The 49,309-nt window shown below is 51.4% G+C and carries 58 protein-coding genes and 1 pseudogene; 46 read left to right on the top strand and 13 right to left on the bottom strand.

Annotation, left to right across the window (positions count from 1 at the left end; genetic code table 11):
* Positions 1–194: 194 nt before the first annotated feature.
* The 3 genes from bioB (at position 195) to KEM39_RS04355 (ending at position 1,793) form a co-directional block, all read left to right on the top strand.
* Positions 195–1,247 carry a biotin synthase BioB gene (gene bioB / locus KEM39_RS04365; protein ID WP_118996848.1) on the top strand — a complete coding sequence of 351 codons (1,053 nt, stop codon included), beginning with the start codon at positions 195–197 and terminating at the stop codon, positions 1,245–1,247.
* 11 nt (positions 1,248–1,258) lie between these two features.
* Complete coding sequence (locus KEM39_RS04360; protein ID WP_155270583.1) at positions 1,259–1,417, top strand: hypothetical protein; 159 nt, start codon at positions 1,259–1,261, stop codon at positions 1,415–1,417.
* A gap of 100 nt (positions 1,418–1,517) precedes the next feature.
* Positions 1,518–1,793: a hypothetical protein gene (locus tag KEM39_RS04355; protein ID WP_025458391.1), complete on the top strand. Its 276-nt coding sequence runs from the start codon at positions 1,518–1,520 to the stop codon at positions 1,791–1,793.
* A gap of 140 nt (positions 1,794–1,933) precedes the next feature.
* Here KEM39_RS04355 and KEM39_RS04350 read toward each other — a convergent pair whose 3' ends face one another.
* The 3 genes from KEM39_RS04350 to KEM39_RS04340 form a co-directional block, all read right to left on the bottom strand.
* Positions 1,934–3,166: a CapA family protein gene (locus tag KEM39_RS04350; protein WP_118996847.1), complete on the bottom strand. Its 1,233-nt coding sequence runs from the start codon at positions 3,164–3,166 to the stop codon at positions 1,934–1,936.
* Between the two features lie 47 nt (positions 3,167–3,213).
* Entirely contained in the window at positions 3,214–5,073 is a 1,860-nt protein-coding gene (gene ilvD / locus KEM39_RS04345) for a dihydroxy-acid dehydratase (RefSeq protein ID WP_118996846.1), read from the bottom strand.
* A gap of 206 nt (positions 5,074–5,279) precedes the next feature.
* Positions 5,280–5,936 carry a cytochrome b/b6 domain-containing protein gene (locus KEM39_RS04340; RefSeq protein WP_211709648.1) on the bottom strand — a complete coding sequence of 219 codons (657 nt, stop codon included), beginning with the start codon at positions 5,934–5,936 and terminating at the stop codon, positions 5,280–5,282.
* 63 nt (positions 5,937–5,999) lie between these two features.
* Here KEM39_RS04340 and KEM39_RS04335 point away from each other — a divergent pair, with 63 nt between their 5' ends.
* On the top strand, positions 6,000–6,893 hold the full coding sequence (locus KEM39_RS04335) for an NAD(P)H-hydrate dehydratase (RefSeq protein WP_211709647.1): 894 nt from the start codon (positions 6,000–6,002) through the stop codon (positions 6,891–6,893).
* A gap of 280 nt (positions 6,894–7,173) precedes the next feature.
* Positions 7,174–8,985, top strand: a complete 1,812-nt coding sequence (gene typA / locus KEM39_RS04330; RefSeq protein ID WP_107863230.1) for a translational GTPase TypA — start codon at positions 7,174–7,176, stop codon at positions 8,983–8,985.
* Positions 8,986–9,105: 120 nt separating this feature from the next.
* Here typA and KEM39_RS04325 read toward each other — a convergent pair whose 3' ends face one another.
* Positions 9,106–9,297, bottom strand: coding sequence for a hypothetical protein (locus KEM39_RS04325; RefSeq protein ID WP_118996843.1), 192 nt, complete (start codon positions 9,295–9,297; stop codon positions 9,106–9,108).
* 148 nt (positions 9,298–9,445) lie between these two features.
* Here KEM39_RS04325 and purM point away from each other — a divergent pair, with 148 nt between their 5' ends.
* Both purM and KEM39_RS11520 read left to right on the top strand, forming a co-directional pair.
* Positions 9,446–10,480, top strand: a complete 1,035-nt coding sequence (gene purM / locus KEM39_RS04320; RefSeq protein WP_118996842.1) for a phosphoribosylformylglycinamidine cyclo-ligase — start codon at positions 9,446–9,448, stop codon at positions 10,478–10,480.
* Between the two features lie 220 nt (positions 10,481–10,700).
* Positions 10,701–14,054, top strand: coding sequence for an autotransporter outer membrane beta-barrel domain-containing protein (locus tag KEM39_RS11520; RefSeq protein WP_249182595.1), 3,354 nt, complete (start codon positions 10,701–10,703; stop codon positions 14,052–14,054).
* Between the two features lie 138 nt (positions 14,055–14,192).
* On the opposite strand, the gene KEM39_RS04310 is transcribed toward KEM39_RS11520, so the two are convergent.
* Both KEM39_RS04310 and KEM39_RS04305 read right to left on the bottom strand, forming a co-directional pair.
* The gene (locus KEM39_RS04310) at positions 14,193–14,849 is read right to left on the bottom strand and encodes a response regulator transcription factor (protein ID WP_118996841.1); all 657 of its coding nucleotides are present in this window, start codon (positions 14,847–14,849) and stop codon (positions 14,193–14,195) included.
* Complete coding sequence (locus tag KEM39_RS04305; RefSeq protein ID WP_118996840.1) at positions 14,846–16,618, bottom strand: histidine kinase; 1,773 nt, start codon at positions 16,616–16,618, stop codon at positions 14,846–14,848. Before KEM39_RS04305 ends, KEM39_RS04310 begins: the two co-directional genes overlap by 4 nt.
* Positions 16,619–16,823: 205 nt before the next feature.
* Here KEM39_RS04305 and KEM39_RS04300 point away from each other — a divergent pair, with 205 nt between their 5' ends.
* From KEM39_RS04300 to KEM39_RS04290, 3 genes are all read left to right on the top strand, one after another.
* Positions 16,824–17,438, top strand: a complete 615-nt coding sequence (locus KEM39_RS04300) for a molybdenum cofactor guanylyltransferase (protein ID WP_118996839.1) — start codon at positions 16,824–16,826, stop codon at positions 17,436–17,438.
* Positions 17,439–17,594: 156 nt separating this feature from the next.
* Entirely contained in the window at positions 17,595–18,212 is a 618-nt protein-coding gene (locus KEM39_RS04295) for a riboflavin synthase subunit alpha (RefSeq protein ID WP_118996838.1), read from the top strand.
* Positions 18,213–18,219: 7 nt separating this feature from the next.
* Positions 18,220–19,083 (top strand): ATP-binding protein, encoded by an 864-nt coding sequence (locus KEM39_RS04290; RefSeq protein ID WP_118996837.1) that lies wholly within the window; start codon positions 18,220–18,222, stop codon positions 19,081–19,083.
* 12 nt (positions 19,084–19,095) lie between these two features.
* Here KEM39_RS04290 and KEM39_RS04285 read toward each other — a convergent pair whose 3' ends face one another.
* Positions 19,096–19,530, bottom strand: a complete 435-nt coding sequence (locus tag KEM39_RS04285) for a Spy/CpxP family protein refolding chaperone (protein WP_003751867.1) — start codon at positions 19,528–19,530, stop codon at positions 19,096–19,098.
* 310 nt (positions 19,531–19,840) lie between these two features.
* Here KEM39_RS04285 and rpe point away from each other — a divergent pair, with 310 nt between their 5' ends.
* The gene (gene rpe, locus KEM39_RS04280; RefSeq protein ID WP_118996836.1) at positions 19,841–20,524 is read left to right on the top strand and encodes a ribulose-phosphate 3-epimerase; all 684 of its coding nucleotides are present in this window, start codon (positions 19,841–19,843) and stop codon (positions 20,522–20,524) included.
* Between the two features lie 234 nt (positions 20,525–20,758).
* Here the strand turns inward: rpe and KEM39_RS04275 are convergent.
* Positions 20,759–20,980: pseudogene (locus KEM39_RS04275) on the bottom strand (S24 family peptidase); the annotation flags it as partial.
* Positions 20,981–21,136: 156 nt separating this feature from the next.
* Positions 21,137–21,952: a transcriptional regulator gene (locus tag KEM39_RS04270; protein ID WP_002224561.1), complete on the bottom strand. Its 816-nt coding sequence runs from the start codon at positions 21,950–21,952 to the stop codon at positions 21,137–21,139.
* A 131-nt stretch (positions 21,953–22,083) separates the two neighbouring features.
* Here KEM39_RS04270 and KEM39_RS04265 point away from each other — a divergent pair, with 131 nt between their 5' ends.
* The 7 genes from KEM39_RS04265 to KEM39_RS04235 all read left to right on the top strand — a co-directional run bounded on the left by KEM39_RS04265 (position 22,084) and on the right by KEM39_RS04235 (position 26,836).
* The gene (locus tag KEM39_RS04265; protein ID WP_070441668.1) at positions 22,084–22,335 is read left to right on the top strand and encodes a helix-turn-helix domain-containing protein; all 252 of its coding nucleotides are present in this window, start codon (positions 22,084–22,086) and stop codon (positions 22,333–22,335) included.
* A 1-nt stretch (position 22,336) separates the two neighbouring features.
* On the top strand, positions 22,337–24,313 hold the full coding sequence (locus KEM39_RS04260) for a Mu transposase C-terminal domain-containing protein (RefSeq protein ID WP_211709646.1): 1,977 nt from the start codon (positions 22,337–22,339) through the stop codon (positions 24,311–24,313).
* Positions 24,314–24,348: 35 nt separating this feature from the next.
* Complete coding sequence (locus KEM39_RS04255) at positions 24,349–25,263, top strand: AAA family ATPase (protein ID WP_211709645.1); 915 nt, start codon at positions 24,349–24,351, stop codon at positions 25,261–25,263.
* A 266-nt stretch (positions 25,264–25,529) separates the two neighbouring features.
* Positions 25,530–25,769, top strand: a complete 240-nt coding sequence (locus KEM39_RS04250) for a hypothetical protein (RefSeq protein ID WP_211709644.1) — start codon at positions 25,530–25,532, stop codon at positions 25,767–25,769.
* A 105-nt stretch (positions 25,770–25,874) separates the two neighbouring features.
* Positions 25,875–26,048, top strand: a complete 174-nt coding sequence (locus tag KEM39_RS04245; protein WP_002213627.1) for a hypothetical protein — start codon at positions 25,875–25,877, stop codon at positions 26,046–26,048.
* Positions 26,041–26,208, top strand: coding sequence for a hypothetical protein (locus KEM39_RS04240; protein ID WP_211709643.1), 168 nt, complete (start codon positions 26,041–26,043; stop codon positions 26,206–26,208). The genes KEM39_RS04245 and KEM39_RS04240 overlap by 8 nt, the downstream gene beginning before the upstream one ends.
* 109 nt (positions 26,209–26,317) lie before the next feature.
* Entirely contained in the window at positions 26,318–26,836 is a 519-nt protein-coding gene (locus KEM39_RS04235; RefSeq protein ID WP_211709641.1) for a host-nuclease inhibitor Gam family protein, read from the top strand.
* Positions 26,837–26,995: 159 nt separating this feature from the next.
* Here the strand turns inward: KEM39_RS04235 and KEM39_RS04230 are convergent, their stop codons facing one another.
* The 3 genes from KEM39_RS04230 to KEM39_RS04220 all read right to left on the bottom strand — a co-directional run bounded on the left by KEM39_RS04230 (position 26,996) and on the right by KEM39_RS04220 (position 28,134).
* Positions 26,996–27,211, bottom strand: a complete 216-nt coding sequence (locus KEM39_RS04230) for a hypothetical protein (protein ID WP_118996830.1) — start codon at positions 27,209–27,211, stop codon at positions 26,996–26,998.
* A 3-nt stretch (positions 27,212–27,214) separates the two neighbouring features.
* Entirely contained in the window at positions 27,215–27,805 is a 591-nt protein-coding gene (locus tag KEM39_RS04225; RefSeq protein WP_118996829.1) for a Rha family transcriptional regulator, read from the bottom strand.
* 158 nt (positions 27,806–27,963) lie between these two features.
* Entirely contained in the window at positions 27,964–28,134 is a 171-nt protein-coding gene (locus tag KEM39_RS04220) for a hypothetical protein (protein ID WP_164729365.1), read from the bottom strand.
* A 442-nt stretch (positions 28,135–28,576) separates the two neighbouring features.
* Here KEM39_RS04220 and KEM39_RS04215 point away from each other — a divergent pair, with 442 nt between their 5' ends.
* The 13 genes from KEM39_RS04215 to KEM39_RS04155 all read left to right on the top strand — a co-directional run bounded on the left by KEM39_RS04215 (position 28,577) and on the right by KEM39_RS04155 (position 33,484).
* On the top strand, positions 28,577–28,978 hold the full coding sequence (locus KEM39_RS04215) for a gp16 family protein (protein WP_118882953.1): 402 nt from the start codon (positions 28,577–28,579) through the stop codon (positions 28,976–28,978).
* A complete protein-coding gene (locus tag KEM39_RS04210; protein WP_118996828.1) occupies positions 28,978–29,418 on the top strand; it encodes a Mor transcription activator family protein in 441 nt (146 codons plus the stop codon). Before KEM39_RS04215 ends, KEM39_RS04210 begins: the two co-directional genes overlap by 1 nt.
* A 110-nt stretch (positions 29,419–29,528) precedes the next feature.
* Positions 29,529–30,308 (top strand): hypothetical protein, encoded by a 780-nt coding sequence (locus KEM39_RS04205; protein WP_101135008.1) that lies wholly within the window; start codon positions 29,529–29,531, stop codon positions 30,306–30,308.
* Positions 30,309–30,451: 143 nt separating this feature from the next.
* On the top strand, positions 30,452–30,997 hold the full coding sequence (locus tag KEM39_RS04200; protein ID WP_211709639.1) for an N-acetylmuramoyl-L-alanine amidase: 546 nt from the start codon (positions 30,452–30,454) through the stop codon (positions 30,995–30,997).
* Complete coding sequence (locus tag KEM39_RS04195) at positions 30,994–31,167, top strand: hypothetical protein (protein WP_211709638.1); 174 nt, start codon at positions 30,994–30,996, stop codon at positions 31,165–31,167. The genes KEM39_RS04200 and KEM39_RS04195 overlap by 4 nt, the downstream gene beginning before the upstream one ends.
* Positions 31,168–31,169: 2 nt before the next feature.
* A complete protein-coding gene (locus KEM39_RS04190; protein WP_127213204.1) occupies positions 31,170–31,334 on the top strand; it encodes a hypothetical protein in 165 nt (54 codons plus the stop codon).
* A gap of 2 nt (positions 31,335–31,336) precedes the next feature.
* A complete protein-coding gene (locus tag KEM39_RS04185; protein WP_211709637.1) occupies positions 31,337–31,573 on the top strand; it encodes a hypothetical protein in 237 nt (78 codons plus the stop codon).
* Positions 31,545–31,964: a hypothetical protein gene (locus tag KEM39_RS04180; protein ID WP_211709636.1), complete on the top strand. Its 420-nt coding sequence runs from the start codon at positions 31,545–31,547 to the stop codon at positions 31,962–31,964. Before KEM39_RS04185 ends, KEM39_RS04180 begins: the two co-directional genes overlap by 29 nt.
* Positions 31,861–32,178 (top strand): hypothetical protein, encoded by a 318-nt coding sequence (locus KEM39_RS11980; RefSeq protein ID WP_211709635.1) that lies wholly within the window; start codon positions 31,861–31,863, stop codon positions 32,176–32,178. The genes KEM39_RS04180 and KEM39_RS11980 overlap by 104 nt, the downstream gene beginning before the upstream one ends.
* Positions 32,175–32,504, top strand: a complete 330-nt coding sequence (locus tag KEM39_RS04170; RefSeq protein ID WP_211709634.1) for a hypothetical protein — start codon at positions 32,175–32,177, stop codon at positions 32,502–32,504. Before KEM39_RS11980 ends, KEM39_RS04170 begins: the two co-directional genes overlap by 4 nt.
* Positions 32,505–32,515: 11 nt before the next feature.
* Entirely contained in the window at positions 32,516–32,782 is a 267-nt protein-coding gene (locus tag KEM39_RS04165; RefSeq protein ID WP_211709633.1) for a hypothetical protein, read from the top strand.
* Complete coding sequence (locus tag KEM39_RS04160; RefSeq protein WP_049227001.1) at positions 32,779–32,976, top strand: hypothetical protein; 198 nt, start codon at positions 32,779–32,781, stop codon at positions 32,974–32,976. Before KEM39_RS04165 ends, KEM39_RS04160 begins: the two co-directional genes overlap by 4 nt.
* A gap of 1 nt (position 32,977) precedes the next feature.
* Positions 32,978–33,484, top strand: coding sequence for a DUF1804 family protein (locus tag KEM39_RS04155; protein ID WP_118996821.1), 507 nt, complete (start codon positions 32,978–32,980; stop codon positions 33,482–33,484).
* Here the strand turns inward: KEM39_RS04155 and KEM39_RS04150 are convergent.
* Positions 33,481–33,990, bottom strand: coding sequence for a hypothetical protein (locus tag KEM39_RS04150; protein WP_101131714.1), 510 nt, complete (start codon positions 33,988–33,990; stop codon positions 33,481–33,483). The genes KEM39_RS04155 and KEM39_RS04150 overlap by 4 nt on opposite strands.
* Before the next feature lie 14 nt (positions 33,991–34,004).
* Here KEM39_RS04150 and terL point away from each other — a divergent pair, with 14 nt between their 5' ends.
* The 15 genes from terL to KEM39_RS04075 all read left to right on the top strand — a co-directional run bounded on the left by terL (position 34,005) and on the right by KEM39_RS04075 (position 49,244).
* A complete protein-coding gene (gene terL, locus KEM39_RS04145; protein ID WP_101131715.1) occupies positions 34,005–35,627 on the top strand; it encodes a phage terminase large subunit in 1,623 nt (540 codons plus the stop codon).
* Between the two features lie 77 nt (positions 35,628–35,704).
* Entirely contained in the window at positions 35,705–37,258 is a 1,554-nt protein-coding gene (locus KEM39_RS04140) for a phage portal protein family protein (RefSeq protein WP_118996818.1), read from the top strand.
* Positions 37,251–38,597, top strand: a complete 1,347-nt coding sequence (locus tag KEM39_RS04135) for a phage minor head protein (RefSeq protein ID WP_118996817.1) — start codon at positions 37,251–37,253, stop codon at positions 38,595–38,597. Before KEM39_RS04140 ends, KEM39_RS04135 begins: the two co-directional genes overlap by 8 nt.
* A 226-nt stretch (positions 38,598–38,823) precedes the next feature.
* Positions 38,824–39,318 (top strand): phage virion morphogenesis protein, encoded by a 495-nt coding sequence (locus KEM39_RS04130; RefSeq protein ID WP_118996816.1) that lies wholly within the window; start codon positions 38,824–38,826, stop codon positions 39,316–39,318.
* 217 nt (positions 39,319–39,535) lie between these two features.
* The gene (locus KEM39_RS04125; protein WP_118996815.1) at positions 39,536–40,591 is read left to right on the top strand and encodes a phage protease; all 1,056 of its coding nucleotides are present in this window, start codon (positions 39,536–39,538) and stop codon (positions 40,589–40,591) included.
* 22 nt (positions 40,592–40,613) lie between these two features.
* A complete protein-coding gene (locus tag KEM39_RS04120) occupies positions 40,614–41,516 on the top strand; it encodes a Mu-like prophage major head subunit gpT family protein (RefSeq protein ID WP_118996814.1) in 903 nt (300 codons plus the stop codon).
* A gap of 41 nt (positions 41,517–41,557) precedes the next feature.
* Positions 41,558–41,983 carry a hypothetical protein gene (locus KEM39_RS04115; protein WP_101131720.1) on the top strand — a complete coding sequence of 142 codons (426 nt, stop codon included), beginning with the start codon at positions 41,558–41,560 and terminating at the stop codon, positions 41,981–41,983.
* On the top strand, positions 41,983–42,408 hold the full coding sequence (locus tag KEM39_RS04110; RefSeq protein WP_101131721.1) for a gp436 family protein: 426 nt from the start codon (positions 41,983–41,985) through the stop codon (positions 42,406–42,408). The genes KEM39_RS04115 and KEM39_RS04110 overlap by 1 nt, the downstream gene beginning before the upstream one ends.
* A complete protein-coding gene (locus KEM39_RS04105; RefSeq protein WP_118996812.1) occupies positions 42,392–43,063 on the top strand; it encodes a phage protein Gp37 in 672 nt (223 codons plus the stop codon). The genes KEM39_RS04110 and KEM39_RS04105 overlap by 17 nt, the downstream gene beginning before the upstream one ends.
* A complete protein-coding gene (locus tag KEM39_RS04100) occupies positions 43,056–43,238 on the top strand; it encodes a DUF2635 domain-containing protein (RefSeq protein ID WP_025457323.1) in 183 nt (60 codons plus the stop codon). The genes KEM39_RS04105 and KEM39_RS04100 overlap by 8 nt, the downstream gene beginning before the upstream one ends.
* Positions 43,235–44,662, top strand: a complete 1,428-nt coding sequence (locus KEM39_RS04095; RefSeq protein ID WP_118996811.1) for a phage tail sheath subtilisin-like domain-containing protein — start codon at positions 43,235–43,237, stop codon at positions 44,660–44,662. The genes KEM39_RS04100 and KEM39_RS04095 overlap by 4 nt, the downstream gene beginning before the upstream one ends.
* Positions 44,663–44,674: 12 nt before the next feature.
* Positions 44,675–45,049, top strand: a complete 375-nt coding sequence (locus KEM39_RS04090; RefSeq protein WP_004520443.1) for a hypothetical protein — start codon at positions 44,675–44,677, stop codon at positions 45,047–45,049.
* A 54-nt stretch (positions 45,050–45,103) separates the two neighbouring features.
* Positions 45,104–45,529 (top strand): hypothetical protein, encoded by a 426-nt coding sequence (locus KEM39_RS04085; RefSeq protein WP_249182593.1) that lies wholly within the window; start codon positions 45,104–45,106, stop codon positions 45,527–45,529.
* A 205-nt stretch (positions 45,530–45,734) separates the two neighbouring features.
* Positions 45,735–47,867: a phage tail tape measure protein gene (locus KEM39_RS04080; protein ID WP_211709632.1), complete on the top strand. Its 2,133-nt coding sequence runs from the start codon at positions 45,735–45,737 to the stop codon at positions 47,865–47,867.
* Positions 47,868–47,876: 9 nt separating this feature from the next.
* Positions 47,877–49,244, top strand: coding sequence for a DNA circularization N-terminal domain-containing protein (locus KEM39_RS04075; RefSeq protein ID WP_211709631.1), 1,368 nt, complete (start codon positions 47,877–47,879; stop codon positions 49,242–49,244).
* The last annotated feature ends 65 nt before the right edge of the window (positions 49,245–49,309 follow it).

Below are 49,309 nucleotides of genomic sequence, written 5' to 3'. Positions count from 1 at the left end.
CGTCTGAAAGCCCTTCAGACGGCATTGCCCGGCTGCGCGGCACAAAGGCGGAAAAACCGTTTGCCCCGTATTTTCAAACGCGTTACACTTGCCGCCGCTGTTTTCAGCCATTTGATTACCCGCAACCGCCGTCATTGCGCCGGCGGTTTGCCTGTCAGCGTCATTGCGCCGCTGTAAATACGAAAGAACACATTATGACCGTATCCCCCGTCGCCTTGCGCCGTAAGACCGAGTGCAAGCCTCATCCCACCGCGCGCTATTGGAAAAAATGCGATGTCGAGGCACTTTTCGGACTGCCGTTTTTAGAACTTGTCCATCAGGCGGCAGAAGTCCACCGCCAAAATTTCAACCCGCGCGAAATCCAGCTTTCCACGCTGTTGTCCATCAAAACCGGCGGTTGTCCCGAAGATTGCGCCTACTGTCCGCAATCGGCGCACCACAACACCAATCTGGGCAAAGAGCAGATGATGGATGTGGATGAAATCGTCGAAAAAGCCAAAATCGCCAAATCGCGCGGCGCAAGCCGGTTTTGTATGGGCGCGGCATGGCGCGGTCCCAAACCCAAAGACGTGGAGACGGTTTCCGCAATCATCAAAGCCGTCAAGGGCTTGGGTATGGAAACCTGCGGCACGTTCGGTATGCTCGAAGAAGGTATGGCGGAAGACTTTAAAGAAGCAGGATTGGATTATTACAACCACAACCTCGACACCGACCCCGACCGCTACAACGACATCATCCACACACGCCGGCACGAAGACCGTATGGACACCTTGGGCAAAGTCCGCAACGCCGGTTTGAAAGTCTGCTGCGGCGGTATCGTCGGGATGAACGAAACCCGCGCCGAACGCGCAGGGCTGATTGCCAGCCTCGCCAATCTCGACCCGCAGCCCGAAAGCGTGCCGATTAACCGGTTGGTCAAAGTGGAAGGCACGCCGCTTGCCGATGCCGAAGATTTGGACTGGACGGAATTTGTCCGCACCATCGCCGTGGCGCGGATTACGATGCCGCAAAGTTATGTCCGGCTGTCGGCAGGGCGCAGCAATATGCCGGAAGCAATGCAGGCGATGTGCTTTATGGCGGGCGCGAACTCGATTTTTTACGGCGACAAGCTGCTGACCACGGGCAATCCGGACGAAGACGGCGACAGAATCCTGATGGAAAAGCTCAACCTGTATCCCTTGCAGTTCGAGCCGGAAGGCGGCGCGGACGGGGCGGAAAAAGCCTCAGGGATTAAAGTGGATTATTGACGATTGCAAAAATGCCGTCTGAAACGCGGATGCCGTCTGAAACCCGGAAAGGTTCGGACGGCATTTGTTCACAGCATTTCCAAAGAATCCTGACGAGCTTCAGACGGCATTTGGAAAAGCCCGACCTGTATCCCTTGCAGTTCGAGCCGGAAGATCGAAAAATGGATTGAAACGATAGTAAAAGACAGGCACTATCGTGTTTGTATCGCTGCCGCCGCATTGGATTGGCGGTCGGCTTTAGAGATGGAGCTTATGGGAATTTGACAGCTTATGCCGGAAAAAATTATCGACTTTCTGATGTTTCTTGACGAACGCCTCCCCTTTGTCAAAAACCGATGGGGGACTTTATTGATGTCGTTGCCGTTTACGCTCCTGCTGCTGATTACCGACGGTAAAACTATCCATATGCTGCTGTCGGAAACATCTTGGGGCGTATGGGCTGTATGCTTCGTATTGGCATTTATATGGTTTTTCTGTCGGACAGACCGTTGGTTGAGGTTTTTACCGTATATCTGTATTGCTAAAATTGCTGTTTCATTCTTGTAGCGGCACGGGCGGAGCGGAAAAAGCCTCGGGGATTAAAGTCGATTATTGATGATTGCAAAAATGCCGTCTGAAACGCGGAAAGGTTCGGACGGCATTTGTTCAGGCGGCATTTTCTTTCGGACATTATTTTGAATATCTTTTTACCGGCGCGTGATGCTGCCGTCGGGCGAGACATCCAGTCCGTTCCCGTTGGGGAAATCGCTGTGGTTCAGATAAATAATCCGCCCGATAACGGTTTTCTCGGGGTCGATTTTTGGGATTTTATCGCCGACTTGAGTGATGGGGATAATGTTGCCGGAAACGAACCGTCCCTGTTTGTCGGTGATGATTTTGAAAATGGGCGCAATGCCGCTGATGCCGGAGGTGTTGATTGCGCCGTAGGTGGCAAAGTTGCCGCCGCTGTAAGAGATGAAGCGGTCGCGGTAAAGTTCGACGGCGCGTGTAACGTGCGGCCCCTGCCCGAATACGACATCCGCGCCGGAATCAACGGCCAGCCTTGCAAACTCAACGACGTTGCCCCTGTTTTCCCCATAGAAGATTTCGGTATCGAACGGCAAATGTTCCGCCTGTTTCCCTTCAGCACCGCCGTGGAACATCACAATGACGATGTCGGCTTTTTGTTTGGTTTTCCGAATCAGTTTTCTAACTTTGGCATAGTCGTTCAGTTTGACGGCGGCAAGGTTGGGGGCGAAGGAGACGAAGCCGTATCTCACGCCGTTTTTCTTCAGGATGGCGGTTTCAAACCTGTTTTCGATGCCCGAATATTTGATGTTTAATTCGTCAAGGTTGCCTGCCGTTGCCGTGATGCCTTGCGCGCCGAAGTCGTTGCTGTGGTTGTTGGCGAGGCTGAGGTAGTCGAATCCCGCGTCGGCAAGGTATTGCCCGTATGCGGAGGGCGTTCGGAATGCATAGCATATTTTGGGGTTTGCACATTTTTTCGGCGTACCGCCTTCGTCAAACAGAGTACCTTCGAGGTTACCAACAGTAATGTCCGCGTCTTGCAAGACGGATTCGACGTTTTTCAGGATATTGGTATCGGGCAGGTAATCGACCGGATAATTGCTGCCGAGCATAATGTCGCCGACCCCGATGATGGAAACGGTATCGGCTGCCTTTCCGTCAGGCGCGTCCTGTCCGTCCGCATCGCCGGTGTTTGAAACGGGCGCGTGGTTTGAACCGTCAATCGGCAGCACGGGGGATTCCGTTCCGGCAGGATGCGCCGAGAGTTTGACCCCGGCGGTTTGCGGTGCGGAAACGGCATAAGGGGCGGGCAGCGGCGGCTCTTTCACATACTCGAGCGCGGTAAAGCCGCTACCGATAACGAGGGCCAAAATTGCGGAAAATACCGCCATCGCCCAGATAAATTTGTCCATAATCAGACCTTTACTGTTCAGACGGCATTTGCCGCACGTTTTGGGGCTTATCTCTCGATTTGCGATACGTCGCGCACCGCGCCTTTGTCGGCGGAAGTCGCCATCGCGCCGTAAGCCCTTAATGCGGCGGAGACGTAGCGGTCGCGGTTTTCCGGCTTCCACGCTTTGCTGCCGCGTGCTTCCATTTCGGCGCGGCGTGCGGCAAGCTCTTCATCGGAAATGGCAAGGCGGATGCTGCGGTTGGGGATGTCGATTTCAATCGTGTCACCTTCGTGTACCAAACCGATTGCGCCGCCTTCCGCCGCTTCGGGCGAGGCGTGTCCGATGGACAAACCTGATGTGCCGCCGGAAAAGCGTCCGTCGGTCAGGAGGGCACAGGCTTTGCCCAAACCTTTGGATTTCAGGTAGGAGGTTGGGTACAGCATTTCCTGCATACCCGGGCCGCCTTTAGGGCCTTCGTAGCGGATGATGACGATGTCGCCTGCCACGATTTGGTTGCCCAAAATGCCTTCGACGGCGGCTTCCTGGCTTTCAAACACGCGCGCGCGGCCGGTGAATTTGAGGATACTCTCGTCCACGCCTGCGGTTTTTACCACGCAGCCGCGCTCGGCGATGTTGCCGAACAAGACCGCCAAACCGCCGTCTTGCGAGTAGGCGTGTGCCACGTCGCGGATGCAGCCTTTTTCGCGGTCGAGGTCGAGGGTTTTCCACATACGGTTTTGCGAGAACGCTTGGGTGGTGCGTACGCCGCCGGGCGCGGCTTTGAAGCGTTCGATGGCGCGGGTGTTTTCAGGGTTGGTTACGTCCCATTTTTCAATCGCGTCTTTCAGCGTCGGCGCGTGGATGGTGTATACGTCGGTGTGCAGCTTGCCCGCCTTGTCCAGTTCTTTCAGGATGGCGAAGATGCCGCCGGCGCGGTGCACGTCTTCCATGTAGTAGTCGTGGTTGTTGGGTGCGGTTTTGCAGATGCAGGGGACGACGCGGCTTAAGCGGTCGATGTCTGCCATTTTGAAATCCACGCCCGCTTCGTTGGCGACGGCGAGCAAATGCAAAATGGTGTTGGTAGAGCCGCCCATGGCAATATCCATCGTCATGGCGTTTTCAAACGCTTTTTTGGTGGCGATGCTGCGCGGCAGCACGGTTTCGTCGTCTTGCTCGTAATAGCGTTTGGTGATTTCGACAATCATGCGACCGGCTTCGAGGAACAATTCTTTGCGGCCGGCGTGGGTCGCCAAATACGAACCGTTGCCGGGCAGGGACAGACCGAGTGCTTCGGTCAGGCAGTTCATCGAGTTTGCCGTAAACATACCCGAACACGAACCGCAGGTCGGGCAGGCGTTTTGTTCGACTTCCTCGACTTGCCGGTTGCTGACATTGTCGTCCGCCGATTCAATCATGGCATCAATCAAGTCCAAGCGGCGTTCGGGTTGAATGTTGGCCACGCCGATGACCTTGCCCGCTTCCATCGGGCCGCCGGAGACGAAGATGGTCGGGATATTCAGGCGCATGGCGGCAATCAGCATTCCCGGGGTGATTTTGTCGCAGTTGGAAATGCACACCAGCGCGTCGGCGCAGTGGGCGTTGACCATGTATTCGATGGAGTCGGCAATCAAATCGCGGCTGGGCAGGGAGTACAACATACCGCTGTGTCCCATGGCGATGCCGTCGTCGATAGCGATGGTGTTGAATTCTTTGGCGATTGCGCCTGCTTTTTCGATTTCGCGGGCAACCAGTTGGCCCATGTTGTGCAGGTGGACGTGGCCGGGCACGAATTGGGTGAAGGAGTTGGCAATGGCGATAATCGGTTTGCCGAAGTCGGTTTCCATCACGCCGGTGGCGCGCCACAATGCGCGTGCGCCCGCCATATTGCGGCCGTGGGTGGAGGTTTTGGAACGGTAGTCCGGCATAGTGTGTTTCCTTGTCTGCTATGCCGTCTGAACGGCAAAAGGCGTTCAGACGGCATTTTTGTTGTGTTTTGAAATGGAAAAAAAAGGTATTTTATACCAAGTATTGATGTTGCGTGAACGTTGCGGAAGGAGGGGCGACGCTTTATCGCGGCGGGGAAATGCCGTCTGAAAGGCGAAACGGCTTCAGACGGCATAATGTCCAAATTTCAGGAAAGGAATAAAACGGCGGCTGCGGCAAGCGCGGCAACCGATAATGCGGCGGCAAGCGCGGCTTTGCCTGCAAAGCGGATTGAGGTTTTGCCTTCGATGTATTTGAAGCTGGTTATCATCGGGAGGACGAGGTTTTTCTTTTTGAACACGCGGTATGCGGCGACGGCGGCGATATGAATGGCGGAAAAAACGGCGAGCAGCTTGAAAAAGTTGAGGTGGATTTTCCGCATAAGGCTGCCCGTATGTTCGGAAACCAAATGGTTGAGGTAGCCGTTGGTGCTGAAGGTGTTTTCATCGGCGGCAAAAAGCCCCGTGCCGACTTGGAAGGACACGGCGGCCAAAAGCGCAACGACCATCAGTGCGCCCAAGGGGTTGTGTCCGGGTTGGACGTGTTCGGGAATACCGTTTTTCAGATAGCCGCGTATGCCTGCCCAGCCTTGGACGAAACGGGAAAAACGGGCGGTATCGCTGCCCCAAATGCCCCAGCAGAGGCGGAATACGAGCAGGAAAAGGACGAACAGCCCGACGCGCGTGTGCCATTGCAGCATATCGCCGCTGGCTTTCGCGCTATACCACATAAAGGGCAGGGACGCGGCAAGCAGCCAGTGGAAAAGGCGGGTGGGGAGGTCCCAGACTTTGGTTTTGTTTTTCATAATCGGTTTCCGGCGGTAGAATCGGTTCGTTTTCGAGCCTTATTTTAACCGATTGGAGGGGCAATGTTTCCCGTTTTTCATCTTTCAGGCGAGAGCCGCCGCCGGATGCTTCAGACGGCATTGCGTTTTCCCCATATTTTCAAAGCCCGTGCGGAAGATTCGCACAAAGGGACTTTCGGAACACTGGCGGTTGTCGGCGGGGCTGCGGGTATGAGCGGCGCGCCCATATTGGCGGCATCCGTGGCGATGTATCTTGGCTGCGGTAAGGTGTGGGCGGGTTTCAATCAGGAAACGCTGCCTTTCGCCGTCATTGCCGGTTTTCCCGAAATTATGTTGGACACGGCAGACGGTTTGACCAAGCGTCAAGGCATAAACGCTTGGACGGCGGGTTGCGGCCTGGGTACGGATAAGGCGGCGGTCGGAACGCTTGCCGGAATTTTGGCGGAACACACGGACAAGCCCGTCCTTTTGGATGCGGACGCGCTGAACATATTATCAACCGATGCCGAAACCCGAAATCTGGCGCGCGGGTGTAAAAACCTGATTTTAACGCCACACCCCGCCGAAGCCGCGCGCCTGCTTGGAACGACGGTTGCACAAGTTCAGGCAGATCGGACGGCAGCAGTGAGAAAGATGGGGGCAATTTTCGGCGCAACCGTGGTTTTAAAGGGGCACAAAACATTGGTTGCCGCGCCCGATACGGAAATCTATGTCAACGAAAGCGGCAACGCGGGATTGGCAACGGCGGGTAGTGGAGACGTATTGGGCGGCATCATCGGCAGTCTGCTTGCACAGGGCGTGCCGGTTTTTGAAGCCGCCTGCGCGGGCGTGTGGCTGCACGGCACGGCGGCAGATGTCATAAAAGAATCGGCAGGCATTACGGCAGGGCTGTTGGCAGGCGAAATCGCCCCGGCGGCAAGGTGGCTGCGCAACTGGATAACTGAACTGGATAACTGAAAGTATAGTGGATTAACAAAAATCAGGACAAGGCGACGAAGCCGCAGACAATACAAATAGTACGGAACCGATTCACTTGGTGCTTCAGCACCTTAGAGAATCGTTCTCTTTGAGCTAAGGCGAGGCAACGCCGTACTGGTTTAAATTTAATCCACTATATGTAAGAAGATGCCGTCTGAAAGGCAAGGGCTTCAGACGGCATCTTCATTTCCCAAATACTGTCCGGTAAAGAGTGGTATAATGTGCAGTTATCTCTTACAGTTTTTGAAAAACATTAATTATGAAACAAATTCGCAACATCGCCATTATCGCCCACGTCGACCACGGCAAAACCACATTAGTCGACCAACTGCTGCGCCAATCCGGCACATTCCGCGCCAACCAGCAGGTTGACGAGCGCGTGATGGACAGCAACGACCTTGAAAAAGAACGCGGCATCACCATCCTCGCCAAAAATACTGCCATCGATTACGAAGGCTACCACATCAATATCGTCGACACGCCGGGACACGCCGACTTCGGCGGCGAAGTAGAGCGCGTTTTGGGGATGGTGGACTGCGTCGTCTTGTTGGTGGACGCGCAGGAAGGCCCGATGCCGCAAACCCGTTTTGTAACTAAAAAAGCCTTGGCTTTGGGACTGAAACCAATCGTCGTCATCAATAAAATCGACAAACCGTCTGCCCGTCCGAGCTGGGTCATCGACCAAACTTTCGAACTCTTCGATAACTTGGGCGCAACCGACGAGCAGTTGGACTTCCCGATTGTCTACGCTTCCGGCCTGTCCGGTTTCGCCAAACTGGAAGAAACCGACGAGAGCAACGACATGCGTCCGCTGTTTGACACTATCTTGAAACACACGCCTGCACCGAGCGGCAGTGCGGACGAAACGCTACAACTGCAGATTTCCCAGCTCGACTACGACAACTACACCGGCCGCCTCGGCATCGGCCGTATCTTGAACGGACGTATCAAACCCGGTCAAACCGTTGCCGTCATGAACCACGAGCAGCAAATCGCCCAAGGCCGCATCAACCAGCTTTTGGGTTTCAAAGGTTTGGAACGCGTGCCGCTTGAAGAAGCCGAAGCCGGCGACATCGTGATTATTTCCGGTATCGAAGACATCGGTATCGGCGTAACCATCACCGACAAAGACAATCCCAAAGGCCTACCGATGTTGAGCGTGGACGAACCGACGCTGACGATGGACTTTATGGTCAACACCAGCCCGCTGGCGGGTACGGAAGGCAAATTCGTAACCAGCCGCCAAATCCGCGACCGCCTGCAAAAAGAATTGCTGACCAACGTCGCCCTGCGCGTGGAAGATACCGCCGATGCCGACGTGTTCCGCGTATCCGGGCGCGGCGAGCTGCACCTGACCATTTTGTTGGAAAATATGCGCCGCGAAGGCTACGAACTCGCCGTCGGCAAACCGCGCGTCGTGTACCGCGACATCGACGGTCAAAAATGCGAACCTTATGAAAATCTGACCGTAGACGTACCCGACGACAACCAAGGTGCGGTAATGGAAGAACTCGGCCGCCGCCGTGGCGAACTGACCAATATGGAAAGCGACGGTAACGGACGCACCCGCCTCGAATACCATATTCCGGCGCGTGGCTTAATCGGTTTCCAAGGCGAATTTATGACCCTGACGCGCGGTGTCGGCTTGATGAGCCACGTGTTCGACGACTATGCGCCCGTCAAACCCGATATGCCCGGCCGCCACAACGGCGTGCTGGTGTCCCAAGAGCAGGGCGAGGCGGTTGCTTATGCCTTGTGGAATCTGGAAGACCGCGGCCGTATGTTCGTATCGCCCAACGACAAAATCTACGAAGGCATGATTATCGGCATCCACAGCCGCGACAACGATTTGGTGGTCAACCCGCTCAAAGGCAAAAAACTTACCAACATCCGTGCCAGTGGTACCGACGAAGCCGTTCGCCTGACCACGCCGATCAAGCTGACGCTGGAAGGCGCGGTCGAGTTTATCGACGATGATGAGCTGGTAGAAATCACACCGCAATCCATCCGTCTGCGCAAGCGTTACTTGAGCGAATTGGAACGCCGCCGCCACTTTAAAAAGCTGGATTGATGTTTACTGGATTAATGTTTAAATGATACGCGATGCCGTCTGAAAAATTTCAGACGGCATTTTATTGGCCGGTATCGGGAAACGGGTTGTCCGATAGCTCATATATTTTCTTAAATAAAATCATTGTATGAACAATAAAAAAGTTTGTACCGGATTATCTGCGGACGGGTGATGCCAGTACTTCCGGTCTCGGAACGGTTGCCGTTTCGGGAAGCCCGCATTTTTAATTTTACGGGGCAATCCGTCAAAATCCGGCGGGCTTGTTTTTCCGGACAATTTTTCAAATACCGAACCTGATCTTGCTTGGGTCATCAACATCCTTGCACGGTTTGTCAAAAAATCTGCCATACAAAGAATATTGTTTACAATATTGTCTAAAAATCTGAACCTGCAAACGCGAAATAAGGTAGAATACGCCCCGTTATTTTACCGTCCAATCCCCATTTACCAAGGAAAAATGATGAGTACTTCATTGAGTTACCGCGATGCGGGCGTCGATATCGACGCAGGCGACCAACTGGTCGAAAACATCAAACCGTTTGCCAAACGCACGATGCGCCCGGAAGTATTGGGGGATTTGGGCGGTTTTGGCGCATTGGTCGAAATTGGCAAGAAATATAAAAATCCCGTATTGGTCAGCGGTACGGACGGCGTGGGTACCAAGCTCAAACTTGCCTTCGATTGGGATAAACATGATACGGTGGGCATCGACCTTGTTGCAATGAGTGTCAACGATATTTTGGTTCAAGGAGCAGAACCTCTGTTTTTCTTGGATTATTTTGCCTGCGGCAAATTGGATGTTCCGCGCGCGACCGATGTCATCAAGGGCATTGCACAAGGTTGCGAAGAATCCGGCTGCGCCCTGATTGGCGGGGAAACTGCCGAAATGCCGGGTATGTATCCCGTTGGTGAATACGATTTGGCGGGTTTTGCCGTCGGCGTGGTGGAAAAAGAGAATGTCATTACCGGCCGCAGCATCGGCGCGGGCGATGTGGTATTGGGTTTGGCTTCCAACGGCGCACATTCAAACGGCTATTCCCTCATCCGTAAAATCATCGAACGCGACAATCCCGATCTGGATGCCGAGTTTGATAATGGCAAAACCTTGCGTGAGGCCGTTATTGCGCCGACCCGTCTGTATGTGAAACCGATTCTTGCCGCTTTGGAAAAATTTACCATTAAAGGTATGGCGCACATTACCGGCGGCGGCATTACTGAAAACGTGCCGCGCGTGTTGCCTGAAAACACGGTTGCACAAATCAATGCCGAATCGTGGGAATTGCCCAAGCTCTTCCAATGGCTTCAAAAGGCGGGCAATGTGGAAACTCAAGAAATGTACCGAACCTTTAACTGCGGCATCGGTATGGTCGTCATCGTTGCTGCCGAAGATGCCGATGCGGTTCAGTCATTCCTGAGCGGGCAGGGCGAGACAGTGTACCGTTTGGGTTGCATCCGCGAGCGTCGGGGTGACGAACATCAAACCCAAGTTGCCTGATTATTCATACATTGAAATGCCGTCTGAAAGCCCTTTCAGACGGCATTTTGCATCTTCCGAACGCGTATCCGCAACACAGTTCTGCAAACCGATATTTTTCCCGGTATAGAGACTTAAAACTTCTTAACTATATTTTAATAATGTTGTAGAATGAGAAAAGCATATAATATAGTTTATTCTTACATCGTATTTATCCCTGTTCCCGAAATGCGGAGGTTTTATGAAGCAATCCGTCCATAATAAAACAATTTTAAGTGTTTTGATTTCATCTATGTCTGTAACGGCTTTTTCCGCCCCCCCCCCCGTGATGGATGCTATTTCAGTCAACCTTGCCGGTTCTACTGACGAACCTATCGGTTTTGAGTTTAATCACGCAAACAACACCGTAACCGGCAATGCGGATATTACGGTCAAACCTGCCGACCCTTCGCAGCATTCGCGCCCGAAAGGGCTGATTATCCGTGGCGACCGTTCGGCAGAAATTCAGGGCAAAACCTCCATCGACATTACCCTTTCCAGTGAGCAAAATTATAATATGTCGCCGGACTCTAACGCGGCTTACGGCATTGCCGTTGGCTACGACTGGGCGGGTGACGGCAAAAATAAAACCGCGTTGACTTTGAAAGGTGATGCGTCTGTCAAGGTAGATAATACGGCAGGTACGGTTTTGGGCTCAAAGAGTTTTGACAAAGCAACCGCACCGTTCGGGCAACAGCTTTCCGGTATCCGTATCGACAGGCACAATACATCCAAGCCCAAAACGGTATTTACCGCCGAAAAAAACCTAACAATTAATGTTGAAGACAAATCAACGGCTAAAATCGGCGATTATCTGACTGGCATCTATATCAACGGCGACGGCGCGGAAGCCAATTTAAAAGACAGCAATATCACTGTAAAAGCAAATGGTAAACATTCCGCAGCACTGAAAATTGGTAAACCAGAATTACCTAACACACTAAAAGCTAACGATTACAAAGGTGCGGTAATCAACTCGACAGGAAATATGGTGCTTGATACGTCAGAAACAAAAGATTCAGCTACGGTGCGCTTATTTGGCACAAAATCCCGTTTAATCGCGGATAGTGAAACCAGCTCAGGAACAATCAAGTCGGGTAATTCCGCTATTGTATTTGATACGCAAGACTATGAAACGAGAGTAACTTATCGTGGTTTCATTTTTCCGATTAGTGATGACGTATCTCGTAACGAACCAAACAAAGATCAAGAAGTGCGCTTAAATAATACCAAAATTTCAACCACTTCTGAAAATGCCTCATTGATTGTCGCGGATGCCAAGAATGTAAACAGCATTGCGGTATCTTTTGCAGGAGGTAAAGTCGCCAGCTGGTTTAACAATGGGGAATTTGTTGCCGAAAATGCAAAATTCTTATTAAAAGGCGCGCAATCTGAAGCAAGGGCAGCAAACAAAGGTTGGTTGGCTGAAACAAAATTAGCAAAAACCAAAGCCTCAGATCTCACTTTTACGCTGGATAATCAGGCAAAAGCGGTCGGCTTGACGCATCAGCATTCAAGGGCGGGCTTAAGCTCTAAGCTTAATGTTGTCGTTGATCATAACTCAACTTGGGAATTAGCACCGAAAGCCGATGAAGCTGTCCAACGTGCGACCGCTTATGATGTGAATCTTGCCAATGGTGGGGTACTGGATGCTTCAAAAAATGTGACTGGAGCAAGCACCGACTATAAAATTCAATTGGTACATAATCACAGCAATGCAAGCATCAGTAAAACAATTACCGATGGAACTATTACCGTTCCCGAAGGATTGTTATTTAACGCAGCCGGTACGCTCATCAAGCCTGATGGGACAGAAAAACCATTTAATTTAAGACTCCCTATTACAGACGGCGTGCTAAAAATTGCGAACGGGACAATAGAATACACATCGGATATTGGAACGATAAAACTGACAAAGGCAAAGTTTAACCTTGAAAAAGGCACATCATTAACAACGCCCGAAGGGACTACGTTGTTATCAAGCGGCACGCTGACCTTATCTGATACGGGCATTTCTTTATCGGGTACAACTTCTGTATTTGAAAAGGGAACTTTCACCAACGGCGGTATCATCACCCTCGCCAATCAATCCTATGCAGACAAACTGACCATTGAAGGGAATTATGTCGGCAATAACGGTACGTTAAAAGTCAATACGGAATGGAACTCGCCGGGCGATGATCAAGGAGGAAATTCTCAATCTGATTTACTGGAAATCACAGGCGATGCCTCAGGAAAAACAACGGTCATTTCAGTGGGTAAAGATGGCAAAGAAAATATTATCGACGGCTCGATCGGCGAACTTTCCGACCGCTACAAACGCAGTGTCGCCGTTGTTAAGGTTTTGGGACAAGACAAGGGGGCGGAAACCGGTAAATTAAATGCCGAAGACGCTAAACATACCTACACAATGCGCGATACTTTTAGCGGAACTGCCAAAACCACAGGAGCGGGCGAAGTGCAATTGGCTTCACGCAAAGATGAGGCGGGCGCGACAGAATACTTCTGGACTTTAACCACGCCGAATCAAGATAAAACCATCATCACGCCAAGTGCGCCGGCTTATACGCTCGTTCCGCGTCAAAACTTGGAATCAGGCTATGCGATGCTGGATACACTTCACCAACGCCGTGGCGAAAACCAAACCCTTTCTTGGGACAGGCAAGGCAGTTATTGGCAGGATGTGGAAAAACAATTTTGGGGGCGCGTAATCGGAAAACACCTCAAACTCGATGGAAAAGAACGTTTTGGTTTTAAAACCAATATGTACGGCTTCCAAGTGGGACACGATTTTGATGTTAAAACCAAACAAGATGATGAGGGCAAACTCACTCGTCGTTTTACCGGCCTGTATTTCGGTGCGTTACGTTCTCTCAGCAAATTCTATGATGAATACCGCGCGAAAAACGGCATCGTGATTGCAGATAAATTAACTTCCCATGTGAAAACTACCGCACTTAATCTTGGTGTCACTGATACGCGTTACAATGAAAACGGCACTTACATTGATTTGGTGGGGCAGCTTTCTTGGTTAAATAACCGTTATTCGGCGATTGACGGTACAGGTGCGAAAAATCACGGCTGGAGAGCTGCCCTTTCAGTGGAAACCGGCCGCCCTTACGCATTAGGTAAAGATAAAACCAACAACGGAGATAGCTGGATTTTAGAGCCGCAATCACAACTGATTGCACAATACTTGCGCTTAAGTGACTTTAACGACGGTACTCGTGCCGTTTCGCAAAAAGGTTACGGTTTGCGCGGCCGTGTCGGTTTCCGTTTGGCGCATAACCAACCGAACGATAAGCAACGCACACGCACCTATTATTTCACCGGCAATATTTGGCACGATTTTAAAGCAAGGGGCAACGCATTAATCGGGTCGGACAAATTAGCCGGGAAGTTTGCCCGCACTTGGTGGGAATTAGGCTTAGGTTCTCAATTCTCCTTAAGTGAAAACACTTACCTTTATGCAGATGCTCGCTACGAAAAATCATTCGATAGCAACAGACATAAAGGTTACCAAGGCACCGTGGGTGTGAAATATTCTTGGAAATAAACCGCCTAAGCCATTCCGTCCGGATTACGGCGGTAATAGCGTACTTAAAGGGACGGCACACCGGATGCCGTCCCTTATATAATGCACCCCGTCAAAGGGGCGCATTGCTTTTTTCCTGACCCGATGCCGTCTGAACGCCTATTCCGGCACAGGTTGGGGGACGTTGTGCCGGATGGCGTAAACGGCGGCCTGCACCCGGCTGCTGAGGTTGAGTTTGCGGAGCAGGTTTTGAACGTGGACTTTGACGGTGGATTCGGCAAGATCGAGGTGGCGGGCGATGATTTTGTTGCTGTGTCCTGCGGCGAGATAGCCCAAGATTTCCAGTTCACGAGGGGTAAGTGAGGAGAGTGCCTGCGTCCCTTGTGTGGGCTGGGGAGAAATCAGGCTTTTGACGAGTTTGGCGGTCATCTCGGGCGAGAATACATTATCGCCATCGGCGGCTTTGCGTATGCTTTCGAGCAGAAAGTCGGCGTTGATGTTTTTCAGCAGGTAGCCGCGCGCGCCGATACGCATACATTCGGTCAAATCGTCGCTGTCTTCGGAAACGGTCAGCATAATCACTGCCTGCTGCGGATTGATGCTGATGATTTGGGAGAGTGCCTCGCGTCCGTTCATACCGGGCATATCCAAGTCGAGCAGGACGACATCGGGTTGCAGCCGGCTGATCATTTTGATGCCCGAGAGTCCGTCTGCGGCTTCGCCGATGACTTCAAAACCGTGTTGGCGCGACAAAAGGGCTTTGATGCCGCTGCGGAAGAGGGTGTGGTCGTCTATCAGGATGATTTTAATGGTCATGGTAGGCTTTCTTTGGGTGCACCCGTCAATGAGACGGTGGTTCCCTGTTGTGCTTGGGAACGGATTTCTAAAACGGCACGGATGCGTTTGGCACGCTCCTGCATGATGTGCAGTCCGACATGGCTGCCCGAAGGTTCTCCAATGTTTTCCGTGTCGAAACCCTGTCCGTTGTCTTGAATGGTCATTGTAAACCTTTCATCCTGTTTAATCAGTCTGAATTTGACATGGGTGGCGCGGGCGTGTTTGCGGATGTTGGACAGGCTTTCTTGAAGGATGAAAATCATTTGGAGCTGCTCGTCCTGTGTAGGCAGGTACGTGCCGTTTTCCCAAGCGGTTTCGACAGTCGTGCCGGTCTGTTGCGTAAAGCGCGAGAATAGGTCGGCAACGGCTTCGGGAAATTCTTTATTGCTGATTTTGGTACGGAAGTTGAGCAACAGTTCGCGGACGTCTTCATAACATTCCTGCACGCCTGTTTTGATGAAGCCGATGTTTTCTGCGGCTTCCTCCCGTTTGTTTTCGGCAAAGGCGGTTTCCAGCATCTGTACCTGTAGGTTTAGGAACGTTAATGCTTGTGCGATGCTGTCATGTAATCCTTGCGCAATCAGGTTGCGTTCCTGCAATACCGCAAGCAGACGTTTTTCTTCTTCCTGTTTTGCGCCGGCAAGCGATACGCCCAATTGCCGAATCAGGGTTTGAAGCAGTGTGCGGTCGTCTCCGGTGAGGGAAATGCCGTCTGAAAAGCTGAGCGAAAGCATGCCCAGTTTCTCGTTTTGATATTCGATGGGGAAAGTTTCGTCATGGTATTTTTCCAAATGATGGGGCTTTTTGCCGTGTTCGGCCGTATGGACGGAAATGTCTGTGTCGGAACCGTTTTCCAGGCAGATGCTGCCGGATTGTGCGCCAACGGCGGGGAGGATGTGGTTCAAAAATTCTTCCGCCGCCTGTCGCGGCGTATAGGATTGATGCAGGTCGCGCGTGGTCCGGTACAGCAAGGTCAGGTTGCGGTTTTGCTTTTCAAGGTTATGGGTCTGTTCGGCAACCTGCCCTTCTAAATTGTCGTACAGGGCTTTGAGTTTGCCGCCCATTTGGTTGAAACACCGCCCGACCTGTTTGAATTCAGGCGTACCGTCTTCGGGAACAGGGATGTCGAAATGCCGCTGACCGATACGTTCCGCACCTTCCCTTAACGCCTGCAGCGGCCGGATAACCCAAATCTGGTGCCAAAACAGCATCAGTACTGACGACACCAGCGTCATCAGCATAATTGCCCATTGAAAACGTCTGAGCCACCATGTGTTTTTTTCGTTGGCATTTTCCAATGCCTGCAAAAACAGTTCGATATTTCCGGCAAAGCGGTAGAGATCGACCTGAGTAGGTCGCCGATAGGACTGGAGCGGGGGGAGAATGTGTGCCTGCCAATCTATAATTAGCATGGATTGTATCAAATCATAAGCAAGAGGGGTGTCCGAAGGAATCAGCGGATGGATTGCATCGCTTTGCGAAATACGCTTCAGGCTTTTTTCAAATTCGGCAACCTGATTGTCTATTTGGGAGCGGGGAGATCCTTCGCCGGCCATATAGGCCAGACGGTATGCCTGCATTCTCAAGTTGCCCGCCTCTTCGATGACGGAGGCGGCGTTTTCCAGACGCAAAGAGAGCAGCAGTGTCAAAACGACAGACAATGCCGCCAACCCGACCCACAGTCCGGTCAGGAGTTTCAGGCGCAGGGAAAGGCTGATGCCGTCTGAAAAACGGGCTGGCAGTATCATGCTCGGCGAAAAATTGTTCTAAATAATGCAAACAATATCATTCTTTGGGATTAGATACAACTGCTCAGAAAGAATTGGTTAAGGAAAACTTAATCCGCACCGCTTCAGTGTTAAATCATGTTATGATAAAATTCAGATAATATGAATTTATTTGTCGTCTGCTTCAGACGGCATTTTGAGTCATTGGGAACGGCAGACTGCAATCATGAAAACCTCGAACTTTTCCAAGAGAACATCCGCAATGAAAACTTTTGCCCTGATACTGGCCGGCGGTCAGGCGAGCCGTATGGGAGGCGAGGACAAGGGGCTTGCTCTTTTGGGGGGTAAGGCGCTGATAGATCATGTCATCGACAGGGTCAGACCGCAGGTCAGCCATATCGCCATCAGTGCCAACCGGAATTTGGAAGAATATGCTCGAAGAAGTCCGCATATTTTTCCCGATGCGCGGCAGTGGCAGCATTTCGGCCCGCTTTCGGCATTGTGTACCGCAGCCAACGATTTGCAGTTGGCGACTGCTGACTGGCTTTTGGTTGTGCCGTGCGATATGCCGTATCTGCCGGACGATTTGGTGGCAAGGTTTGAAACCATGTCGAAACGCACACCGTTGTGCAATGCGTTTTATGTGGAAACACCGGTAACGATGCACTACAACATTATGTATATCCGCCCGCAAATTTTGCAAAGCGCGATTCCCTATCTGTTTTCGGGTATGAAAACATTAAGAAGCTGGTTGCAGCAGCAAAGGGCGCGGCCGGTCAGATTCGAGTTTGACGGGCATTTTGCCGACTTTAACACGCAAATCGACTTGCAGGAGGGATAAGGTCAAGACCGCCGACCGGCGTGGAAAGGTCAGGCCGTACCGGGCGGTTTTTGCCCGAATCGGAGGCACAATGCCGTCTGAAGGCGTTTCAGACGGCATTTTTCGCGGGGAAATGCTACAATTTGCACCATTTTACCGACACAGGAAAACAGGATTATGTTTACAGGCATTGTTCAAGGCTTGGGAAAACTGACGGCAATCCACCGCCCGTCGGAGGCATTTCAGACTTATGTCGTCGAGCTTCCGCAAGAGGCGGCGGACAATCTGCAACGCGGCGCATCGGTTGCCAATAACGGCTGCTGCCTGACGATTATCGAAATCGAAGGAAACCGCGTCAGCTTCGATTTAATGGCAGAAACTTTGGCAAAAACCAATTTAGGGCTGCTGAAGGAAGGCGATTGCGTCAACATCGAACGGGCGGCGCGTTTCGGCGACGAAATCGGCGGACACGTCATGAGCGGACACATTATGGCAACCGTGCCCATTGTCGAAATCGAACGGAACGGGTTCAACCGCACGGTTTGGTTTGCGCTTCCGCACGAACTCAAACCCTATATCCTGACCAAAGGGTTCGTCGGCTTGGACGGTTGCAGCCTGACCATAGGCAAAGTCGAAGACAGCCGTTTCAATGTCCATCTGATTCCCGAAACTTTGGAACGGACGCTGTTCGGCAGCAGAAAGGTCGGCGACAGGATCAACATCGAAATCGATCCGAATACGCAGGCAATCGTCGACACCGTCGAACGGCTGATGGCGCAAAGATATGCAAAGTGAGGTAGAGATGGAATTGAACGAATTTCTCGATAAAGCCTATGCCGTTTTGCGGCGTTTGGATGTCGTGCTTCCGCCCGAACCCGGGCATACCGATTGGAACGCGCTTGCCTTCCGCTGGCAGAGTGCGGGCAAAAAAGGTTTTTTGGAACACTTGCCCGATCCGCACACTTTCCCCTTGGCAAGGCTGGCGGGAGTTGGCAGGCAAACCGAATTGCTGGTGCGTAATACCGAACAATTCATAGCCGGCAGACCCGCGAACAACGTATTGATGAGCGGCGCGCGCGGAACAGGCAAATCCTCGCTTGTCAAAGCCCTGCTGCACGAATATGCGGATAAGGGATTGCGCCTGATCGAAGTCGATAAAAGCGATTTGATCGGCCTGCCGTATCTGTTGACGCTTTTGAAGGAACGTTCGGAAAAATTCATTGTATTTTGCGACGATTTGTCATTTGAAAGCGGCGACGAAACCTATAAGGCATTGAAAACGGCATTGGACGGCGGTCTGTCCCAACGTTGCGCCAACGTGCTGGTGTACGCGACTTCCAACAGACGGCACCTGATGCCCGAATATTTGGATGAAAATGCAGGTACGACAGGCGTGCGCGGAGAAATCCATCAGAAAGAGGCCGTGGAAGAAAAAGTATCTTTGTCCGACCGATTCGGATTGTGGCTCAGCTTTTATCCGTTCGATCAAAACGATTATCTGTCGGCAGTGCAAAGCTGGTTGGAAGATTTTGATGTGTCATATGATGAAGCCGCCCGGACGGCGGCGTTGCAGTGGGCGCAGATGCGGGGCAACCGCTCGGGACGTTCCGCTTGGCAGTTTGCCTGCGACTGGGCGGGCAGGCTGCCGGAACAACGGATGCTGTAAGTTTTTTAGGAATTATTTTAGGCAGGAAGAAAGCCACATTTGCTGCTGTTGCGGTGTGAGGATATGGAAGAAGCGGTGTTGGATTTCCAATTCGTCCACCGCAAAATCCATGCTGGAGTGGTAGCGGCTTTCGACATAATCGCGCGCCTCGTTCCGATTAAAAACATCCGAGGAAATGATTTCGACGACAGACCGGCGGCGGCTGTGTTCGGAATGCATAACCTTCAAACGCGCCCTGTCGCCCGCCATTTTGAAGGCGGTGCGGATTTTACGCAGCTCATTGTGCTGACCCTGTGTCAGCCCGAGCCGGCGTATGTCGCAGTTCGGTTGAAAATCGTTCGGGGGGATATAAGCCGTGGCGGCGTGGGAAAGCTGGCAGGAAAGCAAAGCCATACTTAAAAAAGAGGCGGCAGGTTTGGCAAAACGGCAGGGAGCAGGCAGTGGCACGGCTTTTCCTCTTGTTGGAAATTTTAGGAAATATACTAGATTGACGTGTGAAAGATGGTATTATCGCGGTTAACTTTTGTTAATAATGCGTACGTATGTCTGGCAGGCAGACATAACGGCAGAATCGGAACGTATAGTAGATTAAATTTAAACCAGTACCGCGTTGCCTCGCCTTAGCTCAAAGAGAACGATTCTCTAAGGTGCTGAAGCACCAAGTGAATCGGTTCCGTACTATCTGTACTGTCTGCGGCTTCGTCGCCTTGTCCTGATTTTTGTTAATCCACTATAAAAGGATATTGAAAGAAAAAACATGACTACTTACCGTATCGCACCCAGCATTTTATCGGCAGATTTTGCACGGCTTGGCGAAGAGGTGGAAAGCGTCATTGCGGCAGGTGCAGATTTGATCCATTTTGACGTAATGGACAACCATTATGTGCCGAACCTGACCTTCGGGCCTATGGTTTGCGCGGCGTTGAAGCCTTATGCAAGCGTGCCGATCGATGTGCATCTGATGGTCGAACCCGTGGATGACCTGATTCAGTCGTTTGCCAAAGCAGGAGCATCAATCATCACGTTCCATCCCGAAGCGAGCCGCCATATTGACCGCAGCTTGAGCCTGATTCGGGACATGGGCTGTCAGGCGGGGCTGGTGTTGAATCCGGCAACGCCCGTATATCTGTTGGAAAACGTATTGGACAGGCTGGATATGGTTTTGCTGATGTCGGTCAACCCCGGGTTCGGCGGTCAGAGCTTCATTCCGCACACTTTGGAAAAAATCAGACAGGTTCGCGCCATGCTTGACTGCTATGAAGAGAAAAGCGGCAGACGTATTGCCATTGAAGTGGACGGCGGCATCAAAACCGACAATATTGCCGCCGCCGCCCAAGCCGGCGCAGATACCTTTGTTGCCGGTTCTGCGATTTTCGGCAAACCGGATTACAAGGCGGTAATCGATGCTATGCGTGCGGAATTGAAAAAAGTGGCAGATTGAACGCTGTATCGGTGTTTGAAATAAATCAATGTGTGGGGGACTGTTAGTTTTTGCACAAGGAACAAATAGAGTAAAAAAACGCTGAAATCTTCGGAAGACGTGGATTTCAGCGTTTTTTTGTATCCGGAAAAGTTACGCCAGCTTTTTCACAAAACCGCGCCGGAATGCGCGGTTTTTTGTTTGAAGCTGACGAGATTAGGGAATTTTTAAAACTGTTTTAAGAGGTTTTTAAAATCAGTTTACGGTACGGCCGAACCATTCTACCCGGCCGATGATGGCTGTATCGGTGTTGTCGGCTGTGAGGTCGATTTCAAAAGGTTCGTAGAGGGGATTGGCGGATTTAACCAAGAGCCGTCCGGGCAGGCGTTGGATGTTTTTGACGAACAGGTCGTTTCCTATGCGTAGGACGTACAGGCCGTCGCGCGGCTCGGTTTCGGCGTGGTTGATTAGGATGTTGATAAAAGGCTTTAACTAGAAACTGAACATGGAACTTGTATAATAGTTCCATTTTTTAAAAAATCTTTTAATATCATACATCTAAAAAACAAAGCATCTGAAGACCATAAGCTAAACATGAAACTTGAATTTAAAGGCGGAGTTTCATGTTTAAGCCTATTTTTTCCGTTTTTTAGTCGATACTGCTGCATATGTTTTTTGCAAATCTTCATCACTTAATTCAGTCAGGCTTTCTACTGAGAAATTTTTTTCGAGGTAACTTTTCAACCAATCTTCAAGCTCAAGCTGTTTTACATTTAATTTGATATAAGCGTATTTCTTTTTTCGCCAGTCGGGATCGTTGTTCTTTGATGTTGCTGTATTACTCAACCTACCCAGCCATTTTCTGAGATAAGTTTCTGCTTTGTCGTAATCGCTCAATGCAATTAGTTTGTAACTTGGAACTTTACAGTGAGCATTCAGACTAGCCCAAATTGCACGGATTGATTTTGGCGACCGTTTGGCAATCTCTTCAGCTGCGGCAACTTGTTTGACAAGTTGTTGCAGCTTTGAAGCTTGTTCAAGCGTTATATGTTCCTTGCCGGGTTTTGAATCGACACGGGTTCTGATGACATGGTTTTGGGTATTAATTTGATGAACAACAGAACCAGATGAGGCGATAACAGCGTTACTGACGTTGCCGTTAATCTGATTCTCAACGTTTGATTTGCCAATAGCGTCGTCCAATTTTTTATTAAGGTCGTCTGAAACAGCATTTAAATTTGCCGAATGAATGCCTGTAAAGACAAATTGAATATCCACCCCTAATTGGACAGCAGCAAGTAAAAAGTCCGCAGGAATGTTGACCTGCCCGCTTTCATACAGTCTCAAACTTTCTGCACTGCATCCAGTTTGCTCAGCAAAATTCTTTCGAGAGTATCCAAGTCGGCTTCTCTCTTCAACTAAATTCAATGCTAAATCAATGCGTTCCATAAAAACACCGCAAAATAGTACCAAATATATTTGCTATACCAAATATTTTGGGTATATCATTCAGGTAACAGTTAAGGCAGGCATTAAAGCCTGTAAGGTAAGTAAGTAAGGGATTCTATCATGGAGGCATTATGCAAGCGAACGAAATCTATAAATCCTTAGAAGAAAAAAATATATCGGCAAGAATGTTGGCTTCGGCTTTAGGGGTAACTAACCAATCTGTTTCTGAGGTCATAAGAAATGGACGAGGAAGCAAAAGAATTGCGGAAGCAATCGCGAAAGTGATTCAAAAAGATTTAGTTGAAGTTTTTCCGCATTACAAGAAAACAAATTGTCGAGACAAAAAGATAGCTGAATTGAAAGAGATGCTCGGAGTGGGTTGAAATGGAATATATGGACCTCAAAAGCCTGCTTGATTTTGGGTTGCCAAATATGCCAAGAACAGTAATAGGGCTGAGAAAAAAAGCGCAAAGGGATGGTTGGCAAACGAGAAGGCGTCAAGGTAAGGGTGGTGGTGTTGAATATGCCCTACCTACCGAAATCCGAGCAGCCATCATGAAACGGCAGTCGGACGAGCTGGCGGAAAAGATGCCGAAAATGCTGCCCCAAGTCAGACAGGGGACGGCGATGTCGGCTCAGGCACTGGCTGAAGCGGCCAAGCTGTTGAACGAGAAACAACGGTCGGTGGCGGATGCGCGATGTGCGGTGGTGGCGGCGGTGTTGGGGATTAAATACCAATACGGTTGCTCTGCGAAGGCTGCGGTGGCTCAGTTTTTGGGCTTGCTGGCAGAAGGTAAATTGGACGCGGTCACGCTTGGGAACTTGGAAAAGGCCAATGACCGCAGCCGGTCGGCGAAGGTTGGAGAACGTACTTTAGACGGCTGGATTTCTGCTTATTTGAAAGCGGAAAACGCGACGGAGCGGTTGGTTGCTTTAGCTCCGAAGACGACGAAGGCAGTTAAGCCGATTGAAAGCTACGGTTGGTTGCCGATGTTTATGCAGTTTCACAATATCCCGTCCGCGCCGAAATTGGCACACAGCTACCGCCGGTTTGTGCAGTGGGCGGAAGCGGAAAATATGCCGGTCAATGATGTGCCTAACTTGAGTATGGTGCGGCGCATTTGGGACAAGCTCCCGTTGATTATGCAGGAGCGCGGCAGGAAAACGGGGGCGGCTTATAAATCGCTGCTGCCTTATGTGAAACGTGATTGGGGGGCTTTGAAGCCTAACGATGTTTGGATCGGCGACGGCCACAGCTTTAAGGCGAAGGTGGCACATCCGGTACACGGCAGGCCGTTTAAGCCGGAAGTTACGGTGATTATTGATGGTTGTACGCGGTTTGTGGTCGGGTTTTCGGTCTCTCTTGCTGAAAGTTGTGTGGCGGTATCGGATGCTCTGCGTATCGGGGTCAAGCATTTTGGTTTGCCGATTATCTATTACTCGGATAACGGCGGCGGCCAAACCGGCAAGACGATAGACCATGAAATCACGGGTATTACGTCCCGACTGGGTATCCGCCATGAAACGGGTATCGCGGGCAATCCGCAAGGGCGCGGCATCATCGAACGATGGTGGAAAGACAATCTGATTGAGATGGCGCGGCAGTATGAGACGTTTGCGGGCAGCGGGATGGACAGCAGCACGAAGAATCTGATGTACCGCAAGATGGAAAGTGCGTTTAACGCTTTGGAAAAAGGCAAGGATTTGACGGAGGAACAGCAAAAATATTTGAAAAAACTGCCGAGCTGGTCGCGTTTTATCGCGGATGTGGTCAAGTGTATCGATGATTACAACAACCGTCCGCACGGCGAGCTGCCCCGACATCCGGACGGCGGGCATTATACGCCGAAGGCTTATCGGGAAATGAGGCTGGAACAGGACGGGATTGCGCCGGATATGTTGTCGGCGCAAGAGCTGGCAACGATGTTTATGCCGCAAGAGGTGCGAAAAGTACAGCGCGGTTGGCTGGATTTGTTCAACAACTCTTATTTTTCAGTCGAGCTGGCGGAGTATCACAAAGACGAGGTACGGGTCAGCTACGATTTGGACGATGCGTCGGTGGTCAATGTGTTTGATATGGACGGCAAGTTTATCACTAAGGCGCAGGCCAACGGCAATACCCGCGAGGCTTTCCCGACGGCTCGTATCGACCAACTGGCGGAAAACCGCCGAAAAGGCAAAATCAAGCGGGCGGAAAATGCAATCAAGCTCGCAAATGCGGAAGTCAATCCGGCTTTGGAACAGGCGGCAGTTTGGGACGAGCTGGGACATTTGGGCGGAAACGTCATCGAGGCGGAGTATGCGGTATTGCCGAAAACGGGCACGGACGATTTTGTGCTATTTGAGGCGGATAGAAGTTAAAACGGTTTTAAACCTCTTTTAAAAGGACTAAAAAAATGAAACAAATTAATCAAGCATTGCAACAAAAACTGGCTGAATTTAAAGCCAAATCAGGTATGAACCAAACCCAACTGGCACGCGGTATCGGTACTTCGCCCGCATCCATCAGTATGTATCTGAACGGCACTTATGCGGAAAAAGGCGGCAATTATGAAACCATCGAGCCGAAAATCGAGGCGTTTTTGGAGATGCAGGACAGCAAAGCGCGACGTGAAGAGCCGGTGTTTGGTTTTGTATCGACTAAGACGACACGCCGTATTGCAGAAGTGATGCGCGATGCGCACGAAGGCGGCGAAACGGTGGTGATCTACGGTCAGGCTGGCTTGGGCAAGACGCAGTCGGTCAAAAACTACTGCGAGAAAAACCCTGCGGCTATCTTGATTGAGGCTAATCCGAGCTTTACGGCTTTGGTACTGATGCGCAAGTTGGCGACGGCGGCGAAGGTATCGGCGATGGGTAGCCTGAATGATTTGTTTGAATCGGTATCGGACAGATTGCGTGATTCAGGCCGTCTGATTGTGGTCGATGAAGCGGAAAACCTGCCTTTACGCGCCCTTGAAATTGTACGCCGTCTGCACGATGAGACTGGCTGCGGCTTGGTGTTGAGCGGTATGCCCCGACTGGTGGCCAACCTGCGCGGTAAGCATGGCGAGCTGGTACAGCTTTACAGCCGCGTGTCTGTTGCGCTGAATTTGGGCGAATCTTTGCCGGATGACGAGCTCTTTGAGATTGCGAAAGCGGCTTTGCCTGATGCGGACGAAGAAACACTCTTGGAACTGGTTAAACATAGTAACGGCAATACGCGCCGGATGAGTAAATTGATGCGCGGCGCGGTACGCACGGCGAACAAGAACGGTATCAAGATGCAGGCCGGTATTGTTAAGAAATACAGCTCCTTAATTATCCGATAAGAAAGGCCGTCTGAAATGAGACACGAATATGCGGTACACGCCGGAGTCTATGAGGACACTTGGCACGATTATGAAACCCATAAACGGCGGAAGATTTGGCGGGCGGATATACGCGGCAAGCGGAAAGAGGGAGTTGCCCTCTCCCCCAGCCCTCTCCCACAGGGAGAGGGAGCGAAGGCGGTGCGCTGGTTAGGGCGGATTGGGTACGCAATAATTTTTTTGCCTTAAGAAAATATTAATTAATTGATTTAAAAGTAAATATAAAAATGTCTCATTTGTTTTGCGAACGAAAAACCAAGTGGATCGGTTTGGCTTTTTGGTTGTTGTTTTGGGCGGTTTTGGTAGGCACGATGCTGCACAGCTGCTCTAAGCCGGTGGTGTCGGCGGCAAAGTTGGAAATGTCGCGCCGCGAGCTTCTGGCGGATTTGGAGGCAAAAGCCCGGATCGAACAATACGAGGCGATGAGTACGGAAGAAAAAATGAAAGGGATTGTTTATGAGCGATAAGCCAATTTTATTGAACCCTGCGGCGAAACAAGAGGCTTTGGAACGTGCGGTCAAGGAAATCCGCGCGAAATATGGCGATAAGGCGATTGTGAAAGGATGTGTGAAATGAGTTTCGGACGACGCAATACGGATTGGCAGGCTTGGGGACAACACCGCAGGCGTGCGACGGCGCGAATGGCGCAAAAAAGCCGGGAGCGTGAAATCGAGGAATATCAGGCGCAGTTTGAAGATAAGGACGGCAAAGGTCGTCTGAAAACGGAAGGAAACAAAGATGAATGAAAAAGATTTGATCGAATGGCTCGAAGACCGTGGTGAGCTGATGGTCATGAAAAAAGACGGCGAAGGATTTGTGATTACCGCCCGCGCGCCGGACGGGATGTGGAAAACCGCCGAGGCGGAAACTTTGGCTCAGGCGATAACTTTATGGGAGGAAGTGTGATGTTTAAGTTTTTGAGAAACCGCGCGAAAGTTGAAGCACTTGCCAAGCACGAACGCGAACAAGGCTTGAGTAAGCCGAAATGTTAAACCCAACCTGAAAGGAAGAGAAAATGGCTAAAACCCGAATCAAACAGCCCGCCATCGAAGCGGCACAAGACAAAACGGAAGTTACCGCATTTATCCGCCAAATCGGCGACTTGCAGCGCGAAGTCAAACGCCTGGAAACCGAAGCCGGAGACAAAAAAGCGGCCATCGAAGAAGAATATGCCGCCCAAGCCGCGCCGATGTGTGCCGAAATCATGAGCCTGACCGAACGTGTGGCCGCCTACTGCGAGGCACATAAGGACGAGCTGACGGAAAACGGTAAAACCAAAACCGTGGACTTTACTACCGGCCTGATTAAATGGCGCATCCGTCCGCCATCCGTCAAGGTAACGGGCGTGGCCGCCGTCTTGGCGTGGATGTCGGAAAAAACGGCATATCAAAGCTTTATCCGCACCAAGCAGGAAATCGACAAAGACGCCATCCTGAATGAGCGCGAGCAGTTTGCGAATGGTCAGGTGCCGGGAATTAAGATTGTGAGCGGCGTGGAGGATTTTGTGATTGAGCCGAGCGAACAAATTCTATAAAATCAACAGCCTGATTTCAATTCAGTGTGTTGAAACGTGATTGAGCCTACGGAGCAGGAGCTTGCCTAGCTGGTTCAAATAGGCTTTAACCCATGATTAAAGGCCGTCTGAAACGGGGTTTAAAACCTGTTTCAGACGGCCTTTTTTCATGCCCTAGATTCAGGCTGCTTTCTCTTCCTGCTCGTACACGGCGTTGTAGAAAGCGGCGGACAGCTTGTCGGCTTTCTCGGAGGCGGTTTCAATCACGGCAGACAAACCGTCTTCGATTCCTTCCATGTCCATATCCAAAACTTTCAGATGGTTGAGCGTGAACACCAGCAGATTCAGGGCTGTGAGACTGTCTTGGTCGAAAGTCAGGGTATAGGTGGTATTCATGGCTTAACCCTCCAATCCCAAAGACTGTTGGCCGTGTGCCGTTGCCAAGGCGTGGCGGTTGCGGTATTTCGGGTCGGGGCGGTATTCGGTCAGACCCAGATCGGCGAGGCGTTTGAGGCGCGAGCGCACGTTGGACGGCGCAATGCCCAAGAGTTTGGCGGCTTCCGCCTGATTCAGTCCCATTTCGGTGTAGCGCAGCAGGCGCGCCATATCGGGGCGGGCGGAAAGGTAGGCGGCTTTGAGCCTGTCCGATGCCGGCGCGCGGCGGCGGGCAGCTTCGGCTTCCAGGGCGTTGAAGGCGGCGATGTATTTTTCCTTCCACTGCGCGGCGGCCGATCCGGTAAAGCCCATACACAGGAACACGAAACCGTCGCGGGTGATTTCGTAAAACGGTTGCGGCTTGCCGTTCTGCAACTCGTTGTTTTTATGGCAAAGCTGAAAATTCAGCTTTGCAAACTCGTCTGAACATTCGAGGTTTTCAATTGCTTGAAGGACGTTCTTGTGCTTTTTTCCGAAGTGGTTTGATACGGCGAGCGAGGTTGTAACCGGACGGTCGCCGGAGATTTGAACAAGTTGGGTGTTGTTGGTATTCATGATAGAATAGCCTTTCTTTTAGATTGCATTTAAAAGACACGAGAAAGAACGTTGGTGCGTTGCTTTCCCACTGTTCCCCCGATGTTCCACCATCGGGGGAATTTCATTACTGCCTAAGCAGTGGTTGAATACTACTTCGTTGTTACGAAAAGGTCAAGTTATTTTTTTAGAGCCTCTCGGATTCTGTCCTTAACCCATTGAGAAAAGTTAACTTTATCTACAAAATCTAATAACTCTTGTTCGGTATCACGGTTAAATGAAACGCCGCGATGTGCCCGCTTTTCCTTTTCATATCTCTTTTTTGATTCGGCTATTTTGTCTTCTTCCATAGGCATAATCCTTGATTTTTCATAAGATTGAGTTAGAATAGCAGCAGGTTTGAATCGGAAGGGGCACGGTGTTCTGCCACCCCTTTGTTTAAAAGCTATTTTCTAATTACATTCCCGAACAGTTTGCAATCAGAAAAATTATCAGCAATATAAACAGTTTCCAATTCATTTTTCTGCTACCTTTCCATTCAGACTTAACTTGCCCCGATTGGTTGCCGCCTCTCGGGGCTAAGTGCTTTCTGAATGGTTGTATTATATTTCGTTGTTACGAAAAAGTCAAGCATTTTTGCAACATAATCAAAGAAAATGCCGTCTGAAACGTTTTCAGACGGCCTTTTTTATGTCTGCCAATTTCGTAAAAAAACATCGACTTAATACTACATATTGTATTTTATTGGTATAATATGCGCTAATTTATACTATATGTTGTATTGGAGAAATGATGCGCCGGGCGTTGATTGCGAAAATTAAGATTGCTCAAAAGGAGCTGGGCTTGGATGACGGTACCTATCGCGCGGTGTTGGAGCGTGTGACGGGCAAGCGGTCGTGTACCGAGTGCAGTATCCCCGAGCTGGAACGCGTAGTAGAGGATTTGCGCCGGCATGGGTTTACGCCGAAGAAAACGGCAGGCCGTCGCCCGAACCGCCGCTCTTCCGCCGATCCGATGATGCGGAAAATCGAAGCCCTGCTGCTGGATAACGGCTGGACTTGGAATTATGCGCACGGTACGGCGAAAAAGATGTTTAAGGTTGACCGCGTGGAATGGCTGTCAGACGGCAATATGCACAAGCTGGTGGCGGCGTTGCAGATTAGTGCGAACCGCCGTAAGAAAGGGGCTGTGTGATGTATGAGACGGCAGATTTTGGCGCGGTCAAGCATCTGCTCCCTGATAGTGTACAGGCGTTGATTACGGTCATCGGGTTTAATGAAACGCTGGAGTTGGTGCGCCTGATGGGCGGTACGACTTATCCGTTGCGGCAGGGTTATACGAAAAACAGTCAATCCCGTGTTGCATACTTGGAGGAGATTATCGGCAGTGAGGCGGCCGGTCGGCTGGTAGAGGCAATGGCTCCGTGCAATCTGTTTATACCCCGCTGCGAGACGGCCTTGTATGAGCTGCGTAACCGTAAAATCCGCAGTCAGTTTGACCGACAGACGGCAGGCGGTACCCCTGCTTATGAGGCCGTTAACGATTTGGCCTTGGCACACCGTCTAAGCGACCGCCATGTGTGGCGGATTTTGAAGCAGGCGAATAAGGAAGCGGAGCAGGAGAATTTGTTTTAGAAAATGTATTTTTGAAGCCGTAAACCAAAATGGGATAGATAACCTGTTTTTGTTTACGGTTTTTCTTTTAAGTTATAATGCTGATTAATTATAATTTTTTTGGAAATGCTATGAGTAGCGTAAATGTATATACTCAAATCAGGCCTGATGACGAAGAAAGCAGATTTCATTATTTCCATGGTGCGGCTTTTGACAGCCTTTGTACAGAATACAAATGGGATTTTTTCGGTGTATCTTTGAATGAAATCAGGAATATCGTCGTAATAAATTCGGGTAATCCACATGCCGGTAAAAATGCTTTATGTGATTTGTTAAGGGCAGACGGATTCAAATGGCCTGAATTTGATAAATGCGTGCAGTATTGTGTGGCAAATCATAAAACTGGCTGGTTTTATGAATTTACAAAATACTACCCCAAAGAGCCGCACAACCTGCACGACTTGTTACAGCTGATGGTATATCAAGAAATTTGCAAGTTGGCCAAAAAACTAGGGTTGTCGAAACTGCATAGAAAAAAAGCAGATTTAATTGAGGTTGTGTCTAAAGCTACAATATGGGAAAACTGTATTGAATTGGCACAAAGTGAGTATAAAAAGGCCTTACAGGCATACCACGAAAGAGAATTCCCGTATAAATGTGAGGCTTTATTGTTGTCTGTATCGGTGCGTGAATCTGCTTTAAGAAATTTGAATCTGTATAGTGAATATCTTGATAACGGATACAAAAAGCCCTTATTAAAACTTGATTTTGACCAACACCCTGAATCTGACGATTTGGCAAAATTGTTCCTTGATGATGGATATAAATCTATTGATGGAGACAATCTAGCAAACTTAGACATATTGCCGCCATTTTTCCCAGCCGACAGAAGTTGGTTTAACTGCCGTTAAAAAAACAATTCTTAAAGGCCGTCTGAACAACAGACGGCCTTTTTGTTGCCTACTGACACTGTTTCGCCCGCTGCAAAAGCCATGCCGTTTGAAAATGTAAGCCTCTGAAAGTGCATTTTAATCTGATTTTGAGGGAGGCTTTAATGAGCAAAATTATTTGTCTGACTGCCGGCCACAGCAACACCGACCCGGGCGCGTGCAACGGCTCCGACCGCGAGGCGGACTTGGCGCAGGATATGCGCAACATCGTGGCATCTATCTTGCGTAACGATTACGGCTTGACCGTACGCACAGATGGCGAAGGCAAAGGCAATATGCCGCTGCGCGAAGCAGTTAAGCTGATTCGCGGCTCGGATGTGGCGATTGAGTTTCACACCAACGCGGCGGCCGCGAAAACGGCCACTGGCATTGAGGCTTTGAGTACGCCGAAAAACAAACGCTGGTGTCAGGTGTTGAGCAAAGCTGTTGCCAAGAAAACCGGCTGGAAACTGCGCGGCGAAGACGGCTTTAAACCCGACAATGCGGGCCAGCATTCGCGCCTGGCTTATGCGCAGGCAGGTGGCATTGTGTTTGAGCCGTTTTTTATCAGTAACGACACTGATTTGGCCTTGTTTAAGACTACTAAATGGGGCATCTGCCGCGCGATTGCGGACGCGATTGCGATGGAATTGGGAGCGGCGAAGGTATGAAAAAGTCTTTGATTGCTTTGGCTCTGTCTGTGTTGAAACCGCAGGTGCCTGAATTTGAGATTAAGCCTGCCAGTATTGGCTATTTGAAACAACATCCGTCTATGCGCATGGGTAAGTCGGGCGTGGCGGCAGCCAAACGCGCGGCGCGTAAACGCAAGAATCGTCGTTAATCATGGGACAGGTTGAGTTTTACGAAAAGATGATTGAGCTGTGGTCGAGCAAAAGCCGCGAGGCAAGCGAACAGGCGGACTTGCCTGCGTTTGAATTTGCGGAGGGCGAACTGGCCAATTATCGGGAAATGCTGAAACGGCACCTGCAAACCAAAAGTGTGGAATAGCAATGCGTATTTTGGATATTTTTAAAAACCCGGCGACAGGTAATGTGTCGCACTCGAAACTGTGGGCAAACGTTGCCTGCGCGGCTGGGACGTTTAAATTTGTGATGCTGCCCGACCCGTCAGCGGAGATTTGGGCGGTGTATTTGGGCATTGTCGGCGGCTATGCGGTGGCACGCTCGTTGGTCAGTGTGAAGCGACAGGAGGCCGAGAATGAATCTCGTGAAACTGCTGGCGAATAACTGGCAGCCGATTGCCATCATCGCGCTTGTCGGCACGGGTTTGGCGGTGTCGCACCATCAAGGCTATAAGTCGGCGTTCGCAAAGCAGCAGGCGGTCATTGAGAAAATGGAGCGTGACAAGGCGCAAGCCCTGCTGTTGTCGGCTCAAAACTATGCGCGCGAATTGGAACAGGCGCGTGCGGAAGCTAAAAAATCTGAAGCCAAGGCGCACGCCGTCGGCATGGCTTTGGCGAAAAAACAGGCGGAAGTCAGCCGTCTGAAAACGGAAAATAAAAAGGAAATCGAAAATGTCCTTACTCAAGACCGTAAAAATGCAAGCGGCGGTTGTATTGACGGCTTTGGCCATCACGGCCTGCAGCTCTACAACCGCGCCCTCGGCTACGGAAATTAAGGTTGTCGAAAAGGCGGTCATGCCGACACCGCCTGCCGCGTTGATGGTCGCGCCAGTACGCCCGAATCCGCCGAAAGACGGCAAGACGGCCACGCTGTTGGAACACGCCGCTGAGTTTGGCGGCTATGTTGCCGAACTGGAAAACCAAAACGCAGCGTGGCGCGACTGGGTCAACAGTCAAGCGGAAGTTGACGGTTCGGAGGGTGCGCGATGACGACTTATCGTGAGTTGGTGCAACGCACGGTCGCCTGCCGCCATGCGGATTTAGAGCTGGGATTGAGCCGCGCACGCGAGCAAGAGCCGTTTGTCATTCATGTTTCAGCCCTGTTTGATAAGGCAGGCATTGAGTACGCAGTGCGCATGGATAAGGATTTCCAGACGACCTTTTGTGTGGAGTTTTCCGCGACCGCCCCTGCTGATGTGATTGGTATTTTGCGGAAATATTACTCAGTCTTTTTTGACGGCCAAAAGGTCGAGGCGGCGAGCCGAAATCCCGAAGGCTATTCGGTGCGTATCGTATTTGGCGACGTGCCGGTTTAAAGGGGTTTTAAATGGACTTTGAATTTGGTTTTAAAACCCTGTGGCCGATTGCGACAGCGGCGTTTTGGTTTTGGGTCAACGGCATTTCAGGCCGTCTGAAAGAGGCGGACAAGCGTATCGACGACCTTAAAGAGGAGCTGCACGCGGTCAAGCTCTCGTACCACACCAAGCAGGATGCCCAAGCCGACCGCAAAAATATCGCAGCGTCTTTGGAGCGCATCGAAAACAAGTTGGAAAAAGTAAACGAAAAACTGGACAGGAAAGCGGACAAATCATGAGCGACCCGATTTTGGAAGCCTTGGCGCGTATCGAAGCCAAACAGGATGACCTGCTCGCCAATCAGGCGCGCATGGACGAGGAATTGCAGCAAATCAAGAAAGACTGCAAGAAATCTGCTGCGGTTTATGGCGGTCTCGGCGGCGTGATTGTAACGACCGGCTGGGAATTGCTGCGAGCCAAATTCGGAGGCTGATATGGCACACCCGAAAGAAATCCGCGAAAAGCTGCGCCGATTGTACGTCAGCGACGGGCAGACGCTCGAAATCGCGGCGATGATGTGCGAAATCCCGACAGCTACCGCCCGTAGTTGGAAACGTGCCGCCAAAGAGACCGGCGACGATTGGGACAAAGTACGCGCCGCCTACACGCTGGCGGGCGGCGGTATCGAAGACTTGAGCCGTTCGCTGTTGGCGGGTTTTTTGGTGCAGTACCAGTCAACGATGACGATGTTGCAAGACACGTCGGTCGAGGAGCTGATGCCGTCCGAGCGCGCCAAATTGTTGGCGAGCCTGTCGGATGCGTTTACCAAGACCGTGGCGGCAAACGCCAAAGTGATGCCGGAAACGTCAAAACTGGCGACGGCTTTGGAATTGATTGAGTTCTTGATGGCGTTTGTGCAAGAAAAACACCCCAAACATTTGCCTGCCTTTGTGGAGGTATTGGAGCCGTTTGGGGCGGAAGTGGAGAAGAAGTTTGGTTAGAGACCGATAGCTGATTTTAAAAGCGTGACGAGGGTAGCTGCAGGGATGGTATTAATGGCATTTGCTGTAAATGTACTTAATGCAGTGTCTTTGATTTTCCCCAATTCTTTTTTCAACCAGCTTTTTTCTGAATCAGAAATCTCCGCTTGGTCTATTTTTGCCGCAATTAAAGCCTGAATAGTGTCGCTGTGTAGTTTGACTGTGACAACCCCAAGAATGGCAGAAAGACCACCATCATCGGAAAGAAAGTCTATGCCTTTGGCCGTGATTTTAACGGTAGCGCTTAAATTCTTATCGTTGCAAACAACCAAACCGTGTTCTGCCAAATATCGCAGATTTGCTGATCGCTTAGCAATATATAGTTCTGCCTCTCCTACTGTTTCTATGACTCCTGTAACTTGAGCAATAGTGGCATCTATCCAATATTCATATGTCTTACTATCAGGATAAATGTTATTAAGCTCTTTTAATATTTCGTGTTGCAGGTTTCTGTCTAACCAATCCATTTTGAGCGCTCCATATGAAAAATAAAGAATTCCTCAAATCCCTTGCCGCACTGGCCGCCAGTTTGCGCCAAGTCATCGAAGCGGAAGTGGACGGCTTTGATGCGTCGCCCAAGGCTATTGCTGCACGCCGTGCCAAGGTATTTGACCCGGTAGGCGGTTACGAATATTTCGTAAATACCTACTTCCCCCATTATATCCGCTCGCCTGAAAAATCCGAACTGCATGCGTTTTTATTCAGCCGTCTGCCGGAGATTATCCGCTCCCCAAAAGGGGAAAATGAGGCGGTGGGTGCGCCGCGCGGCGAGGGTAAGTCGACGCAGGTTACCCAGTTGTTTACGCTGTGGTGTATTGTGACCGGCCAAAAACATTATGCTGTTATTGTGATGGACAGCATAGACCAGGCGTATCCTATGCTGGAAGCCATCAAGGCGGAACTTGAATTTAACCCGCGCTTGAAAACCGACTTTCCGGAAGTATGCGGGCAGGGACGTGTATGGCAGGCCGGTACGATTGTGACGGCCAATGACGTTAAAGTCCAAGTGGCCGGTAGCGGTAAAAAGCTGCGCGGTTTGCGTCACGGCCCTTACCGTCCTGACTTAACTGTTTTGGACGATATTGAGAATGACGAACAAGTCCGCAACCCCGAACAGCGCGACAAGCTCAATGCGTGGCTGACTAAGACTGTATTGCCTTTGGGTGGTGTCGGTCAGAAATACGATGTGATCTATATCGGCACGATTTTGCATTACGACAGCGTGCTAAACCGCACCCTGAATAATCCGTTCTGGCGGGGTGTTAAGTTTAAGGCGATGAAACGCTGGCCTGACCGCATGGACTTGTGGGACCGCTGGGAGGAACTTTTCCGAAACGACGGCGAGACGGTGGCCGAGGCGTTTTATCAGGCAAACAAAGACGAGATGGAGCGCGGCGCGGTCACTTCTTGGGCGGCGCGCGGCGTGTTGGCATTGATGAAAATCCGCGCCCGCGACGGTCATGCGACATTTGACAGCGAGTATCAAAACGATCCTGTTGCCGGTGAGGCCGCGCCGTTTGCGAACAGCCTGAATTTTTGGGTCAATCGTGATTCGGATTGGATTTTTTATGGCGCTTGCGACCCAAGTTTGGGCAAGGCCGGCAACAGCCGTGATCCGTCTGCTTTGTGTATCGGCGGGTACAACCGCCGCACGGGCGTGTTGGATGTGGTGGAGGCTCTGATTAAGAAACGCCTGCCGGACAAGATTATTTCCGACATTATCGAACTGCAACGGCGGTACCGCTGTGTGTTGTGGGGTATTGAGACGGTGCAGTTTCAGGAGTTTTTAAAGACTGAGCTGGTCAAACGCGGTGCGGCTGCCGGCATCCCGATTCCGGCACGCGGCATTAAGCCGAGTGCGGACAAGTTGCTCCGTATTGAAAGCCTGCAGCCGTATATGCAAAACGGCCAAATCCGTTTGCATGCCAGTCAAAGCACGCTGATTGACCAATTCCGCCATTTCCCGATGGCAGACCATGACGACGGCCCTGATGCCGTGCATATGCTGTGGGGCTTGGTTCAAAGCAGCGCGACTGTCGGCGGCTATATTGCCGTGCCTAGAGAGCACGGTTTGTCCGGACGGATGGGGAGCGGCGCATGGTAAAACTGACACGGGATACAGCCTGCTAAGGAGTGGCACGGCTGAAAATGGGGCAAGTTTAACTTGCCCTTTTTTACGTCATGAAAAACCTACTCCGTGCGTTGTTTAGTAAAGCCGCACCTAAAACGCCCGATAAACAATCCCAAACGGCGGATATCGTTAAAAACCGCACTACCCATGAGCATCCGAGCAAAGGGCTGACTCCGCAGTCGCTCCATCGGATTTTGGAAGATGCGGAAAACGGCGATATTCAGGCACAGTCCGAACTCTTTGTCGATATTGAAGAGAAGGACGGCCATATCTTTTCGGAGATGAGCAAACGCAAGCGCGCGGTAATCGGCTTGGATTGGAATATTGTTCCGCCTCCGAACAGCAGCGAAGCGGAACGGAAGCTGGCCGAAGAGGTTGATGGATGGCTCAATCAGATGGCCGATTTGGAGGATATGATGTTTGACCTTTTGGACGCGGTCGGACACGGCTTCTCCTGCGTGGAAATCGAATGGGAAAACCTTGGGTCGTTATGGTTGCCCAAGGCATTCCACCATCGTCCGCAGGCTTGGTTTAAGGTCAATGCAATGGATGAGGTGTTGTTGCGCAAAGACGGCAATCCTGATGGCGAAAAACTGTGGGATTTAGGCTGGATTGTCCATAAGCACCGCAGCCGTTCGGGTATTTTGGCAAGAAGCGGTTTGATGCGCACGCTGGTGTGGCCTTATTTGTTCAAGAATTACTCGGTGCGTGATTTGGCCGAGTTTTTGGAGATTTACGGCCTGCCAACCCGAATCGGTAAATATGCCTCCGGTGCGGACGACAAAGATAAGCTCACCCTTTTGAATGCGGTGCGCGAAATCGGCCATAACGCGGCGGGGATTATTCCTGAAACCATGCAGATTGAGCTACTCAACGCGGCCAATGGCAGCGCGGACCCGTTTCAGGCAATGATCGATTGGGCAGATAAAACCTCTTCAAAGGCGATTTTAGGCGGCACGCTGACCAGTCAGGCAGACGGTAAGACTGCCACTAATGCGCTGGGGAAAGTCCATAACGAGGTGCGCCATGATTTGCTGGTATCCGATGCCAAGCAACTGGCCGGCACATTGACGCGCCAATTGATCCTGCCATTGTTGCAGCTTAATAAAGGCAATGTCGATGTTTCACGTCTGCCGCGCTTTGTGTTCGATACGCAATTACCCGAAGATTTGACGGCGTACTCCGACTCTTTGCCTAAATTGGTGGAAATCGGCATGAAGATTCCGTTGTCGTGGGCGCAGGAAAAATTGGCCATTCCTTTGGCTTCCGAAAACGAGCCGGTATTGGCTGTTCAAACCGATGTTAAAACGGATTTAAAAAGTGCTCCGTTAAGCTACCGCCGTGTGGCTTTGAGTAAATCGGGCGAGATTGTCGGCGCGGCGCAGGCGGATTTAGACAATGCGGACTTGAGTAAGGTGGTCTTGCCGGAAATGATTGAGCCGTTTTTAAACGGCTTGGGTCAGGCTTTGGCCGAGGGCGACAGTTATGAGGATGTGCAGGAACGTTTGTTGCGCGTTTATCCCGAGCTGACTGCCGAACAATTTCAGACGGCTTTGGCACGGGTGGTTTTTGTGTCGGACTTATGGGGACGGATGAATGGCTGATTTGAGCTACGCATTCGGCCTCGAGCCTGAACAGGCCGTCAAGTATTTTGAGGGACTGGGCTTTAATGTGCCGCCCGATTGGAAAGTAACGTGGAACGAAGCGCAGGCTAAGGCACGGGCGATTGTGGGCATTCACAAGCAGGATATTGCCGCACAAATCCACGGTGCTTTGTATGAAAGCCTGAAAAACGGTACGTCATTTGAGAAATTCCGTGATGATGTGGCAGGCCGTCTGAAACAGCATGATTGGCAGCTGCTGAAAGATGGCGACATTGTGAATGTCGACACCGGCGAAGTAGATGGTAAAGGCATCACGCGGCATCGACTGGAAACCATTTTCCGTACGCAAATGCAGTCGGCCTATATGGCCGGGCATTGGCAGGCTCTTGAAGATGGTCGGGATGATGCGCCGTGGCTGCAATACTCGGCCATTTTGGACAGCCGTACCCGGCAGAGCCACGCTGCGGCGCACGGTGCGGTGTATCACATCGACGACCCGTTTTGGGATTACTTCTACCCGCCCAACGGCTTCAACTGCCGCTGTACCGTACGGGCGTTTTCAGACCGTGACTTGAAGCGGCGCAATCTGCTGCCGCAAAAAGCACAACTGGAAGATACGGAAGTGGTGGTCAACCGCAAGGGCGACACCCGCCCGGCCAAGGCGGTAAAGCTTGCCGACGGCAGCCGCTTTTATACTGATGCAGGTTTTCAGAACAATGTGGGTAAAAGCCATTTGGCCAACTTGGGGCAGTTGCAGATGCAGCGTGCGGTGGAACTGCCGCCGAAGCTGGCAAGCGTGGCGATTCAGACGGCCTTAAAACAGCCCGATTTGATGCTGGCGGTGTCGCAACAGGCGGCGCAAATGGTGCGGCGGGTAGATGCGGAAAAAGTAGCGCGCGGGAAAACGCTGTATGTGGGCGCATTGACCCTACCCGTGTTAGATGCATTGGCGGGAAGGCAAATCTATCCGCAATCCGCCGTGATTTCGATGAGCGACGAACGGGTATTGCACGCTTTGCGCGACAAGAAGGTCAAGCCGCTGCCGGTGTCATTTTGGGAGCAGATACCCGAACTGCTGCAAGAACCGGAGCAGATTTTATTAGGCAAGGCGGGACGAAATGACGATGCCAAACAGTTTTTGGCATTTGTGTATCCGCTGCCGGCAGGCAAAGGGAAGCTGGTGGTAACGCTGGACTATGATGTGAAAACCCGACATCCGTTTACAGGTAAGAAAGAACATCTGACCTTGAATATGGTCAACACCGGCATGATTGCCGAAACGGATAAACAGGTGGATAGCTTACTGTACGGGTATGAAACAATATGGAAAAAGCCATAAAACTCTTTGCCTGATTCGAACAGGATAATACGCGACACGGTAACGTGGCCGTAACCTTTCCAGTAGGAAACCCGAGTTTTACGGCATTAAGGACAATATACTGATGGGGAGAAATAACCAAGTTGGCGGCTTTGCCTGATTCGAACAGGATAAAACAGCGGATAAACCACCGAGGCCATTCCGGTTGGCGACCCGCCGACAACTTGGCTTTAAGGATAATATACTGATGATTGAGATAAAAATCAACACAGATGCACTGCAAAACGGCTTAAATACCATTGCGCAACGTACAAGCAACACCCGGCCGTTGATGACGCAGCTTGCCCGCATCATGCGCAATGCCGTGCTGGACAATTTCGAATCAGGCGGCCGCCCCGCGTGGGCTCCGCGCAAGTATCCGTCCGCGCGTGAAGGATCGGGGCTGTTGCAGGCCAGTGGGCGTTTGCGCAATTCGATTACGCAGAACAGTACGGCCACGGAAGCCGTGGTCGGTACCAATGTGGAATATGCGGCCATTCATCACTTCGGCGGACAAACTGCACCGCATACGATATTGCCAAAAAACGGCAAAGCCTTAAAATTCGGCGGACGGTTTGCCAAACGCGTCAATCACCCCGGCAGTAAGATTCCCGCACGTCCGTTTATGGTTCTCCAACCTGACGACGAACAGGCTTTAGTTGATGCGGTAAATGATTATTTGGATGCCGCTCTCGGCAATTAAAACAAAAACCGTCTGAAATTGCACACAGACGGCTTTTATACACCTTTCCCTTATCTATCCTTTCCTGAAACGTTTAAATCAATCTGCGAGGGGCTTAAAAGGCTTCTGAAACGGTTTTAAACATATTCTCTTTCCCGTTCCCCGATATTGCTTATTTTCGTTCCTTACTGACAGTGATTCAGCCTCTTGTGTCGGCTTGACGGCGCATCATTCGGCAATGGATACAAAAACCTTTCTTGCCGCCTTATCTGCCGCCAAAGTCGGAAATACGGACGGCCTTATCAAAATCGTACCCAAAGGTCAATTTGCACCGGTAGACGGACGCACCGATACAGGCGTGGCGCACTGGACGATGACTGCCGATTTGGCACGGCAAATCATTGCCGCCTTTGATGCCGGACAAACAGACCTTGTTGTGGACTACGAACACGCCACACTGAAAGCCGCAGAAACCGGACAGCAAAATCCTGCCGCCGGTTGGATCAGCAAATATGTGTGGGATGACGACCGCGGTCTGATGGGCGAAGTGAAATGGACACAACGCGCAAAAGACATGATAGACAGCGGCGAATACCGCTATCTGTCGCCGGTTCTCGAATACGACACATTGGGCAATGTGCGCGGGCTGCACAGTGTGGCGTTGACCAATTCGCCTGCGCTGGACGGCATGGCTCTGGCTGCATTGAGCCGCCAAAACTCTATCAACTCCAAACAGGAAACAAGTATGAACAAGGAAGCTTTAATCAAGCTCTTGGGCTTGGCGGCAGATGCCGACGATAAAGCCATTGAAGCGGCTTTGGCCGAAGCACAAGAAAAGCTGGGCGGTAAAACGCTGGCCGAAGCACTGGCCGAACACAAAAACGAACCGCAAGGCGGCGAAGGCGGTAAAGGCGATGCCGGCAAGCCCGAAGATAATCCGCAAGGCGGTAATGCCGAAGACGGCGAAGTTGCCGAGCTGAAAGCCCAAGTAGCTGCGTTGAGTAAGAAAGTGATTGCAATGGAAGTGGGCGGCACTTCAGACAGCCTGATCCGTGCAGCACTCTCAGACGGCCGCCTGCTGCCACACCAAGAAGCATCGGCACGCCAATTGGCTGCTAAAGACCCGGAGGCATTTAAGAATCTGATGGAAGGCAGTTTGAAATTGGCCGCGTTGAGTAAAACACAAACCGGCGGCAAAGGCGCTGAAGGCGGTGAGCCTGCGTTGACTCCGGAAGAAATCGAAGTGGCCAAGCAATTGGGCATTTCAGCCGAAGATTATCAAAAAGCCAAATAAGGCTTTAAACAAGGATTAAAGCATGATTATCACTCCAGATACACTGAAAGCGCTGTTTACCGGCTTTAAGAAAAACTTCCAAGACGGCCTGAAAATGGCGGACAGCCAATACAAGGAAATCGCCACCGTCATCCCGTCTTCCACGGCTTCCAATACTTACGGCTGGCTCGGCCAATGGCCTGCTTTCCGCGAATGGGTGGGCGACCGCGTATTCCAAGATATGAAGGCGCACGGCTATGCCATCACCAACAAGCATTTTGAAAGTTCGGTCAAGGTCAACCGCAACGACATCGAAGACGACAATGTCGGTATTTACGCGCCGATGATGACCGAGATGGGCCGTGCTTCCGCTGTTCATCCCGACGAATTGGTATTCGCCCTGCTGAAAAACGCGCACGCTACGTTGTGTTATGACGGTCAGAACTTCTTCGACAACGACCACCCGGTATATGAAAAAGTCGATGGCACCGGTCAATCCATCACTGTATCCAATATTTTTGCCGGTACCGAAGCCGCTTGGTATTTGCTGGATACATCACGCGCCCTGAAACCTCTGATTTATCAGGAACGCAAACCTAAACAGTTCACTGCCATGACCGCCGCTACCGACGAAGGTGTGTTCATGCGCAACGAATACCGCTACGGCGTGGACGGCCGTTGTAATGTTGGTTTGGGCTTCTGGCAAATGGCGGCTAAGTCGCAAGAAAAACTGGATGCCTCAGGTTTTGAAAAAGCCTACAACGCAATGGTCAGCCTGAAAGGCGACGGCGGCCGACCGCTGGGTATCCGCCCCAATGTGCTGCTGGTTCCTCCTTCTTTGGAAAACGCCGCCAAAGAATTGGTGGAAGGCGACCGCCTGGCGAATGGTGCGTACAACCCGAACAAAGGCAAATGCAAGGTAATCGTATCTCCTTGGTTGCTGTAACCCTTTAGATAGGCGGGCTTTGCCCGCCGAAAGGATAAAAAATGGCGAAAGTAAAAAACGAAGATGAAAAAACCGGGCAAACGGTTGGCGCAACTGTGGATGCAAATCCCGAAGACGTTAAGTTGCAGGCTTTTCTTGAGGCTGAAGTCGAAAAATTGAACGCCGAGCTTGAAGTGGCGCGTGTGCGTATCGCCGAATTGGAAGCTCAATTGGAACAGGACGCAAGAGGTGCCGTTGAAGCGGCAGAAGCGCAAGAACGCTATCAGGCAGGCGGTGAAGCGGCAGCCGATGCCGAAGTGGTTGCCATTAAATCCAAACATGGCCATGCGTTTTGGCGCAGCGGGTATCACGTTCAGCCGCACTTTACTTTTGTGAAACGTGCCGATTTTGAACCCGAAGCGTGGGAGCGCCTGCTGGCCGAGCCGATGGCTGTTGTTTGTGAAGCCTTGCCCGTGGAGCAGGATTAATGGCTTACGCAACGGTTGCCGATTTGGTGGCGCGTTATACCGAGCCGACGATTGCAGGTCTGACAGACCTGACGCGTTTGGGCAGTGTGAACGCCGAAATTGCGCAACAAGGTTTGGATGATGCCTCTGCCGAAATCGACGGCTATCTAGCATCACGTTATGAATTGCCGTTGCCTGCCCCTGTACGTCTGTTGAGCCTTTATTGCTGCGACATTGCCGTTTACCGTTTAGCAACGGGCAAGCGACAACTGACGGAAGATATGGTGCACCGATATGAGGCGGCGATTGCGTATCTTAAATTGGTGGCATCAGGCAAGGCTGGTTTGGGTGTGGCTGAAAATGCCGATCCCAAGCCGACTGTGCAAGGTGATGCGGTAATTTTTGCCGCTAAGGAAAAGGTGTTCGGCCGTGATAGCGTCTATTGAACAAGCCATCAAACAGCGTCTTTCAGACGGCCTTGGCCAAATGGTCAGCGGTGTGCATACCTACGGCGGCGAATTTGACGGCGAAGGCTTGGCTCAAGTGGTTAACCAGTTCCCCGCCGTTTGGATCATGTTTGCCGGCATTACCAACAGCGAGCCCCATGATACGCGCCGTACACGCTACCAAGTCACCGGCCGCTTTACTGTCTTAGTCGGCGACCGTGCCAGCGGCAGCGAGGCGGACAGCCGCTTCGGCGGTTTACACCGAAACGATGTCGGCACTTACCGGCTGATGCAGGCCGTGCGCCTGTTGCTGATCAATCAGACTATGGGTTTGTGTATAGGCCGTCTGAAACCCGGCAAAGCAAAAAGCCTGTTTTCAAAACAAATGGAGTTGGACGCAATCAGCGTATTTGCGTTGGATTTTGAAACGCATTGGTTTGAAGACGCACTGCAAGACGGCGATTGGCCGCGGCCTGCGGTTTCAGACGGCCGACAGGCGCAAGTATATGCCGATGTATCCGCCTACCGAGGCCGTACCGACCCGGAACATCCCGACTTTAAAGGTGCAAACCTTGAGCTGCGTATCCCGCCTAAAAAACCAAACCAACCCGCCGATATGGCGGCCACCGTTAAAACCGAGGTAAAACATGACTGAAACCATTAAAGTTCGTGCCGCCGCAGGTCTGCAAGTGCCTATGGCAGGCAAGCCACATGAATATATTACCGACCAAGAAACGGTCGAAGTGCCGAATGCCGCGTATTACCTGCGCTGTATTCACTACGGCGACTTGCTTATTGTTGAGGACAAACCGAAAGGCAACAAATCATGACTTCCGCAAACGTCAGTTTCGATAAGATTCAAACCAGTACGCGCAAGCCCGGCGTTTACGTCGAATGGAACACCAAGCTTGCCGTGCGCAACCTGCCGGCCAACAAGCAACGTGTGCTGATTGTGGCGCAGCACAACAATCCCGCCTTGGGCGGGCTTACCGGGCTGGAGAACGTATTTTCCGCCGCCGATGCGGCCGCCAAATACGGCGCGGGCAGTATGGCGCACCTGATGGTTACCGCCGCGATCAAAGCCTATGCCTATGCAGATTTGAGCCTGATTACCGTTGCCGACAATGAAGCAGGCGTTGCCGCGACCGGCAGTATCACGATTACGGGCACTGCCGCTACGCAAGGCGTTTTACGCGTCAACATCGGCAATGCCGATACGTTGACCGTCGGTGTCGCCTCCCGTGCAAGCGCCGCAACCGTAGCGGCAGCCGTTAAGGCGGCCATTGACGCGGAAACATCTTTGCCGGTAACGGCAACAGCTTCCGAAGGTTCGGTAACGCTGACGGCTAAAAATAAAGGCACGCACGGCAACCATATCCGTATCCGTGCCAGCAATACCGCCGAAGGGATTACCGTTGCGGTCAGGCCCATGAGCGGCGGTGATGCCGATGCCGATATCGGCCCCGCATTGAATGCAGTGGTTGCCGAAGGCCATCATTTAATTGCGGTAGGCTGTACCGATGAGGCGAACCTCTTGAAGTTGCGCGCACATTTGGACACTGTCGGCGCACCCGAAGAAAAACGCTGGGCATTGGGTATTTACGGTCAAACCGGAGCATTGGCGCAGACAACGACACAGGCAGGCCGTCTGAACAGCGGTTATCTGTATTCGGCCTGGTATCGTAAAACGCCCAGCCTGCCGTGCGAGCTGGCGGCCGCGTTTGCTGCCGTCGCGGCAGGCGAGGAAGATCCGGCCCGTCCGCTCAATACCCTGAAGCTCAACGGCATCGGTGTGTGCGACAGTGCGGACAAGACGATGCGTACCGAACAGGAAAACGCGCTCTACAACGGCGTTACCCCTATTGAAACCAGCCCGGACGGAACATCCGCCCAAATCGTCCGCGCTATTTCGACTTATACCAAAACCGCCAACGGCACGGCAGACGAAAGCCTGCTCGATATGACTACCGTACGCACATTGATTTATGTATCAGGCGCGTGTGCCGACCGTATCGCGTTGCGTTTCCCGCGCGACAAAATGACCGGGCGCACCATTGACCGTGTCCGCTCCGAGTTGATTGACGTGTTGATGAAATGCGAAGAATTGGAAATTGTCGAAGACGTTGAAAACAATTTGGCCAAACTGATTGTGGAACGCGATGCACAAAACACCGGCATGCTCAACTGCCGTGTGCCGTCCGATGTGGTTAACGGCCTGCACCAAGTAGGCATGGTTATCGACCTGTATCTGTAAAAAGGAAAGAACATGAGTACAGAATATGTAGGCAGCGTAACGCTGTATGTCGGTGCGACCGAGGTGGAGGTCACCAAGATTGATGTGAAAAACATCACAGGCAAAAAAGAAGTTAAAACCATGAACCGCACACGCCGCGTCAAAGGCTTTACGCGCGGTGTCGGCCAGTATGATATTTCTTTTACCGCCGTCGTGCCGACAGACGGTACGGTTATCGATTGGGATAAAATCGAAGACGCAAAAATCTCGCTGGTCCCTGATATCAATGGCGCACGCCCAACCTCCTATCTTGGTTTTTGCGCGAAGGAAGCCGGTGAAAGCTATACGGTGGACAACGAATTGGTCATTGATGTGACCGGCTTTGCAACCCGTAAAGTGATTGAGTAAACCATCCGAAACTGACACCCGTTAAAGACGGTTTAAACAGCCTTTAAACGATAATTGGATTTTTATCCGATTAACCGTTTAGAGGCTTTTATTATGTCTTCAATTTCCAAAGAACTCGAACATGCCGCAAAAGAGTATGGGCTGGTTGTTTCTTCTGACCTGAAAACCGTTTCAGGCCGTCTGAAGTACGGTATCTCTGTTGACGGCGCTGTCCATCGTGATTTTTCCATGCATCTGCTGACCGTGCGCGAAGATATGGCTATTGACCCAACGCTGGATGGTCAGGCGCGTATGTTGGCAGCCTATTCAGCCTCTCTCGACCATATCGGTACGATTCAACCTGATGTCTTAACGCCCGACTTCTTGGCCGATGAGTTGGTCGCCGCCGATTTTGACGCGCTTTATTTCGCCCAAGAGCTGTTAGCAAAAAAGCGTCTGTCCGTTCAGCCCGTGCCGACCGCTACCGATACGCAGTCTTAAAGCTGGGGAGTTACGGTATCTCTGCCGACGATATCGGCAAGATGACTCAGCCGGAGCTTGAGGGATGGCTTAAACAGGCTGATTTGATTGACCGTGGCCGTGCCGCTCCCGTGGTGCTGCCATGGTTTGCCCCATCGGCCAAAACCTCAGTTCCATCTGCATCTGGCGGACATACTCAAACCTTTATCAGCAAACGGAAGAAAAAATGATCCGTAATATAGTCGAATTAGTTGCCAAGTTCCGAGATGAGGCCAGTGTCGGCCTGCGCCGCTTGGCGACCGAGGCCAACCGTACGATGCAGATTCAAAGCCGTGCGGCATCATCTTCCGGCAGGCAACAACAGCTGATGCATGCAGCTGCCGCCCGTTTGGGCATCCGCACAGAGCGTGAAATCCGCCGTGAAATACAACGTACTCAAGCAGCCTACAACGCAATGGCCAAAAGCGGCCGTGCTTCACACAATGAGCTGGCGCGGGCCGCCCAACAGACGCGCAGCCGTATTCGGGAATTAAATGCCGAAATGAACAGCGGCAGCCGTTTCAACCGAATGATCCAAGGAGGTAAAAGTTTGGCGCGCGGCGCGGCTTCGGTTGCCGCCGGTGCGGCGGCAGGGGCTTATGTATTGGCTCAGCCGGTCAGCCGGACAATGGACTATGACACGGAGCTGCGTCACGCGACCAATACCATGTATGCAGGCAAGACTTTGGCGGAAAAACGTGCCGGCATGGCGGAAATTAATAAAACGGTAAACGATGCCGCTTATCTTGGCGGAACATCTAAGCAAGCAGCCTTGCAGGCGATGAATACCATGGTGGCCAGCGGTTCGTTGAGTGATGCTGCCGTGAAGCAGATGTTGCCAACCGTAATGAAAACAGCAGCCGCAGCAGGGGCAGATGCCGATGATATTGCCAATATTGTGACCAGAGCGAAGCAGGCAGGGTTTAAAGAAGCCGATATTCCTGCATTGCTCGACCGAGCCATGCAATCGGGCGCGGATGGCGGTTTTGAGCTGAAAGACATGGCGCGATGGCTGCCGCAACAGTTGGCGGCAATGAAGTCCGCAGGTATGGGCGCGACACTGGATAATTTCAGCAGTTTGTTAAATGCCAACCAATTGGCGTTTATGACTGCAGGCAGTACAGACGAAGCCGGTAACAACCTGGTCAACCTGCTGGCGAAAATCAGCAGTCAGGACATCGTTACTAAGGCAAAGAAAATCGACATTAACGGCCAAGAGGGTTTTGACTTTACGGACAAGATGAATGAGCGTCAGGCAGCAGGCATGAACTCGCTGGACGCATTGGTCGATATTGTCAGTGAAATCGTGAGCAAGGATAAAAAGAGCGCGGCATTAATGAAGCAGATGGCCGCCGCTCAAGGCGATGAAGCCAAGTTGGCTTTACTGGAAAACCAAAAAGCTTTGGTTGACGGTACGGCTGTCGGCCGGTTGGTTTCAGACCGCCAAGCCTTGATGGCGTTGCTCTCGCTCATCAACAACAAGCAAGAAGCCGCACGACTGCAGCAAGGACAAGCCAATGCCGCCGGTGCGGTAGACAATAATTATCAATTTGTGGCCGAAGGCTCCGGGTTCAAAAAAGAACAGCTCAAAACGGCATACAGCGAAGCTGAATATGGCGCATTCTCAAGCTTTACCGACAAGGTGGCCGATAAGCTTAAAGGTATTGCCGACTGGGCCAGAGGTCATCAGGAGGCCGCGCAAACGGCAGTGGCGGCAGGACAAGGTGCTGCGGCGGTATCCGCAACTGCGGGGACAAGCTCAATGGTAAGCGGCGGATGGCGGTTCTTCCAAGGCGGTCAAGGCGTTGCCGGTGCCGGCCGTTTTCTGCCTTCTGCAGGCTCAATGGGGGCCTTTACTTTAGGTGCTGCTCCGTTGGCCGCTATGGGCGGCGTAACACATTTGGCGGCGCAACGGGATAAATATGACGACTGGAGTAAGCCCTTGGCGGCCTTCGCCGACCGCTTGCAGTCGTTTTTGCCTGATTTTATGTCGTCTGCCAAAAACGAATACATGAGAAAACGGGAGGAATTGGGTGGGAATAACTCTCCGCTCGACAGCCCTGTTCTCAAAGAGAGTATGGCGCAGCTCAGTCAATCTGCACAAACCAATCAGCAAGCCAGCCAACAGTATGTCACAGCGGCAACTGAAAATCAGGCTGCAACTGTCCAGCTTACCAATGCGGCTTCCCAGATGACTGCGGCTGCCGCGCAAATGCAGGCGGCGGCAGGCAAGCCGATACCCGTTACAGTCACCGTTCAAAACGGCAATATTATGGCCTATATCAATCAAGCGGCGGCGCGTGCGGCAGCTAAAAATTAAGGATCCGTGATGAGTTGGAAAGATACTTTGCTTGATGCCAGTTTCAAGGGTGTCGGCTTTGATGTAATCGATGATACGTTGCGTGGCACGCACGCCTTAGCCGAACACGAATACCCGTTTGTTCAGGGTTCGGATATTGAGGACACGGGCGTATCGGCAATGGATATGAGCCTGACGGCGGTATTGTGGGGGGATGATTATGAAAGCAGGCTGCAAAGCCTGTTAGGTGTTTTTCGGGAGACTGGTGCGGGCGAATTGATCCACCCGATTTACGGCAGCGTGCCCGATTGCGTGGTGGCTGATTTTGAAGCTGCTCATAATGAAGAAAATCCCGATTACTGTACGGTGCGGATGACCTTTAAGCAAAGTGTCAAAGCCGCCCCGTTTTTTGACCGTGAATTGCCGTCTGCACTGGCCGATGAAATCGATTGGCTGGCAGATTTGGCCGCTTGGCAGGGTTTTGAGGTTTTTCAGACGGCCTTGGGCAAGATTCAGAAAACTCAAAGCCGTTGGAACGCATTTCATGCCACAGTATTGACGGCCGTCGTCGTTATGTATGGTCAGGTCAACGGCGTGTTTACCGGCTCAATGAATCTTCTAAACAGCCCGCGTGTATTGGCGGCGGAGCTGAAATCAGTATTCGGTGTGTTGGCAAATATGCACGTTGTCGGTAAAAGTGGGCTGGATGGCTGGCGCGATATGGTTGGCGGGGTATCAAAAGCCGCCGCTACACCGTGGCAGGTAAGTCGCGGGGCAGAAGGCAGCGTTTCGGCAATAGATTTAATTCAGCGTGCAAAGGTTGAAGATGTCGCTGCGTTCACAGCGTTTACCGCAACCGTCGGAGCGTGTGCTTTGGCGGAACAGGCAGCAGATATTTTGGCAACACAAATTGATGATCCGACTTTAACGCCCGTGGAAATCTCACGCCTATTATCCGATACCCATACTGCTTTGCAACGTGCGCTGGGCGCAAACCGTATTTTGGCGATGATGTCGGCAGACGAGGCAAAGGCCGAGAAGATGGCTTATTCCCTGCTAAGGTTATACCAAACACCGGCAGACAGCGCCGACAACGTGTACCAACGTATCGAAGCGGCCGGTCTGTTGCCGCAAACACCATATCTTGAAACTGCCGCCGAACTGACTGAAAGTTTGCGTGATACGGCACACAAGCTGCAAAAACAGGCTTTTGCCGTTTTGAATATGCGTCCTCCGTTAGTGCAGAAAATTGTAGGACGTGATACCAGCCTGCATCTGTTGGCTTTTGAATGGTATGGCGATTACAGCCGTTTTGGCGAGTTGTTGCGTCTGAATCCACAAATCCGTCATCCGAACTTTCTCAGTAAAGGAGAGGTGTTAAATGCCTACGCCAAATAATACTGTCACTCTGATGATTAACGGCAAAACTCATGGGCAGTGGACGAATTACGACATCGTTTCTG

The sequence above is a fragment of the Neisseria sp. Marseille-Q1983 genome, assembly GCF_018224585.1.
GTDB classification, from domain to species: Bacteria; Pseudomonadota; Gammaproteobacteria; order Burkholderiales; family Neisseriaceae; genus Neisseria; species Neisseria polysaccharea.
The sequence above is the reverse complement of the archived record's forward strand: the minus strand, read 5'-3'. Positions and strand labels throughout refer to the sequence as shown.

Bases quoted from the DNA above. Each gene is read 5' to 3' on its own strand.
- KEM39_RS04235 (WP_211709641.1), top strand. From the start codon at position 26,318: ATGGCTAAAACCCGAATCAAACAGCCCGCCATCGAAGCGGCACAAGAC.
- KEM39_RS04210 (WP_118996828.1), top strand. From the start codon at position 28,978: ATGTATGAGACGGCAGATTTTGGCGCGGTCAAGCATCTGCTCCCTGAT.
- typA (WP_107863230.1), top strand. From the start codon at position 7,174: ATGAAACAAATTCGCAACATCGCCATTATCGCCCACGTCGACCACGGC.
- KEM39_RS04165 (WP_211709633.1), top strand. From the start codon at position 32,516: ATGGACTTTGAATTTGGTTTTAAAACCCTGTGGCCGATTGCGACAGCG.
- ilvD (WP_118996846.1), bottom strand. From the start codon at position 5,073: ATGCCGGACTACCGTTCCAAAACCTCCACCCACGGCCGCAATATGGCG.
- KEM39_RS04305 (WP_118996840.1), bottom strand. From the start codon at position 16,618: ATGATACTGCCAGCCCGTTTTTCAGACGGCATCAGCCTTTCCCTGCGC.
- KEM39_RS11520 (WP_249182595.1), top strand. From the start codon at position 10,701: ATGAAGCAATCCGTCCATAATAAAACAATTTTAAGTGTTTTGATTTCA.
- KEM39_RS04135 (WP_118996817.1), top strand. From the start codon at position 37,251: ATGGCTGATTTGAGCTACGCATTCGGCCTCGAGCCTGAACAGGCCGTC.
- KEM39_RS04160 (WP_049227001.1), top strand. From the start codon at position 32,779: ATGAGCGACCCGATTTTGGAAGCCTTGGCGCGTATCGAAGCCAAACAG.
- KEM39_RS04335 (WP_211709647.1), top strand. From the start codon at position 6,000: ATGTTTCCCGTTTTTCATCTTTCAGGCGAGAGCCGCCGCCGGATGCTT.
- KEM39_RS04190 (WP_127213204.1), top strand. From the start codon at position 31,170: ATGGGACAGGTTGAGTTTTACGAAAAGATGATTGAGCTGTGGTCGAGC.
- KEM39_RS04290 (WP_118996837.1), top strand. From the start codon at position 18,220: ATGGAATTGAACGAATTTCTCGATAAAGCCTATGCCGTTTTGCGGCGT.
- KEM39_RS04245 (WP_002213627.1), top strand. From the start codon at position 25,875: ATGAGTTTCGGACGACGCAATACGGATTGGCAGGCTTGGGGACAACAC.
- KEM39_RS04075 (WP_211709631.1), top strand. From the start codon at position 47,877: ATGAGTTGGAAAGATACTTTGCTTGATGCCAGTTTCAAGGGTGTCGGC.
- KEM39_RS04125 (WP_118996815.1), top strand. From the start codon at position 39,536: ATGGATACAAAAACCTTTCTTGCCGCCTTATCTGCCGCCAAAGTCGGA.
- KEM39_RS04270 (WP_002224561.1), bottom strand. From the start codon at position 21,952: ATGGAACGCATTGATTTAGCATTGAATTTAGTTGAAGAGAGAAGCCGA.
- KEM39_RS04295 (WP_118996838.1), top strand. From the start codon at position 17,595: ATGTTTACAGGCATTGTTCAAGGCTTGGGAAAACTGACGGCAATCCAC.
- KEM39_RS04180 (WP_211709636.1), top strand. From the start codon at position 31,545: ATGAATCTCGTGAAACTGCTGGCGAATAACTGGCAGCCGATTGCCATC.
- KEM39_RS04185 (WP_211709637.1), top strand. From the start codon at position 31,337: ATGCGTATTTTGGATATTTTTAAAAACCCGGCGACAGGTAATGTGTCG.
- KEM39_RS04115 (WP_101131720.1), top strand. From the start codon at position 41,558: ATGGCGAAAGTAAAAAACGAAGATGAAAAAACCGGGCAAACGGTTGGC.
- KEM39_RS04205 (WP_101135008.1), top strand. From the start codon at position 29,529: ATGAGTAGCGTAAATGTATATACTCAAATCAGGCCTGATGACGAAGAA.
- KEM39_RS04080 (WP_211709632.1), top strand. From the start codon at position 45,735: ATGATCCGTAATATAGTCGAATTAGTTGCCAAGTTCCGAGATGAGGCC.
- KEM39_RS04110 (WP_101131721.1), top strand. From the start codon at position 41,983: ATGGCTTACGCAACGGTTGCCGATTTGGTGGCGCGTTATACCGAGCCG.
- purM (WP_118996842.1), top strand. From the start codon at position 9,446: ATGAGTACTTCATTGAGTTACCGCGATGCGGGCGTCGATATCGACGCA.
- KEM39_RS04100 (WP_025457323.1), top strand. From the start codon at position 43,056: ATGACTGAAACCATTAAAGTTCGTGCCGCCGCAGGTCTGCAAGTGCCT.
- KEM39_RS04225 (WP_118996829.1), bottom strand. From the start codon at position 27,805: ATGAATACCAACAACACCCAACTTGTTCAAATCTCCGGCGACCGTCCG.
- KEM39_RS04140 (WP_118996818.1), top strand. From the start codon at position 35,705: ATGAAAAACCTACTCCGTGCGTTGTTTAGTAAAGCCGCACCTAAAACG.
- KEM39_RS04310 (WP_118996841.1), bottom strand. From the start codon at position 14,849: ATGACCATTAAAATCATCCTGATAGACGACCACACCCTCTTCCGCAGC.
- KEM39_RS04170 (WP_211709634.1), top strand. From the start codon at position 32,175: ATGACGACTTATCGTGAGTTGGTGCAACGCACGGTCGCCTGCCGCCAT.
- KEM39_RS04200 (WP_211709639.1), top strand. From the start codon at position 30,452: ATGAGCAAAATTATTTGTCTGACTGCCGGCCACAGCAACACCGACCCG.
- KEM39_RS11980 (WP_211709635.1), top strand. From the start codon at position 31,861: ATGTCCTTACTCAAGACCGTAAAAATGCAAGCGGCGGTTGTATTGACG.
- rpe (WP_118996836.1), top strand. From the start codon at position 19,841: ATGACTACTTACCGTATCGCACCCAGCATTTTATCGGCAGATTTTGCA.
- KEM39_RS04360 (WP_155270583.1), top strand. From the start codon at position 1,259: ATGCCGTCTGAAACGCGGATGCCGTCTGAAACCCGGAAAGGTTCGGAC.
- KEM39_RS04250 (WP_211709644.1), top strand. From the start codon at position 25,530: ATGTCTCATTTGTTTTGCGAACGAAAAACCAAGTGGATCGGTTTGGCT.
- KEM39_RS04130 (WP_118996816.1), top strand. From the start codon at position 38,824: ATGATTGAGATAAAAATCAACACAGATGCACTGCAAAACGGCTTAAAT.
- KEM39_RS04340 (WP_211709648.1), bottom strand. From the start codon at position 5,936: ATGAAAAACAAAACCAAAGTCTGGGACCTCCCCACCCGCCTTTTCCAC.
- KEM39_RS04220 (WP_164729365.1), bottom strand. From the start codon at position 28,134: ATGGAAGAAGACAAAATAGCCGAATCAAAAAAGAGATATGAAAAGGAA.
- KEM39_RS04195 (WP_211709638.1), top strand. From the start codon at position 30,994: ATGAAAAAGTCTTTGATTGCTTTGGCTCTGTCTGTGTTGAAACCGCAG.
- KEM39_RS04240 (WP_211709643.1), top strand. From the start codon at position 26,041: ATGAATGAAAAAGATTTGATCGAATGGCTCGAAGACCGTGGTGAGCTG.
- KEM39_RS04255 (WP_211709645.1), top strand. From the start codon at position 24,349: ATGAAACAAATTAATCAAGCATTGCAACAAAAACTGGCTGAATTTAAA.
- KEM39_RS04355 (WP_025458391.1), top strand. From the start codon at position 1,518: ATGCCGGAAAAAATTATCGACTTTCTGATGTTTCTTGACGAACGCCTC.
- KEM39_RS04265 (WP_070441668.1), top strand. From the start codon at position 22,084: ATGCAAGCGAACGAAATCTATAAATCCTTAGAAGAAAAAAATATATCG.
- KEM39_RS04150 (WP_101131714.1), bottom strand. From the start codon at position 33,990: ATGGATTGGTTAGACAGAAACCTGCAACACGAAATATTAAAAGAGCTT.
- KEM39_RS04155 (WP_118996821.1), top strand. From the start codon at position 32,978: ATGGCACACCCGAAAGAAATCCGCGAAAAGCTGCGCCGATTGTACGTC.
- KEM39_RS04260 (WP_211709646.1), top strand. From the start codon at position 22,337: ATGGAATATATGGACCTCAAAAGCCTGCTTGATTTTGGGTTGCCAAAT.
- KEM39_RS04230 (WP_118996830.1), bottom strand. From the start codon at position 27,211: ATGAATACCACCTATACCCTGACTTTCGACCAAGACAGTCTCACAGCC.
- KEM39_RS04325 (WP_118996843.1), bottom strand. From the start codon at position 9,297: ATGACCCAAGCAAGATCAGGTTCGGTATTTGAAAAATTGTCCGGAAAA.
- KEM39_RS04090 (WP_004520443.1), top strand. From the start codon at position 44,675: ATGAGTACAGAATATGTAGGCAGCGTAACGCTGTATGTCGGTGCGACC.
- bioB (WP_118996848.1), top strand. From the start codon at position 195: ATGACCGTATCCCCCGTCGCCTTGCGCCGTAAGACCGAGTGCAAGCCT.
- terL (WP_101131715.1), top strand. From the start codon at position 34,005: ATGAAAAATAAAGAATTCCTCAAATCCCTTGCCGCACTGGCCGCCAGT.
- KEM39_RS04120 (WP_118996814.1), top strand. From the start codon at position 40,614: ATGATTATCACTCCAGATACACTGAAAGCGCTGTTTACCGGCTTTAAG.
- KEM39_RS04095 (WP_118996811.1), top strand. From the start codon at position 43,235: ATGACTTCCGCAAACGTCAGTTTCGATAAGATTCAAACCAGTACGCGC.
- KEM39_RS04350 (WP_118996847.1), bottom strand. From the start codon at position 3,166: ATGGACAAATTTATCTGGGCGATGGCGGTATTTTCCGCAATTTTGGCC.
- KEM39_RS04215 (WP_118882953.1), top strand. From the start codon at position 28,577: ATGCGCCGGGCGTTGATTGCGAAAATTAAGATTGCTCAAAAGGAGCTG.
- KEM39_RS04300 (WP_118996839.1), top strand. From the start codon at position 16,824: ATGAAAACCTCGAACTTTTCCAAGAGAACATCCGCAATGAAAACTTTT.